This window comes from Nonomuraea sp. NPDC050404 (assembly GCF_040655495.1).
GTDB lineage: Bacteria > Actinomycetota > Actinomycetes > Streptosporangiales > Streptosporangiaceae > Nonomuraea.
Genome location: NZ_JBFAKB010000004.1, coordinates 283015 through 339312, shown reverse-complemented (window position 1 = coordinate 339312; position 56298 = coordinate 283015). Strand labels below are relative to the sequence as shown.

The following is a 56298-nucleotide window of genomic DNA, read 5'->3' as shown; positions in this document are numbered from 1 at the left end:
CTGCCGTTCGTGTGGATGGTCACGACCTCGCTGAAGACGGTGGACGTGCTGAACGCCTTCCCCATCGTCTGGTTCCCCGAGAAGATCACCTTCTCGAACTACGTGGACGGGCTGCAGGTGTTCCCGTTCCTGCGTTACTTCCTCAACACGATGGTCATCTGCGCGTTCTCGATGCTGGGCGCGGTGTTGTCCAGCTCGTTCATCGCCTACGGTCTGGCCTGCATCGAGTGGCCGGGGCGCAACGTCGTGTTCGTGGCGCTGCTGGCCACCATGATGATCCCGTTCTACGTGACGATGGTGCCGCTGTTCTCGTTGTTCCGCGAGATGGGGTGGACCAACACGTACCTGCCGCTGATCGTGCCGCACTTCTTCGGCGGGCCGTTCTTCGTCTTCCTGCTGCGCCAGTTCTTCCGCGCCATCCCCAGGGACCTGCTGGACGCGGCGCGCGTGGACGGGGCGGGCGAGCTGCGGATCTACGCGCGGATCGTGTTGCCGCTGGCCAAGCCGGCGCTGGCGGCGGTGGCCCTGTTCCAGTTCCTGGCGGGCTGGGGCGACCTGCTGGGGCCGCTGATCTACCTGTCGGACTCCGACATGTACACGCTGTCACTCGGGCTGACCTACTACTCCACCCAGTACAGCACCCAGTTCGGGCCCCTGATGGCGGCCAGCACGGTGATCCTCATCCCGGTCATCGTGCTGTTCTTCCTGGCCCAGCGCACTTTCATCCAGGGCATCACGCTGACCGGGGTGAAGGGCTGAACCCCCCACTATGAACCGGAGGACACCATGAAGCCATTAACCCCGCACTCCCGCAGGAGGTTCCTGGCCGTGGCGGCGGGCATGGGCGGCGCCCTGCTGGCCGCGCCCGCCCACGCCGAAACACCGTCGGGGGCCGCATGGGCCCGGGTTCCGCACATCAGGCGGCGCATCCGCGCGCCCCGCTTCCCCGCCAGGACCTTCCCCGTCACCGGCCACGGGGCCGTCGGCGACGGCACGGTCAAGTGCACCGAGGCGTTCAAGGCCGCCGTCGAGGCGTGCGCGGCGGCGGGCGGCGGGCGGGTGCTGGTGCCCGCGGGCACGTACCTGACCGGCGCGATCCACCTGGCCGACAACGTCGAGCTGCACCTGGAGGCGGGCGCGACCATCCGGTTCAGCCGCGACCCCGCCGACTACCTGCCGATCGTGGCCACCAGGTACGAGGGCATCGAGCTGATGAACTACTCCCCGTTCATCTACGCCCACGGCCGGACGAACGTGGCGATCACCGGCAAGGGCGTGATCGACGGCCAGGCCGACGCCACGCACTGGTGGGACTGGTCGAGCGACCCCGCGCCGTCGGAGGGCCCCGACAAGAAGCTGCTCGCGCAACTGGCCGAGGACGGCGTGCCGGTGGCGGAGCGGGTCTTCGGCGAGGGCCACTACCTGCGGCCGAACCTGATCCAGCTCTACCGGTGCCGCAACGTGCTCATCGAGGGCGTGACGGTCAGGGACTCCCCCATGTGGAACATCCACCCGGTCCTGTGCACGAACGTGACCATCCGCGAGGTCGTCGTGGACAGCCCGCACGGCCCCAACAACGACGGTTGCGACCCGGAGTCGTGCGTGGACGTGCTGATCGAGGGCTGCGAGTTCAACACCGGCGACGACTGCGTGGCGATCAAGGCGGGCAAGAACGCCGACGGCCGCCGGGTGAACGAGCCGTCCCTGAACATCCTGGTGACCGGATGCAAGATGCGGGACGGCAACGGCGGCGTGACGGTCGGCAGCGAGACGACCGGCGGGGTGCGCTGGGTGTTCGCGTGGGACTGCGAGATGAGCAGCGCCCGGCTGGAGCGCGCGGTCCGGATCAAGACCAACCCGGAGCGCGGCGGTTACGTCAGGGACCTGTACTTCAGGGACATCACGGTCGGTCAGGCCGCCGACTCGGTCGTGGAGATCGCGCTCAACTACGAGAACAAGAACACCGGCCCCTACTTCCCCGACGTCGGCGCGATCGACATCAGGGGACTGCGGGCCGGGACGGCGCCCAAGGCGTTCTACCTGATCGGCAACCCGGGCAACCCGATCAGGGGCGTGCGGGTGAGCAACAGCGTGTTCGAGGAGATGGCCGAGCCCAACGAGGTGACCGAGGTGCGGGGCCTGGAGCTGCGCAACGTGTGGATCAACGGCAAGCGCGTGTGACCTGCCGCAACTGAATCGCCCTCGCCGGCGTCAGACCTCTCATGGGGACAGCGCTCATCGACGGGGATCCGCAGCGGCTCGGTGACTACTGGCTGGCCGGCCGCCTCGGGGCGGGCGGCCAGGGGGTCGTCTACGAAGGTTACGACCCGGCCGGCACGCGGGTGGCGGTCAAGGTGCTGAGCGGTGACCCGGCCGGGCAGCCGGGGCTGCGGGACCGGATGGTGAAGGAGGCGGTCTCGGCGCAGCGGGTGGCCTCGTTCTGCACCGCCAAGGTGCTGGACGCCGATCTGGAGGGGCCGCGGCCGTACATCGTCAGCGAGTACGTCGAGGGTCCGAGCCTGCGTACGGCGGGCCGGACCTTCGGCGGCGCCGAGCTGCACCGGCTGGCCACGGCGATCGCCACCGCGCTGACCGCGATCCACGACGCCGGAGTCGTGCACCGCGACCTCAAGCCGGACAACGTGCTGCTCGGCCCGGACGGGCCCCGGGTGATCGACTTCGGCATCGCGCGCACCCTGGAGATGTCGCTGACCTCGACCGGGATGGTACGGGGCACGCCCGGCTACATGGCGCCCGAGGTGTTCTCCGGCGAGCGCGCGGAACCGGCCGCCGACGTCTTCGCCTGGGGCGCGATCGTCCTGTACGCGGCCACCGGCCGTGATCCGTTCACCGGTGAGGCGCTCGGCGCGGTCATGCACCGGGTGCTCACCCACGATCCCGACCTCGGCGTGCTGCCGGACACGCTGCGCGGCCCGGTGCGCGCGGCGCTGGCCAAGGATCCCGCCCTGCGCCCGTCGTCGCGCGAGCTGCTGCTGGGGTTGCTCAGCGGCGACGGCACCCTGGCGACCCCCAGCCTGCTCGCCCTCGGCGCCGGCGACGGCCGCCGGATCGGCGCCGCCGCCGACGACCCCGCGCTCGGCACGATCGCCGAGGACGCCTACGCCGCGCTCGGGCCCGCCGACAAGGAGCTGGTGCCCGAGTTGTTCCTGCGGCTGGTCACGGTGACCGACGAGGGCGAGCTGGCGCTGCGCGAGCCGCGCAGGTCCGAGCTGCCCGAGGGCATGGAGCCGGTGCTGGCGGCCTTCACCTACCTGGTCTCGGGCGGCGACCCGGTGCGGCTGCTGCGCCCGGCGCTGCCGCTGGCCTGGCCCCGGCTGCGGGCCTGGATCGCGGCCGACCGGGACGGGCTGGCCGTGCACCGCCGGATCAGCAGCGCGGCCGTCCGCTGGTTGCAGCGCGGCCGCAACGACGGCGACCTGTTCTCCGGCAGCACGCTGGACGACGCGCTGGGCTGGGCCGCGGTCCGGCGCCGCCACTTCACGCTCACCCCGGCCGAGCGGGACTTCCTGGCGGCGGGGGCGGCGCTCACCAGGCGGCGCTCGCGCCGCACCCGGCTGGTGTCGGTGGCGCTGGCCGGGCTGCTGGTGCTGGCCCTGGCGGCGGGCGGGCTGGCGCTGCGGCAGAGCGCGGACCTCGCCGAGCAGGGCGCCACGCTGGCCGGGCAGCGCGACGCCGCCGAGTCGGCCGGGCTGGCGGCCACCGCCGACGCCGTACGCGGCCGGGACCCCGTGCTGGGCATGCTGCTCAGCGCGGCGGCCGGTGAATTGTCGCCCACGGAAGAGGCCAGGTCCAGCCTGGTCGCCTCGGTGACGGACCCGGCCACGGCGGTCTTCCACGACCCGGCGACCGGCCCCGACGTGGTGCGCGCGCTCGGTCACGACGGCCGCTCGCTGGTCAGCGTCAGCCCGGACGAGGTCAGGGTGTGGGACGTTGCGACGGGCAGGCGGACGGGCGGCTTCACCGGCCTGCCCGGCAGGCAGCTGCGCCAGGCCGCGCTCAGCCAGGACGGGAAACTGCTGGCCATCGCCGACATCCGGGCCGTCAGCGTCTGGGAGCTGGCGACGGGGCGGCAGGTGGGCAAGAGCCTGCCCGCGGCCGAAGAGCTCGAAGTAACGGTCGCGTTCAGCGGCGGGCGGCTGCTGACGTCGATCGGGCAGGGCTTTCAGGTCTTCGACTGGACCAGCGGCAAGACGACGCCGCTGCCCACCATGTTCATGGCCGCCGTCCATCCGGGCGGCGACTACGCCGTGGCCGGGCGCACGATCTGGGAGTTGCCGTCGGGCAGGCAGCGGGCGGGTTTTCGCGGCATCTGCGGCAACTGCCAGAGCTTTCCCGCCTTCAGCCCCGACGGCCTGCGCCTGGCCGTCAGCGACGACGCCGGCCTGACCGTGTACGACACGCCTACCCGCAAGGAGCTCTACACGCTCGACGGCTGGGAGCCCGGCGCGACGCCCGTGTTCAGCCCGGACGGGAAGCTGCTCGCGGGCGTCGGAGAGACGATCACCGTCTGGCGGCCGGGCGCCGACGAGCCGCTGCTGCTCAAGCGGGAGCCGGAGGACCGGCCGGGCGCCGCCGCGTTCGGGACCGGCGGGCTGCGTTACCTGAGCGAGGGCACCGTCGTCACGCTGCGGCCGAGCCCGGACGCGGACGAGCCCATGGACGCGGTACGGCTGGGCGACGCCGGCCGTTCGATCACCCACGCGCTGGAGGCCGCCGAGGTCACGCTGGACGGCAGGAAACTGCCGATCGAAGCCTTCGACCCGTACGACGGCGAGTTCACCTTCAGCCGCGACGGCCGCGCGCTGGCCATCAGGAACGGCGACGACGTCTCCGTCCGCGACACCGCCACCTGGCGTGAGCTCGCGAAGCTCACGCCCGCCTTCGCCGTCACGAGCGAGCCGGACACCGCCCTGCCGACACCCAAGGGCCTCTGGACGGCCGGCGAGAAGACCTTCACGCTCTGGTCGCTGCCCGGCGGGCGGCGGCTCAAGGACGTGCCCAGGCCGCGACTGCTCGGCTGGGCCGCCGGCGCGGACGGGCGGCTGATCGGGCTGGACGCCGACCGGCTGCGGGTGGTGGACCTGGAGACCGGCCGGCCGATCGGGGCGCGGCTGTCCCTGCCCGCGCAGGCGCAGGACGTCTGGTTCAGCCCCGACCAGAAGCTGGTCGCGGTGCACTTCTCCGGCAAGGCCGGCGTCTGGGACGTCGCCACGGGCAAGCAGATCGGCGACTGGCTGCGGACCGGCAGCGCGGCGTGGGACGGGGCGTTCTCCCCCGACGGGAAGTTGTTCGCGTTCGCCTCGCAGGAGAAACAGCTCGGCCTCTGGGACGTGCGGCAGGGGCGGCGCATCGGGCCGATGGTGCGCCTGCCCGACAGCGCCAGATCCGTCGCCTTCACCGCCGGCTCCGCCGAACTGCTGGCCATCGGCAGGGGCGGGCGGCTGACCAGGCTGCCGACCACCGTCGCGGCCCTGACCAGGACGGCGTGCGAGCGGGCGGGCCGCGCGCTCACCGCGGCCGAGTGGCGCCGTTACCTGCCCGACCGTCCCTTCGAGCGGAATTGCCCTTTCGCACACTGATCTTCCTCCGGTACGCTCCCCTGCCCGTCCCCCCCCTTGAGGAGCACCGTGATGAGACTCCGGACCATCCTGGCAGCCGCCGTCTTAGCCGTCATGACGGCGGCCTGCACGGCGACACCGGCCCCGCCTCCGCAACCCGCACCGGAGAAGCAGACGATCAGGGTCGGCGTCCTGCCCACCGCCGACGTCGCGCCCCTGTTCATCGCCCTGACCAAGGGCTACTTCGCCCAGGAGGGCCTGGCGGTGGAGCCGGTGACCGGCACGGGTGCCGGCGCCATGGTCCCGCAGGTCGAGGCCGAAGTTCTGGACCTGGCGCAGACCGACTACGTCGCCTCCATCGTGGCCGGGGCCGCCGGCAAGGAACTCAAGATCGTCGGCGCTCTGGCCCAGGCCGGCATCGCCAGCTACGGCATCGTGGTGGCCGCGGACTCCAAGATCAAATCCGTCCGGGACCTGAAGCGCAAGAAGGTCGCGGTCAACAACCTCAAGGGCTCCGCCACGCTCGGCGTCACCGCGCTGCTCAAGGACGCCGGCCTGAGCGACAAGAACGTCACCTTCGTCGAGAAGCCGTTCCCCGTCATGGCGCACTCGCTCGACGACGGGGAGGCGGACGCCGCCTGGGTGGCCGAGCCGTTCCTCACCGAGGGCATCAGGAAGGGTGTGCTGCGCGCCCTGCCGGGCACCGCCTCGGGACCTTATGCGGACCTGCCGTCCGGCGGCTGGATGGCGACGGACGAGTGGCGCACGAAGAACCCGGCGACGCTGGCGGCCTTCCAGCGGGCGCTGGCCAAGGGCCAGCGGGCCGCGAGTGACCGCAAGGAGGTGGAGGCGGTGCTGCCCAAGTACACGAAGATCGAGGCGGAAACGGCCGCCAGCGTGTCGCTGGGCTCCTACCCCACCGCACTGGACCCCCGGCGGCTGCAGCAGGTGGCCGACCTCGTGCTGCGGCTCGGCTATGTCGACGAACCCGCGGACGTCAAGGGGCTCATCGCGACGTCGTGAGCGGGCCGGGCGCGGGTGACGTGGTGAGCGCGCCGGGTCCGCCGGAGCGGCCCCGGCCCAGCAGCAGGGTGCCCAGCCACATCACCGCCATGCCCACGGCGACCAGCGCGGAGCTCCTGCCGTCCAGGAACGTGGCCGCCGCCAGCAGCACCACGCCCCCGACGGTGACGGCGGCGCTGACGGGCGTGACCCGGTGCAGCAGGGCCAGGAGGATCGCCTGGACGAGGACCGCGGCGAAGAAGAGCAGCGCCCCCGGGCCGTACACGATCGGCTCGACCCCGGGATAGCCCCGGACCTGGTCCAGGATCGCCTCCAGCGCCGCACCGTCCGCGGCGGCGAAACCGGCGTACAGGTCGATGCCCATCTGGACGATGTTGGCCGCCACGCTGAGCAGCGCCGCCACGGTCACGACCTCCACCGCCACCCGGCGTCCGCCCGACACCGGCCTGGCCAGGCCGCGCATGGCCAGCGTCATGACGCCGAACATCAGGTAGGCCACCAGCCACACCGCGTGCGCGGCCGTCCACCAGGGCCCCGGTACGAGGTCGCCGTGGATGACGCGCATGAGGAACCAGCCGCCCAGCAGGGCGGCCGGTCCGGCGGTGAAGGAGAGCTGGGCCAGGCGGTTCGCGGGGTTCATACCCTTCACGATGCCGGGTGCCGCGGCCCCCGATCATCGGTGATCTGCCCTGATTTACCCCTGGGATCTCCTTAGGTGAAGTAGCGCAGCCACACGTACAGCCAGGCCATCAGCGTGCTGGCGATGGTGACGACGATGCCGTACCGGGTGAACTGCCAGAAGCTGATCTTGTGTCCGTTGCGTGCGGCGATGCCGATGGCCACCACGTTGGCGCTGGCCGCGATCGCGGTGCCGTTGCCGCCGAAGTCCGCGCCGAGCGCGAAGGCCCACCACAGCGCCTGCCCGACTCCCGGGTCGGGCGCCGCGGCGACCACGCCTTCGACGATGGGGGCGGTCGTGGCGACGTACGGGATGTTGTCGAAGAAGGCGCCCAGCGCGCTGGAACCGAACAGCAGCGCCGTCGCGGCGACGAAGTAGTTGTCGCCCAGCGTCTCCACCGCCCATGTGCCGATCGAGGCGATCACCCCGGTGTGCACCAGGCCCGCGACCATGACGAACAGGCCCATGAAGAAGACCAGCGTGGGCCACTCGACCTCGCGCAGCACGTCGGAGACGTTCGCGCGGGAGACCAGCAGCATCACCCCGGCGCCGACCAGCGCCACGATCGACGGATCGACGTGCACCACCGCGTGCAGCCCGAACCCGACCACGACCGCGCCCAGCACGACCAGGCAGCGCACGAGCAGCTTCGGGTCGGTGATGGCCCGCCTCTCCTGCAGCGCCATCACCTCGGCCACCCGGTCGGCGTTGTACTCGAACGTGCCGGCGAACAACCACCGGGAGGCCAGCACGAACACCGCGAAGATGACCACCACGATCGGCGCCATGTGCATCAGGAAGTCGTTGAAGGTCAGCCCGGCGCGGCTGCCGATGATGATGTTGGGCGGGTCGCCGATGAGCGTGGCCGCGCCGCCGATGTTGGAGGCCAGCACCTCCGCGATCAGGTACGGCTGCGCGGCGATCCGCAGCCGGTTGCAGACCACGATCGTCACCGGCGCGACCAGCATGATCGTGGTGACGTTGTCGAGGAAGGGCGAGGCGATGGCGGTGATGGCCATCAGCATGACCATCAGCCGGTACGGCCGGCCTTTGGACTTCTTGGCGGCCCAGATGGCCAGGTAGTCGAAGACGCCCGTCTGCTTGATGATGCCAACGATGATCATCATCCCGAGCAGCAGGAAGATGACGTTCCAGTCGATGCCCTCGTGTTCGGAGAAGAACACCTCGGCGCCCGGGATCAGGCCCGTCACGGCCATCAGCCCCGCGGCGATCAGCACCACCTTGACCTTGTTGGCCTTCTCCGTGGCGATGAAGAAGAAGGCCACCAGGAAGATCGCCAGTGCGATGATGGCGCTCATCCGGCTCGCCCCGGCGGTCCGGCGGACAGGGCGCCCGAGACGGATGAGACGGGTAGGTCAGGGCACAGGTGGTGGGGGAACACGGCAAGCCTTTCGGATGATGGACATGCGTAAACGGGCGTGGCCGCCGGCACACGCCCGGTGATCTGGGGGTCTGTCAGTTGTGCCGGCCGAGGCCGGGTGTATTCGTCCGGGTCGGACGCCGGGCTCAGTGGTCCGGGATCAGGGTCCGGGATCAGGGTCCGGGATCAGTCGTCCGGGCTCAGTCGTCCGGGCTCAGTCGTCCGGGCTCAGTCGTCCGGGCTGGAGAGGGCCAGGCTGGTCAGCAGCCGTTCCAGGGTGATCGCCCCGGTGAGCGCGCCGTCGCGGCCGACGACCGCGACGAGCGGACTGCGCAGCCGCGCCATGAGCGCGGCGACCTCCAGCAGGGTCGCGTCGAGCGGCACGGTCGCCGGGGTCGGGGGCTGGCGCGGCAGGCAGTCGCCCACGGTCAGCTCGCCCAGCTCACCCCAGAACAGGTCGGCGTGCGCCTCGTCGATCGTCCGGCAGAGCGCCGGATCCTCCTGGTAGGCCCCCGGCACCGCCAGCCGCAACACCTGCGTGCCCGGCAGCACGGTCGCCGGCCTGCCCCGCCCGTCCACGACGATCAGGCCGGGCATCCGGCCCAGCGCCATAAGCCGCACGGCCTTGGTGACCGGGTCGTTCACGGTCACGGTCGGCAGGTTCACGGCGATATTGCTGGCATGCATGACTTCATCCCGTTCGGCGAGGCGACCGGGGGTCCCCGGCCGGGTCATCAGGCCGCCTCGGCGATCTCCGCGGCACGGCGTTCCGGGCCGGGTCATCGCGCCGCCTCGGCGATCTCCGCGACACGGCGTTCCAGGTCGGCCAGCCGGTCGGGGACGGGCCTGCTGTGCAGCAGGTCGGCGACCTGGTCGGCCTCGTCCTGCCCGAGGGTGATCTCCTGCGGGGGCGCGTCCGGGTCGGCGGGATCGTAGACCAGCAGCCGCCGCCCGCCGTCCTCCACGAGGACGCCGAAACGCTGCCCCCTCCTGGTGACGAGGTGGTGCACGGTGCCCTTGCCCGGCACGGTCGTGCGGGTGACGTCCATGTCGCTGTCTCCAATCCGGCTCCGCTCAAGTCTCCGGGCGGGCGGATCGGATGACCATCGGGTTCAACACCCATCTGGGCATGGATAGAACATGTAGGGACGACGTTCCGGATGGGGGACAAACCGCATGGACAACCGCACCCTGCGACGAACAGGCTGGTGAGATGGACGATCGCGCCGAACGGCAGCCCCACGCGGAGGGCGTTCTGTCACATCCGCCGGCTCAGGCGTTGTTCCGGCGGCTCGTCCTGATCAACGGCCTGGTGTTCGCGGTGGGCACGCTCGTGCTCGCCGTCTCCCCCGCCACGGTATCGGCTCCGGTGGTGTGGGCCGAGGTGCCGGTGTTGCTGGTGGGGCTGGCGGTGATGCTGAGCGCCAACGCGCTGCTGCTGCGCCGCAGCCTGGCCCCGCTGAACGCGCTGACCACGCTGATGCAGCGGGTCGACCTGCTGCGCACCGGCGACCGGCTGGCCGACAGCGGCAACAGCGACCTCACCCACCTGATCGACACCTTCAACGCCATGCTGGACCGGCTGGAGGCCGAGCGCAGCGCCAGCAGCGCCCACGCGCTGGCCGCGCAGGAGGGCGAGCGCCGGCGCATCGCCCGCGAACTGCACGACGAGATCGGCCAGAGCCTGACCGTGGTGCTGCTCGGGCTCAAGCGGGTGGTGGACCGTGCCCCCGCCGACCTGCGTGAGGAACTGCACGGTGTGCAGGAGACGGTACGCGCCAGCCTCGACGAGGTACGCCAGGTCGCCCGCCGCCTGCGCCCCGGCGTACTGGATGACCTGGGGTTGCACGCCGCGCTCAGTGCCCTGGCCAGCGACGTCTCCCAGGCCGGCATCCAGGTGACCCGCTCGATGCAGCACGACCACCCGGACCTGGGCGCGGACGTCGAGCTGGTGCTGTACCGGATCGCGCAGGAGAGCCTGACGAACATCGCCAGGCACGCCCGCGCCACCCGTGCCGAGTTGTGCCTGGCCACCGAGGACGGCGGCCTGGTGCTGCGCGTCGCCGACAACGGCCGGGGCGGCGCGCACACGGAGGGCGCCGGGATCCGGGGCATGCGCGAACGCGCCCTGCTCATCGGCGCCCGGCTGACCCTCGACTCCCCGCCAGGCGAGGGCACCCGCGTGAGCCTGGTCATCCCGGATATCGCGAATCGGAGCACATCTTCGTGAACAAGACCCGGATCCTGCTGGCCGACGACCACGCGCTGGTCCGCCGGGGGCTGCGGCTGATCCTCGACGCCGAGCCCGACCTGGAGGTGGTCGCCGAGGCCGCCGACGGCGCGCAGGCGGTGGCGCAGGCCACGGAGGAGGCCGTGGACCTGGCCATCCTGGACATCGCGATGCCGCGCATGACCGGACTGCAGGCGGCCAGGGAGATCTCCCGGCGGGCGCCGGGCGTGCGCATCCTGATCCTGTCGATGTACGACAACGAGCAGTACTTCTTCGAGGCGCTCAAGGTAGGCGCGTCCGGCTACGTGCTCAAGTCGGTCGCCGACCAGGACCTGCTGGAGGCGTGCCGGGCCACGATGCGCGGGGAGCCGTTCCTCTATCCGGGCGCGGTCACCGCGCTCATCCGCGACTACCTGCAGCGGGACAAGGAGGGCGAGCGCATGCCGGAGAGCATCCTGACGCCCCGTGAGGAGGAGATCGTCAAGCTGATCGCGGAGGGCAACTCGGCCAAGGAGATCGCCGAGACGCTGGTCATCAGCGTGAAGACGGTCGATCGGCACCGGGCCAACATCCTGCAGAAGCTCGGCATGCGCGACCGCCTGGACCTGACCCGGTACGCCATCCGGGCCGGCCTCGTAGAACCCTGAAATTTGTGGTCGGGACGTTATCTGGTTAACGTCGTGTGTCAGAACACGTCACAAACTGGGTCAGGAATGAGAGTCATCACGGGTCCCGCCACAACCCACCGCAGGCCGGCCAGGGTGTCGGCCGCGCTCGTCGCGCTGGCCGTGCTCCTGACGGCCACGGCGTGCGTCGGCCGGACCAGCAGCACGACGGCCGACGACGGGTCCCGGATCATCCGCTTCCTGCACTCCCAGCCGACCGGCACCTTCGCCGAGGCCATCAAGCTGTTCGAGGCCCGCCACCCCGGCGTGCGCGTGGAGGAGCAGCCGGTCCCGTTCGACGACCTGAACGCGCAGGTCCAGGCCAGGGTCGGCGCCCAGGACTCCTCCATCGACGTCTTCGCCGCCGACCCGCCCCGGGTGCCCAGCCAGGCCTCGCGCGGATTCCTGGTGGACGTCAGCGACGACGCCGAGGCCATCCGGCAGGGCGTGGTCGGACCGGCGCTCGACTCGGTGAGCTGGGGCGGGAAGGTGTGGGCGTACCCGCTGTGGACCTCCAGCTCCTTCCTGTTCTACAACCGCGACCTGCTCGCCAAGGCCGGCGTGCGGCCGCCGGGACCGGCCGCGGCCGACCGGCTGACCTGGGAGCAGGTGGCCGAGCAGGGGCGCGCGGCGCAGCGGGCGGGAGCGCGCTACGGGTTCGGGTTCGACCAGGTGGACCGCTACTTCCAGCTGCAGCCGCTGCTGGCCTCGGCCGGCGCGGGCGACGGGCTCACCGGCCCTGACGGCCTGACGCCCGACGTGGACAACGCCGGGTGGAAGCGGGTCATGGACTGGTACGCGGGCCTGCACTCCTCGCGGCTGTCGCCGCGCGGCATCGACCCGCAGCAGATGCCCGACGTGTTCTCCTCCGGCCAGCTCGCCTACTTCGTCGGCGGTCCGGGACGCATCGGGCAGTTCACCAAGGCCGAGGGGCTGAACTGGGGCATCGCCCCCCATCCGTACTTCGCCGGGGGCAAGCAGGTCACGCCCACCGACTCGTGGGCCGTGGGGGTCAGCGCGTACAGTGCCCATCCCAAGGACGCCCGCGAGTTCGCCCGCTTCCTGTCGCTGGACTCGGCGGGCGCGCTGGCGACCACCGGCAAGCAGACGCTCCCGCCGGCCAACAAGGTCGCCTACGAGCGGTACGTACAGCAGACCGTCAGTAATGGAGGCGACTCGGTCAAGGGCTTCAAGGAGCTGCTGAGCCACGAGCTCGACACGACCGCGCACCACCGGCCGCGCAGCGTCGGATACGTGGACTTCGAGACCACGATCAACAAGACCTTCTCCGACATCCGCAACGGCGCCGACGTGCCCGAGGCGCTGCGGGCGGCCCAGGACCGGCTCGGCGGGCTGCTGCAGCGCTACCGCGACCTCGAACCCTCGGAAGGCCCATGACCTCAGCACCGTCGAAAAGCCCGATGAGGTCGGCGCGGCGCTCGATGTGGACGACGGCCGCGATCATGCTGCTGCCCGCGATCATCGCCCTGGCGTTGTTGCGGCTGTGGCCCTCGATCAGCGCCATCGTCACCTCCCTGCAGCCGACCGGCGACCGCCCCGTCTGGTACACCTTCGCCCGCCTGTTCAGCGACCCGACCTTCCTGAACTCGCTCAAGGTCACGCTGCTGTTCAGCGTCATCGTCAACCCGCTGCAGATCGCCCTGGCGCTGTGGCTGGCGGTCACGCTGAGCAAGCGCGTACCGGCGGTCGGGTTGTGGCGCACGCTCATCCTGCTGCCCGTCGCGGTCCCGCAGACGGTCTCGGCGATCGTGTGGGCGGTGGCCTTCCGTCCCGAAGGCCCGCTCAACGGCGTCATCAACGCCCTCGGCCTGCCCAGCGTGCCCTTCCTGATCAGCCCGAGCACCGCGCTGCTGTCGATCGTCGTGGTCTGCAGCTGGGTCGGGGTGGGGTACTGGATGACGTTCCTGGTGGCCGGGATCAAGGACATCCCGAAGAGCCTGTACGAGGCCGCGGGCATGGACGGCGCCGGCCCGTGGCGCAGCTTTCTGCACATCACGCTTCCCGGGCTGCGCCGGCCCCTGATGTTCGTGCTGGTGGCCGACACCGTGTCGAACTTCCTGGTCTTCGCCCCCGTGCAGATCCTGACGCAGGGCGGGCCGCAGGGCTCCACCGACCTGATCATGAACCAGGTGTTCGAGCGCGCGTACGTCACCGGCGACATGGCCACCGCGTCGGCGGGCACCGTCGTGCTCATCGCGATCGTGCTGGCCGTGGTGACGTTGCAGTTCAAGCTGCTGCCCGGGAAGGAGTGACGTGGAGACCGCCACGAAGGCCGAGACCCGCTCCGGGCGGCGTGCCCTGTGGATCGCGATACCCGCCGCGGTGTTGTCGGTGCTGCCCCTGGTGTGGGCGCTCAGCTCGGCGCTGCGGCCCAGCGACGAGGTGTTCCGCTACCTGTACCCGCTGTCCTGGCACACGCTGATCCCCGAGACCGTCACGTTCGACAACTTCGTCACGCTGCTCGGCGGGGAGTTCCACTGGGCGCTGATCAACTCGGTGATCGTGGCGTTCCTCAGCGTCGTGCTGGGCACGTTCCTGTCGGCCACCGCCGCCTTCGCGCTCGCCGTGCTGCGCTTCCCGGGGCGGGGGCCGGTGTTCGGGGTGCTGGTGCTGAGCTTCCTCATCCCGTTCGAGGCCATCGCCATCCCGCTGGCGACCACGTTCCGTGCGATGGAGATGCAGAACACCTACATCGGGCTCGTGCTGCCCGGCATCGGCAGCGGCCTGGCCATCTTCCTGCTGCGGCAGTTCTTCATGAACATCCCGCCGTCGCTGGCCGAGGCGGCCCGCATCGACGGGTTGTCGTGGTGGGGCGTGTTCCGACACATCTACCTGCCGCTGTCGCGGCCCTCGCTGGTGGGGGCCGGGCTGGTGGTGTTCGTGTTCCAGTGGCAGTCGTTCCTGTGGCCGCTGCTGATCGCGCCCGACCCGGCGATGAAGGTGGCGCCGGTGGCCATCGCGGACTTCGCCGGTGAGCTGGGGGTGGATTACGGGCAGATGTTCGCGGGGGCGATCCTGGCGGCGGGGGTGCCGCTGCTCGTCCTGCTGATCTTCCAGCGCCAGTTCACGGCCTCGCTGGCCAGCAGCGGGACCAAGGAGTAGAAGCACTGTACTCAGCTTGGAGGGCTCATGCGGATCATCGTCGACTGCGACCCCGGCAACACCGTTCCCGCCTCGGACGTCGATGACGGGCTCGCGCTGGGGCTCGCGCTCACCGCGCCCGGCGTCACGCTGGAGGCCGTCACCGTGGTGGCCGGGAACACGCCGCGTGAGGTGGGCGTGGCGGTGGCGCGCGATCTGCTCTCCCGGGCGGGCGCGGGGGACGTGCCGGTCTTTCCCGGGGCCGCCGTGCCGCTGGCCGAGGATCCGGGGCCGTGGCGCGCCGACCTGGACGGCCGCCGCGACACCGAGCGCGCCCGCAAGTTGTGGCAGGGCGTCACCACGACACCCGGCGTCCCCAGCACGCCCTCCGGCAGTCCGGGCAGGTCAGGCAGGTCGGGCACCTCCGCCGCGTCCCCTGACGTCCCCGGGACGTCCCCTGACGTCCCCGCCGCGCCCGGGGCTTTCGGCTTCCCCGCCACTACCTCGGCCACCGGTGGCGCGTCGCTGGCGACCGCCGCCCTCGGTGCCACCGCCGCCGCTCTTCCCGACACGGACGCCGCGCCGGTCGCCGCCGCCGAGATCGTGCGGCGGGTGGCCGCCGCGCCCGGTGAGATCCACCTGGTCGCCGTGGGCCCGCTGACGAACGTGGCGCACGCGCTGCAACTGCGCCCGGAGCTGGCCCAGGAGCTCGCCTCGCTCACGATCATGGGTGGCGCGTTCGCGGTGCCCGGGCTGCTCCAGGAGCTCAACTTCGGCTACGACCCCGAGGCCGCGCACGCCGTCCTGACCAGCGGCGCCCCCATCACCCTCGTCCCGTACGACGTCACCCGCCTGACCTCGCTCACCCTCGCCGACCTCGACCGCCTGGCCGGCCACGGCCCGCTGGCCGACTACCTGGCCGAGACCACCCGCCCGTGGGTCCGCTGGGTCGCCGAGGCCCGCCGCCTGCCCGGCTGCTACCTGCACGACCCCCTCGCCGTCGCCGTACTGCTGGAGCCGGGGCTGGCCACCAGGCACCGCGCGCGGGTGGACGTCGAACTGCGCGGCACCCTGACCCGGGCCCGCCCGATCGCCTGGGACGCCACGGGCCAGGTCATGCGCGCCACCGGCCTGAGCCTGCCCGAGATCGAGCCCATCGAGGTGCTCGACGGCGTCGACAACGACCGGCTGGTCGCGTACCTGATCGACACGATCGTCAGAGCTGGACGCTGAAGATGATCGCGGCGCGCAGGGCCAGGCCGCCGGCCAGCACCAGCAGCGGCAGCGCGATCGAGTGACGCAGGGCGGCCGCGGAGCCGGCCGACAGGCGTTCGGTGGCCAGGCCGTACAGGCCGGGTAGCAGCCCTACCAGGACCACGACCCAGAGCAGCAACCACGGCGGGCCGAAGACGGTCTCCTGCGTGCCGGCGGCGATCAGGGTCAGCGCGAACACCACGATCAGCGCCAGTTCGAGCAGCGAGTACAGCCGCTCGGAGACCGACAACATGGGGGTGCTCGGGCGGGCCTCGGGGCGGTAGCGGGCCAGCAGCAACATCAGCGCGGCCGATCCGGCCAGCCCCGAAGCCAGGAAGAGCCCGCCCAGCGCCCACGTGTCGCTCCACACCGGCTGGTTCGACACCGACAGCAGCACGCCCGTGTACCCGGCGACGAACAGCCCGATCAGGGATCCGGCCACGTTGAACACCCGGCCGTCCAGCCGGGCGACGAGCGGGAGCCTGACCTTGCCGTCCCGTACGAGCGCCGCCGCGAACGACACCGCCGTGACCGCGATGAACACGGTCACCACCCACACCCCGAGCGACATCGGGGACCAGTACTTGAAGTTGAGCCCCAGGTGGCCGGGGGTGGTGTTGACCAGCATGTGCCAGAACCGCAGCGGCTGCCCGAGGTCCAGCGCCAGCAGCAGCGGCGCGATGAGCATCGGCGGGAAGGCGATGTAGTAGCCGATCCTGGCCATCGGCTCGTCCCCCGGGCCGCCGCGCAGGCGCAGCAGGGTGGCCAGCGTGTACGAGCCGCCGGACAGGCCGGCCAGGAAGAAGTAGAACAGGATGTACCAGAGCCAGTCCGGCGGGCCGGCGAAGTGCTGGATCTCATCCATCTTCGGCCTCGACCTTCTCCTTGCGGCGGCGCAGCGCGATCAAGCCGCCGAGCACGCCCAGCACGGCCGTGACGGCGGCGGTCAGGTAGCTGGGCACGTTGTTGCGGCTGGGCAGCACGTCGTCGCCGTCATCGGGCAGGCCGTACTTCTCCGGCTCGTCCATGAGCAGGAAGAACGCGTTCAGGCCGCCGTACACCTTCTCGTCATGGCCGTACAGGCGGGCCTGTGTGACGCCCTGGCCGCGCAGGATGTTCAGCCGCTTGGCCGCCGTCTGGCGCAGCTCCGAGACCGGGCCGAACTTGATCGACTCGGTGGGGCATGCCTTGGCGCAGGCGGGCGTCATGTCGTGCTGGAGGCGGTCGTAACAGAGCGTGCACTTCTGCGCGATGCCGGTCGTGTCGCTGGCGCCGATCACGTCGTACGGGCAGGCCGCGATGCAGTTGCGGCAGCCGTTGCAGACGTCCGGCTGGATGTAGACGCTGTCGAACTCGGTACGGATGATCGCGTTCGTCGGGCAGACCTCCATGCAGCTGGCCTGCCGGCAGTGCTTGCAGACGTCCGACATCATCAGCCAGGCCGTGCCGTTGCCCGGCGAGACGGCCTGGTCGGGCACGTTGTCGTGGAACTGCACGTGCCGCCAGGTCTCGGCGTCGAGCCTGCCGGTGTTGTCGAAGCCGTCCAGGAACGAGGGCGCGTTGCCCTCAAGCTGGTTCCACTGCTTGCAGGCCACCTCACATGCCTTGCAGCCGATGCACACGCTGGTGTCGGTGAAGAACCCGTACGCCTGGCCCGGTGTGATGTGCGGCATCTTCAGAACCCCATCAGGTTGGGCGTGATCTTGGTCTGGCCCTGGCCGGCCAGGTGCAGGTCGAGCGGGATCGCGACCAGCTCGTCCACCCTGGGCACCGCCGCCGGGTCCCGGCCCAGGTCGATGTCGATCAGGTAGCGGCGGCAGGTCTGGCAGGACTCGGCGCGCAGGTGCGGGAAGAACCCGTCCCCGTCCGGGGTGGGGCGGCCCACGTGCGGGCCCGGCTGTTGCTCGGCGTGGACCGTGCGTTTGCCGCTCTCGCCGCAGTTCGGGCAGGTGGTGGCGGAGAAGCTCCAGTCGTTCGGGCATTTGGCGCAGGCCAGCATGCGACGGCCGCTGACCAGCGGGTCATCGCTCGCCGTCCGGTAGCTGAGCTGCGGCGGCCCACCACACACGGGACAGCGCCCCGCCGCCTCCCCGCGCGGGTGCGGGGCCACTCCGCCTGACGGGGTGGCGTCGGTGTGGCGGGGCCTGGGCGCGAGGGCGTGCAGCGTGGCGCGGGCGAGGTAGCGCTCGACCGGCGTCAGCTCCTCGTCCGCCAGCCAGGCGGCCAGCAGCGGCTCGGCGCCGCCGTTCAGCACGGCGCCGCCCATGGCCTCGGCGAGCGGCCGGGGACCTGCGGCGGCGGTCACGGCCATCACACGCGGCAACACCTTCGCCCCGGCCCACTCCACAGCCTCGGACCGCCCCGCAGCGTTGACCCACTCCACAGCCTCGGACCGCCCCGTAACCTTGGCCCACTCCAGTGGCGGGGCGTCCTGGTGGGCGGCCGACTCCCATACCTCCGCCAGCGCCAGGTAGAGGCCGAGCACCTCCCGCGCATGCGGATACCGTTCCCGCAGTTCCAGGGCCCGTGCCCGCTCCCGTCCGTACATCAGAGCTTCTCGATGTCGACCAGGAACGCCTTGTACTCGGGCGTCCGCGCGCTGGCATCCCCAACGAACGGCGTCAGGGCGTTGGCCAGCCAGTGTTGTCCGGTGTTGATCCCGACGAACCCCCAATGGATGGGGATGCCGATCTGGTACACCCGCCGCCCGTCGATCTCCAGTGGCCCGAGCCGCTTGGTCACCACCGCCCGCACTTCGAGCTTCCCGCGCCGCGACGACACCCGTACCAGATCGCCCGTCTCGATGCCCTTCTCGGCGGCCAGCCCGGCGGGCACCTCGACGAACGCCTCCGGCTGGAGCTGGACCAGGTGCTCGACGTTCTGGGTGACGTAGTGCTCGTGCTCGGTGAGCCGGTAGGAGGTGGCGACGTACGGATAGTCGGCCGGGGTGCCGAAACGGTTGGGGCGCCCGGCCCGCTCGTCGTACCTGAAGACCACCGGCGTCGCCGACACCTGCGGATGCAGCGGGTTGGCGACCGGCGATTCGACGGGCTCGTAGTGCTCGGGGAACGGCCCGTCGGCCACGGCGTTGCTGAACAGGCGGCCCACTCCCTCGCCGGTCATGATGAACGGCAGCGGCGCGTCCGGCCCGGGACCGGTCGTCGGCGGGTAGTCGGGCACGTCGCCCACCCACTTGCCGCCGACCCAGGCGATTCCCGGACGTTCCGGGTCCCAGGGGCGGCCGTTCTCGTCGGCGGAGGCCCGGTTGTAGAGGATGCGGCGGTTGGCGGGCCAGCTCCACGCCCAGTTCGGGTACAGGCCCATCCCGCTGGGGTCGTTCCTGGCGGGGTCCTGCACGCCGTCGCGCCGCTTGGTGAGGTTGCCCTCCTCGGGGTAGTGGCCGGTGTAGATCCAGTCTCCGGCGGTGGTGGTGCCGTCGTCCTTGAGGTCGACGAACGTCATCAGCCGCTTGCCGGTCTTCAGGTCCCGGCCGTTGATCTCCTGCGCGATCTCGTCCAGCTCGGGCTTCCTCGGGTTGCGGTACGGCAGCGTCAGCTTCAGCAGCGGGTCGGGGAACTTGCCGCCCTGCGACTCGTACAGGTCGCGGACCCGCAGGAACAGCTCGGCCATGATCCAGTGGTCGTGCCGGGCCTCGCCGTCGGGCGGCAGCACCTGCTCCTTCCACTGCGACCACCGGCCGCTGTTGGTGAACGAGCCGTCCTTCTCGATCCAGTGGGTGGCGGGGAGCATGAAGACCTCGGTCTGGATCTTCGCCGGGTCCAGGCCGGGGGCCCGCCAGAACTCCGAGCTGGTGGTGTTGAACGGGTCCAGGACGCACAACCACTTGAGGTTCGACAGCGCCTGGAGCACCTGGCCCGAGTCGGGGCCGATGCTGGTCGCGGTCATCCCCGACAACATGACGCCCTGCATCTTGCCCCTCAGCGCCTGGTCGAAGATCGAGATCCAGGAGGCGTTGGCGGCCGGTTTGGGCAGGTAGTCGAAGGCCCACTCGTTGTCCTTCGTGGCGGCGTCGCCGTACCAGGTCTTGAGCAGGCTGACCAGGTAGCGGCGGTAGTTCTCGCCGAAGAAGTTCACCGCCCTGGGGTGCTGTTTGATGCTGGCGCTCTCGTCCAGGTACGCCGCTATGTCCTTCTGCCCGGGGGCCGGGATGCGCAGGTAGCCGGGCAGGATGTCCCAGGAGATGGCGTGGTCGGTGTTGCCCTGGATGTTGGCGTGGCCGCGTTCGGCGTTCATGCCGCCGCCGGGGCGGCCCATGTTGCCGAGCAGCAGTTGCAGGATGGCGCCCGAGCGGATGAGTTGCACGCCGGTGGTGTGGTGGGTCAGGCCGACGGCGTACACGATGGTCATGACCTTGTCCGGCCGTCCCGTCTCGCCGACCAGCCTGGCCACCTGGAGGAACTGCTCGCGCGGGATGCCGGTGATGCGGCTCACCGTGTCCGGGTCGTAGCGGCGGTAGTGCTCTCTGAGCAGGTTGAGCACCGAACGCGGGTGGTCGAGGTCGATCCTGGCGTGGCCGTCCTTGTCGGTCTCGTACGCCCACAGCTTGGTGTTGTAGACGCCCTGCTGCCGGTCGAAGCCGTTGAACATGCCGTCCTTGAAGGCGTAGCCGTCCTTGACCACGAAACCGGCGTTGGTCGCCCAGCGCACGTACTCGTCGTGCTGGAGCCCGTTGCTCAGCACGTAGTTGATGAGCCCGCCGAAGTAGGCGACGTCCGTGCCCGTGCGGATCCTGACGTACGTGTCCGCGACCGCCGAGGTCCTGGTGAACCGGGGATCCGCATGGATGATCTTCGCGCCCCTGTCGAGCTTGGCGCGCATGAGCCAGCGGAAGCCCACCGGATGGGCCTCGGCCGGGTTGGCCCCGTTGACCAGGATGAGATCGGCGTGCCTGATGTCACGCCAATGGTTGGTCATGGCCCCTCGGCCGAACGTGGCAGCCAAACTGACCACCGTGGGACCGTGTCAAACACGGGCCTGTTGTTCGAGGTGAACCAGGCCCAACCCCCTCATCAGCTTCGTGGCGAGATATCCCTCTTCCGAGCTGAACGCCGCCCCTCCGGCGAAGGCGATGCCCTCGCAGCGGTTGACGACGTTGCCGTCGGCGTCCTGCGTGACGAACGTGGCGTCACGCGAGGCTTTGATGTTCCTGGCCAGGCGGTCGAGCGCGAACTCCCAGGAGACCTGCTTCCATCCCGCCGCGCCCGGGGCCCGGTAGAGCGGATGCGGCACCCGCCTCCGCGAGACGGCCAGTTGCAACGCGGTCGCGCCCTTGGGACACAGCGTGCCCTCGTTGACCGGACTGTCCGGATCACCCTCGATCTGCAGCAGCTCCGTCCTGCCGTTCGCGGCCTTCTTGGTGTAGGCGACGATCGAGCAACCCACCGCGCAGTACGGGCACAACGAGCGGGACAACGTGGCCCCCTCGATGCGCAGGCGCTGCCGCACCTTGAGCGACTCGGTCAGATCGAACCCCAGTGCCGAGCCGCCGACCACGCCCACAGGTCCGATGCTCAGGAACTGACGTCGGCTGACCTCCATGCCGGGCTCCCCTCAGCTCTAGCCGCTGGGTACCGTTTTCTCACCGTATGATCGGACGCTTGGCACGTCTAGCCCTGCGCGAGCTGGAGGTCGTGACGACCGCCCGGGTCCTCCGGGTTACGCAGCAGATCGAGCAGCCTGGGATCCGCCGGCACCAACACCCCCCGATCACCCCGCTCCCCCGCCACCCGCAACACTTCCCGCCACGCCACCCTCCCATCCGGCACCCCCACCGGCACCCACCGCCCCACCGACCCGCCCTCCCGGTAACTCCCGTCCTCCAACCGCACGATCACCGCCACCGCAGAATCTCCGGCTGCGGCATCCATGGCGACGGCATCCGGGACGGCATCCGGGACGGCATCCGGGACGGCAGCTTCGGAGGCGACGATCACGGGGGCGACGGTCTCGGATCCGGCAGCCTCGGAGGCAGCAGCTTCAGGAGCGGCGATGAGGGCGAGCCGGCCTCGGCTCAGCCGCTCCACCGTGGCGAGCGCGCGGGCCTGACCACTGTCCAGCACCGTGGCCACGACCAGCAGCGACCGGTACGTGACCGCAGCCAGCGCGGCTGTCAGCGTGAGCGGGTCGAGCGCGGGCGCCGCACCGTGCTCCACCCAGAGCGCATCGGCCCCGGCCGCCTCGAACGCCACCGCATCGGTGAGCCACTCCCCCGGATCGTCCGACGGCCTGGGCAACACGACCCCGACCCTCACCCTCATCCTCACCGACCCACGCCCGGACCCACCCCCCGCACCTGCGCCCTCGCCCCTGCCCTCCCCCATCACGACGCGCTCGTCCCCACCCTCCCTCATCACGGGACCCTCATCCTTGCCCTCTCCCATCACGACGCCCTCTCCCCCGAACCCGGCGTGGTGACGACCCGCAGCCGGTCGTCGAGGCGGCGGGTGAGATGGAGCCGGTCCAGATGCTCCAGCAGCGGGATCACGACGCGGCGGTTGGTGCCGAGCGCCGCCCGTGCGTCCCCGGCCGTGAACGGCTGCGGCAGCCCCGCCAGCACCCGCACCGCCACGACATCGGCCCCGGCCATCAGCACGATCCCATCGGCCAGCCGCAACACCAGCCCCGCCCTCGCGGCGAGCGCCACCACCTGCCGGGTGAGCCCCAGCTCGGGCAGCCGCACCGCCTCCGGCGCCAGGTACGGCGACCGCCCCAGCTCGGCCCGCAACCTCTCCACCGCCTTGACCACCGCCTCGGGCACCCCCTCACCATCGATCCGCCCATCGGCCACCCGCAACGGCGGACACCCCGCGACCAGCGCTTCGACGAGTTCGCGCGAGGGCAGTCCGAGAGCGGTGCGCGCGGCGTCCACCGGGATACCCGGCTGCCCCGCCACGATCGCACCGAGCCGCTCACCAAGCTCCTTCCACTTCCCGGCTTCGACGATCCAGTCCCCCGCACCGGGCACGTCCAGCGGGCGGGGGTCAAGCCCCATCGCGACCAGCTCCGACCTGCGCACCACCCCTCGCCAGCCAAGCACGGTCGCAGCATCAGGCACCCGCCCCACCCCACCACCCGTAATGACGAAGGGGGCCAGTTCGGCGGCCCGCCTGGCGGCCGAACCCCGCAGGCGCAGGACGGGCGGCCGGACGTCGAGCACGAGCACCCCGGCGATCGGCCGCCCCGAGCAACGCAGCAGCGCCCGGTCGCCGACGCGCAGCGGAATCGCCCGAGCCAGCACCAGCCTCGCCGCACCAGTGCCGGAGCCGGTCCCTGAGCCGGAGCCGAAGGCGAAGGGACGCACCCGTACCGGCACCGAGGCCGACCCGACGTGCAGCACCGCCTCACGCGGGGCCTCACGCGGCGCATCATGTGGCGCATCACGGGGCGCACCTCGTGGCGCATCTCGTGGCGCGTCACGCGGCGCATCGACCGGCGCCCCCAGGTCCAGCCGCACGTCCACCAAGTCCGTCTCCACCCACGCTCCCGGCGTGAGCAGCGCCTTCCCCCGCGCCACCCGTTCCAGCTCCACCCCCCGCAGATTGACCGCAACCCGAGCCGCCGCCCCCACGACCTCCACCGGCTGCCCCGTCACCTGAAGCCCTTTGACCCGCACCCGCTCCCCACTCCCAGCCCCAGCCCCAGTCCCGGCCCCAGTCCCGGCCCCAGTCCCGGCCCCAGTCCCGGCCCCAGTCCCGGTCCCGGTCCCGGTCCCGGTCAGCGTGAGTACGTCGCCGACCGCAATCGTCCCGGCGGCCAGCGTCCCGGTGACCACGGTCCCGGCGCCCTTGATGCTGAAGGCCCGATCGATCCACAACCGCACAGGAGCCCGGACGTCGGGCGGCGGCAGCGAGGACACCAGCCGGTCCAGCCCGTCCCGCAGTTCCGCCAGCCCCTCCCCCGTACGCCCGCTCACCATGACCGCCGGCCACGAGACCCGCTCCCTGGCCTCCTCCAGCGCCGGCGCGGGATCCATCAGGTCGCACCGCGTCACCACCAGCAGCCCCCGCCGCACCCCGAGCGCCTCGATCGCCTCCCAGTGCTCCTGCGACTGCGCCTGCCACCCCTGATCCGCCGCCAGCACGAACATCACCGCCGGCACCGGCCCAAGCCCGGCCAGCATGTTCGTGACGAACCGCTCATGTCCCGGTACGTCAACGAAGGCGAGCCTGCGGCCCGAGGGCAGCGTGGTCCAGGCGAAGCCGAGGTCGATGGTCATGCCACGGCGGCGTTCCTCGGCCCAGCGGTCGGGTTCGATGCCGGTCAGGGCGCGTACCAGAGTGGACTTTCCGTGGTCGACGTGCCCGGCGGTGGCCAACACGTACATGCCAGGCACGATATGCCGGATCTGCGGCATATGCAGCACTCCACCTGGCGAGCCTTGATCGCCCCGTGGAGTGCGGTGTTACGTTGAAATCAAGGCGTGCCCGACACCTGTGAAGGACGTGGTTACCGTGCTCTACCTGTTCGGCTTCGAGCGGATCGGCGTGGCCGTGAGCGACATCTACTTCGTGGACCCCAACCCGGAGAAGGGTCAGGAGGGGGCCGAGCGTGGAGTACGGCTGGAACTGCGCAGACTGGAGCCCGGCGAACTGAAGGGCTCGATCTACTCGGCCAGGCCCATCACCGTCGAGCGGCCGATCTGGCGGGTGGACCTCCTGGAGTCGGTCACCGGTACTCCGGGCAGCTTCGACCGTACACATCACCACCCTGGGATCAAGGGCTGGGAGCCGGGGCGGCGGGTGTTCGACAAGGAGTTGTCGAAGGAGCCGCTGAAGTGGCTGGGCGCACGGCTGGCGGACCTGGAAGGCGTGCTGGACGAGGCCGGGGTGGACCGCGACGAGGCCAGCCCGGCGGACGTGACCGGCCTGCGGGATCGCACCCCGGAGATCGTCGAGACGGTGGCCAGGCTGCTGGACACCATACGCGCCGAGAGCCCGAACGCCCCCGAGGGCGCCGAGTCGGCGACGAGCGTGCGGGCGAGCTGGTTGTAACGCGGCCGGAACCGAGCGGTTCTCAGCAGTCGCCGCCCAGCACCCCGTCCTCGGCGATCCACACCACTCGCAAGCAGCGGTAGGTCTGGGTGAGGCCCCCGGACGTCCACGAAATGGTGGCCGCGCCGCCATTCTCGGGTCCGGTGCAACCACCGGCCAGAATCGTGTAGCCGGGCCTCCACTGGTAGGGGCCGCGGCCACCCCACTCGCAGACGTAGGCGCGTTCGGGTGGCGGGTCGGTCGGGGCGGGGGTGGGCGCTCCCGCCCCGAAGGTGACGGCCGCCGTCGCGATGGCCAGGCCCAGCGCCGTCATGAGGCCGCTCCCACTCCGGCGCCGTGGCTGCGGTTGATCGGAATGCGTGGCACGGGTTTCCCTCCTCGGAGCGTGCTGCGGGTTTCACCCCAAACGCTAGAAAACCGCCCCCGTTCCCGCCCATAGACACCCGTCACCAGCCGACGTGACTTTCCCACACCGGACTTGTCGAGTCATCACATCGTATGGTGGCCAGCGGATCACCCGGCAGGTTGTCGGGCTCCACCACCAGGACGCTTAGGCTGCTTCATCGTCTCCAGCCTGGACTCTGACGCCAGGTTGCCGGCAAGTTCATCCAAGGTCTCCCACAGCGGACGTTGGACAACGCCTTTCCTTTGGGAACCAGATTCCTACGCATGGCCACCCAGCCTCCGGCCATTTCGTTGATCTGCCACTCCGGATACGTGTTGCTCAGCTCTTGCCAGGTCACGGTCATGGCTGCACTTCCGCGACCAATGTTGAGAGCGGGTGAGACGCCCGCAGTTGGGCGTAGCGGAAAGCGATCCGATGGGCGGCCAGAGAAGGTTCCATGGAGGGATGCCAGTCGTAGATGAATCGTTGTCTTCTCGCCTCCCATCCTGTACGCCACCAGAAGCGCCCGCCATCGCACCAAACGATCAATCCCACCCAGACCGATACCAGTGCCAGGCCATAACCGTTGTGGACGTCCGAGGCGATTCGCAGTCTGGCCAGCTCCTGTTGAAGTTGTATGGCCATGTTCAGAGCGGGGACGAGAATGGCACCGTCGAGTTCACTTGCCGGCATGTCACCGAAGTTAGAGGTGGCTCCGGCGCAAAAAACGCACGCTAGGTGCGACTTGCTGACCGTCGCCTAAACGGGTCTGGTCATCTGAATGCGCCGCGCCAGCGACCGCAACGTCTCCGGTATCCGGGCATAGGACCGCAAAAGGCTGTTGACGGTCTCGCGCACCATCGGGTGATACACCGTGTGCTGCGGGGACAGCCTGTCGGCCCGGTTCAGAGACTCAAGCGCACGATCAGGATCTCCGGCCATGAGCTGGACCCGCGCGAGGTCGATGTAGTGATGGGAGGAACGCTCCGGCGTCAGATTGCGTGGTGGTCTGAAGCCTTCGTTCCTCCTCGTTGCCTCATCCGGATCTTCAAGTTCGATCGCTGCCGCAATCTCATGAATCCGGACGTTGCTCGGGCCAAAGGCAAGGCCGTAGTGATTGGTGTCGCGTCCTATGCGTGCTGCATATTCGCGTGCTCTGCCGAGGTGCTCCCACGCGTCCGCGCCGCGGGGATGCTGACGTGCCGCCAGAATGGCGGACCGCAGATGCATGGAGCCTGCTATGGCCAGACCCGGTTCGCGCGCGGAGATCAGCGAGTCGTACCTCTGATGCGCCCGATCGAGATAGGTGAGCCCGGCGCGGTATGCCGCCGACGCGAAGAACACCTGGCTGCGCTCCTCGGCGACATAGGCGAGCAACTCGGGATTGTCGGTCTCGCGTGCGGCCTGAGCCGCTCGGCCGACGGCCACTGATGTGAGATCGACGTAACCCAGCCGGTAGGCGACAGATTTGGCCGCGACGAAGGCGTGCATCAGCATCTCGGCGAGGGTTCGTCGTTTCGCGCCCTCGCTGTCGTGCAGGACGACGCACATTTCCTCGATGAGCCCAGGCAGGCACTTGCCCAGTTCGACATAATTGATCTTGTCGAGCAGGGCGGCGACCTTCCGCACATCCTGGCCCAGCCCGGCGAGGTCCCTCGGCACGATCTCCGGATCGGGCGGTACATCCCAGTAGTTGAGGGCGATGCGGATGGCCGGGATGCTGGCGTGCACCCGGTCGGTGTGCCGGGTGGAGCCTCGGTACGGCTGACCGGTCAGTTCCGTGACGTCAACGCGCAACGCTCGGGCCACCGCCGCCACGAACCAAGGGGTCACGGCTTTGCGGCCTCGCTCGACCTGCGACACCAGGCTCTTGGAGCAGGGAACGAGCAGGGCCAGACCGTCCTGGGTCAGTCCGGCGAGCTTGCGGGCTTCGGCGACGCGCGGGCCAATGCCCGCCTGATCCATGATCAGAATGTTGGTGCCGACGGGGCTCATGGGTGTCACCCTTTCCCGAGGTCCGGATATCACCTTCCTTGCCAGCGTAGGCGGAAGCACGAGATGGAGTGACTACCCACGGCGAACGCCCGCCGGCCTTCTGAGCGGCGGCTGGGGAGGTCAGGGGGAGGTGGGGCGGCGGTGGAGGAGGCCGAACTTGGTCCACATGGCCTCGGCGGCCTCGATCGCGGCGCCCGTGCGTGCCGGGTCCACGGCGGCGAGCTGGGTGACCAAAGCCTGGGCGACCGCGATGCCGGCCGTCAGTGACGGGAAGAACGCCTCGCCCTCCGCCGGCACCATCACGACCTCCTCGGCCGCGCTGGCCAGGGCCGGGCTGGCCGCGTCCGTCAGGGCGAACACCCGGACGCCGCGCGAGCGGGCCTCGTTGGCGGCCAGCACCGTGCTCTCGTACAGCCGCCAGAAGCTGATCGCGATCAGCACGTCCCCCGCGCCGATCGCGGCCATCGTGTTGGCCAGTTCCGCGTCCCCCAGCGTCACGGCCGTCACCGGGTAGCCCGCCACCCGGGCGTTGTGGGCCAGCGCCAGCCCGACGGCCGCGTAGCTGCCGTCGGCGACGATCACCGTACGGCGGGCGGCCGCCATGGCCTGCGCGATCGTGAGCAGCACGCGCTCGTCCAGGCGCCGGTTGAGCAGCGCCAGGCCGTCGAGGTCGCGGCGCAGGGAGCGGGAGCTGGGTGAGCCGGTGCCCCGGTGCACGGCGTGGACCTGGCCGGCGCTCAGGGAGGACAGGTAGCGGGCGCGCAACTCCTGTTGCAGGGCCGGCCAGCCGGCGAAGCCGAGCGCCTGTGCGGTACGGGTGACGGTCGCCACGTTGACCCCGGCGAGCTGGGCCAGCTCCACCGCCGAGCCGTAGGAGGCCCGGCGCGGTTGTGAGAGCAGGACCTCCACCACGGCGGCCGACTTGCCGCGCAGCCCGCGCACCGGCAGCCGCTCACGCAGCCACTCCTCGAAGCTGTCCGAGGCCCTGTCCGCAGCCCTGTCCGCAGCGCCATCCGCGGCGTTGTCAGCCACGCCGCCGACCACGCCGCCGGCCGCAGCGCTGTGCGCAGCGCGCTCTGTCACGCGATCCCTTTCCCTGCTCGTAGCGGGATTTTCATCCCCTGGCCGGGAACATGCTACGCGCTCGCCACACGCCCAGTATGCAAAGAGCATTGCAATTTTGCCATTTCGCACAGTATGTTGCTTCGCAATCGACTTGCAGGGCCATGACCTGGGGAAAGGTGTGTCAGATGACCTTGTTGGCCCGTCTGGACAGGCTGCCGCTGAGCCGTCCGCACTATCTGCTGCTCCTGATCGGCGGCCTCGGCTACACCTTCGACGGCATGGATTCCGCCGTCGTCGCGTTCCTGCTGCCGAGCGCGCAGGAGGAATGGGGCCTGTCCAACGGACAGCTCGGCATCATCGGGTCGGCGACGCCGTTCGGGTTCCTGTTCGGCGCGACGATCGCGGGCCTGCTGGGCGACCGCATCGGCCGCAAGAAGGTGATGATGTACGCTCTCGCCTTCTACGCCTTCTTCTCGGTGATCGCCGCGTTCGCCCCGAACTACGAGGTGTTCCTGGGGTCGCGGGTGCTGGCCGGAGCCGGCGCGGGAGCGGAGAGTGCGATCATCGCGCCGTTCCTGTCGGAGTTCGTGCCGGCCAAGCGGCGCGGCTGGTTCATCGGGGCGCTGGCCGGGTTCTTCTCGTTCGGGTTCGTGATGGCGGCGCTGCTCGGGCGGTTCGTGGTGCAGCCGTTCGACGACGGCTGGCGGATCGCGCAGCTGGTCACCGCGCTGCCGATCGTGATGCTGCTGTGGTGGCGGCGCTCGCTGCCCGAGTCGCCGCGCTTCCTGCTCCAGCAGGGCCGTACGGCCGAGGCCGAGCAGGTGGTCGCCGACCTGGAAAGGCGCGTGGAGCTGGCGACCAACCAGCCGCTGCCGCCGGTGCCCGAGACCGCCGTCGCACCCACGGCCAAGGCGCCGAAGGTGAACCTGTTCAGCGCGCTGCGCTTCCTGTGGAGCCCGATCATGGCCAGGCGTACGGCGGTGATCTGGCTCGTATGGTTCGTGATCACGTTCTCGTACTACGGGTTCTTCACCTGGATCCCCACCCTGCTCGTGCAGCGCGGCATCGAGACCACCAAGAGCTTCGAGTTCTCGATCATCATCTACCTGGCGCAGATCCCGGGTTACTTCTCGGCGGCCTGGCTCTCGGAGCGCATGGACCGCAAGAACACGATCGCGCTCTACCTCGCGGGCTCGGCGGTCAGCGCGTTCTGGTTGTCCCAGATGGACTCGCCCGTCACGATCACCATCGCGGGCGCGGTGTTGTCGTTCTTCCTGAACGGCACGTACGCGGGCGTCTACTCCTACACCCCCGAGGTCTTCCCCACCTGGATCCGCGCCACGGGCACCGGCCTGTCGAGCGCCTTCGGGCGCATCGGCAGCATCCTGGCCCCGACGATCATCGGTGTGTCGGCCGCGAGCCTGGGCTTCGCCGGGGTGTTCGGGCTGACGACGGCGGTGCTGGTGATAGGCGTGGTGTGCGTGGTCGTCTTCGGCCTGGCCACGGCCGGTCGATCGCTTGAAGAACTGACGGAACCGACGAATGAGGAGGCGGCCAAATGAAGGAGCTGGAGGAGCGGGTGCGCCGGGAGGTCGGCGTGCGGCTGTTCACCGTGCTGGCCTGGGTGCCGGAGCGGCGGGCGCTGCGCCGCGTGCACAGCAGCCACCCGGAGCAGTACCCGGTGGGCGGCGAGAAGACCGTCGAGGTCGCCCAGGGCTGGCTGAGCATGTGCATCGAGGGGCGGCAGACCTACTTCGGCAGGGACAGGGCCGCGGTGCGCGAGATCTTCGCCGACTACGAGCTGATCGAGAGCCTGGGCTGCGGCTCGATCATCAACGTGCCCGTCGTCGGTGACGACGGTGAGGTGCTCGGGGTGCTGAACATCCTCGACGCCGAGGGCAGCTACAACGACTCTTCGGTGGCCGCCGCCGAGGCGATCGCCCGGGACGCGGCCGGCGCGCTGCGCGGAGGTGCCGCCGCATGAGCCTGCTGCTGCGCAACGCGCTGCTGCTCGACGTGGCGAGCGGCGAGTACGAGGAGGCCGACCTGCGGTGCGCCGACGGCCGCGTCGCCGAGACGGGCCGCGGGCTGTCCGCACCGGGCGACACGCGGGTGATCGACGTGGCGGGGGCGCGGGTCGTACCGGGCCTGATCGACGCGCATGTGCACGTCACCGCCTCCACCGCGAACCTCGGCACGCTCGGCTCCATGTCGCCCGCCTACGTGGCCGCCCACAGCACCCGCATCATGGGCGGCATGCTGCGGCGCGGCTTCACCACGGTCCGCGACTGCTCGGGCGCCGACTTCGGGCTGGCCGACGCGCAGGCCGAGGGCCTGATCAGCGGCCCGCGCCTGCTGTTCTGCGGCAAGGGGCTGAGCCAGACCGGCGGTCACGCCGACTTCCGCGGCCGGGGCGAGCACCTCAAGGACGACCACCCGTGCTGCGCGGGCGTCGGACGGGTGGCCGACGGCGTGGACGCCGTGCGCGCCGCCGCCCGCGACGAGCTGCGCAAGGGCGCGCACCACATCAAGCTCATGGCCTCCGGCGGGGTCGCCTCGCCGACCGACCGCATCGACTCCACCCAGTACTCCATGGACGAGATGCGCGCCGCCGTCGATGAGGCCGAGGCCGCCAACCGGTACGTCGCCGCGCACGCCTACACCGCCCGCGCCGTCAACCGGGCCCTTGAGGCCGGGGTACGCTCCATCGAGCACGGCAACCTGATCGACGACGCCAGCGTGGAGTTGTTCGTGCGGCACGCGGCTTACCTGGTGCCGACGCTGGTCACGTACTGGGCGCTGAAGCAGGAAGGGATGGAGTTCGGGCTGCCGGAGCAGAGCTGGCGCAAGGTGGACGAGGTGCTCGAAGCCGGGCTCGTCGCGCTGGAGCGGGCCTCACGGGGCGGCGTGCGGATGGCGTTCGGGACCGACCTGCTCGGCGGCATGCACCGGCACCAGAACCACGAGTTCCGGCTGCGGGCCGAGGTGCAGCGGCCGATCGACGTGCTGCGGGCGGCCACGACCGGCGCGGCGGAGCTGGCCGGGCTGACGGGCGAGATCGGCACCCTGGCCGTGGGCGCGCACGCCGACCTGCTCGTGCTCGACGGGGACCCGCTGGAGGACATCGGCGTCCTGGCCGACCCGAAGCACATCCGCCACGTCGTCCAGGCGGGCGCCGTCGTCTGATCTGCCCGGCGCTCAGGCGCGCGTACCGTTGTCCGGGTGACGACGTTCGCGCGCACCGCCCTGGTCGTGGTGGTGGTGCTGATCCTGCTGCTCGGGCTGCTGTGGGTGTTCCAGCGGCGGCTGATCTACCTGCCGGACCGCGCCCCGCCGCCGCCCGCCGCAGAGGTGATCCCCGGGGCGCGCGACGTCTCGTTCACGACGCGCGACGGCGTGCGCCTGTCCGGCTGGTACGTCCCGGGCGCGCGAGAGGACGTGACCGTGCTGGTCATGGGCGGCAACGCGGGCAACCGGCTGCATCGCGCGCCGCTGGCCAGGGCGCTGGCGGCGCACGGCCTGCCGGTCCTGCTCATGGACTACCGCGGCTACGGCGGCAATCCGGGCAGCCCCACCGAGGAGGGCCTGCTCCTCGACGCCCAGGCCGCCCGCGAGGCCGTCAACACCCCGCGGGTGATCTACTTCGGGGAGAGCCTCGGCGCGGCGGTGGCGACCGGCCTCGCGCTCAGGCAACCGCCGGACGGGCTCGTGCTGCGCTCCCCGTTCACCGACCTGGCCGCCGCCGGCCAGGCCAACTACCCCTTCCTGCCGGTACGCGCCCTGCTGCGCGACCGTTTCCCCGTGGCGCAGGGCGTCGGCCGGGTAGCGGCCCCGGTCGTGGTCGTCTACGGCACCGGCGACACGATCGTGCCCCCTGGCCTGAGCCGCTCGGTAGCCGAGGCGGCGCGGGCGACGACCGTTGAGGTGACCGGCGCCGGGCACAACGACCTGGTCCTGCTGAACGGCCGGGAGCTGATCGGCTCGGTGGTGGAGCTGGCCGGGCGGGTACGCGGAAAGGGATGAGCCGCCCGCTTCCGGCCGGCCACCCGGACGCCGTGCGGTTGAGACCTTCTAGGGGTTTGAGGGCCAAGCCTGTCCGGCGGCGGTGAGGATGAGGTCGATCACTTCGGCGCGGCGCGCGGCCAGGTAGAAGTGATCGCCGGGCAGGACGTGCAGGGCGAAGCCGGCGCTGGTCAGCTCGGCCCATTCGCCCGCGTTGCCGGGGTCAACCTCGGGGTCGCGGTCGCCGATGACGGTCGTGATGGGGCACCGCAGCGGCTCTGCCGGGCGGCTGCGGTAGGACTCGGCCAGTGTGTAGTCGGCCCGTACGATCGGCAGGATGTAGTCACGCGCGTCGGCGTCGGCGAGCAGCTCCGGCTCGGTCCCGCCGAGCCGCCGCAGCTCGGCGACCAGGTCGTCCTCGGTGCCCGTGTGCACGATGCCCGGCCGGGGCACGTGCGCGGACCGGCGGCCCGACACGATCAGGTGGGCGGGATTGATCCGCAGCGCGGTCTCGTAGGCGAGCAGCGCGCCCATGCTGTGCCCGAACAGCACGGCGGGCCTGTCGAGCAGCGGGCGCATGGCGGCGGCGATCAGGTCGGCCATCTGGTGGGCGTCGTCCACGAACGGCTCGCGCACCCGCTCGGCCCTGCCGGGGTACTGCACGGCCCGCACCTCCACGCCCGGCGGCACGGCGCGGTGCCACTCGCGGAAAGCGGCGGCGGCGCCGCCGGCGTGCGGGAAGCAGAACAGCCGCACGGCGGCGTTGGGACGGGGGTCGGAAGCGTGGAACCAGGTCATGCGATCTCCTCGGCGGCCGCTGGGCGGGCGCTCGGGACGGCCCATCGCCCCCGTGACGTCCTGCCACAGGCGGCTGACAGTCAAGTAGTACTGGCCCTGTTTTAACGGATCTGCGCCGATCGTGATGAAGCGGGTGGGTCGGCGGTCAGGCCGGCGTGATCGCCGAGATGCCCACGGCCGGTGTGATCACCCCGGCGACGTCCACGCGCACGGGCCCGCGCCGGGCGGCGTCGGCGGGCAGCCGCCTCGAGCATGAGCAGCACGCTGGTGGCCGTGACGAGCGCCAGGGACCAGGCGGGTGAAGCACGCATCGGGAAACCTCCTTGCCCGGCACCATAGTTAGGCAACCCTTGCCAATTCAAGACAGTCTGTAACAAAATGGCGGAACCTCGCTTCTCCCCTGGAGGCCCGACCATGACCATCACCGCCGAACCGGCCGTCCCCGTGACGCCCGCGCCGGACGGCGACCCGCCCGCCCCCGACCGTGCCGCGCTGCTGGCGCTGCTCACCCCGATCCGCCCGCGGCTGCTCGTCGCCGCCGGGCTGCAGATCGTGTACGCGGTCTCGGCGCTCGTGCCGTTCATCTGCGTGGCCGAACTGGCCCGCGTCCTGCTCACCCCCGGATCGGACCGGGACCGGATCTGGCTGATCGCCTGGCTCGCCGTGGCGGGGCTGCTGGTCAGGTTCCTGTCCTTCGGCACGGCCGGCGCCATCACCCACTTCGCGGACGCCGACCTGCAACTCCACCTGCGCCGCCGGATGGCCGCGCACCTGTCGAAGGTGCCGCTGGGCTGGTTCGGCGAGCGCAACTCCGGCCAGGTCAAGAAGGTGCTGCAGGACGACGTACGCGAGATGCACCACCTGGTCGCGCACGCGCTGCTCGACCTGCTCGCCGCCGTGGTGACGCCGGTGGCGGCGCTGGCGTACCTGCTGTACGTGGACTGGCGGCTCACGCTCGTCGTCCTCATCCCGGTGCCGCTGTTCGCCGCCGCCTTCGCCGTCATGATGCGCGGCTACGACGAGCAGATGCGGCGCTGGAGCGAGGCGAACACCAGGATCAGCGCGGCCGTGGTGGAGTTCGTGCAGGGCATCGCGGTGATCAAGACGTTCGGGCAGACCCGGCGCTCCTATCGGCGCTTCGCCGAGGCGGCCGACGACTTCGCCGACTTCTTCGGCGCCTGGGTGCGGCCCATGCTGAAGCTCAGCGGCGTGTCCACCGCGCTCATCTCGCCGCCGACCATGTTGTTCGTGGCGGCGGCCGGCGGCGTGTGGTTCGCCGCGAACGGCTGGCTGGCGCCGGTGGACGTGCTGCCGTTCGTGCTGGTCGGGGTGGCGCTGACGGCGCCGTTCCTGACCCTCGACATGGGCTCGATGCGGCTGCGGCGGGCCGCCGAGTCGGCGGGGCGGGTGGCCGCGCTGCTGGCCACGCCGCCGCTGCCCGAGCCCGAGAACCCGGTGCCGCCTGCCGGGCACCGGGTGGAGTTCGGTGAGGTGTCCTTCTCCTACGACGGCAGCACGCCCGTGCTCAGTGACGTGAGCCTGGCTCTGGAGCCCGGCACCGTGACCGCGCTGGTCGGGCCGTCGGGGTCGGGCAAGTCCACCCTGGCCAAGCTGCTGCCCCGCTTCTACGACCCGGGCTCGGGGCGGGTGAGCGTGGGCGGCGTGGACGTGCGCGAGATCGGCTCGGCGGAGCTGTACCGGCACGTCGGTTTCGTGCTGCAGGACGTGCAGCTCCTGCGAACATCCGTGGCCGACAACATCGCGCTCGGGCGGCCCGGAGCCGGGCGGGAGGAGGTCGAGCGGATGGCCCGCGCGGCCCAGATCCACGACCGGATCACCGAGTTGCCGCGCGGCTACGACTCCGTGGTCGGCGAGGACGCCCACCTGTCGGGCGGCGAGGCGCAGCGGGTCTCGATCGCCCGCGCGCTGCTGGCCGACGCGCCGATCGTGCTGCTGGACGAGGCCACCGCCGCGCTCGACCCGGAGAACGAGTCGGCCCTGATGGACGCCCTGACCACGCTGGCGCGCGACCGTACGCTGCTGGTGATCGCGCACCGGCTGACCACGATCGCCGCCGCCGACCAGATCGTCATGCTCGCCGACGGCGTCATCGCCGAGCGCGGCACCCACCGGGAACTGCTGGACCTGGACGGCCGGTACGCTGCGTTCTGGAAGGAACGGGCACGGGCCAGAGGCTGGCGCCTGACCCAGCCGGCATGACGGGCCGAGGTGTCAGTGCCGGCATGAGCGAGGGTCGGCACGGCCGGCGGCCCGGCCCGGCACGGTACGCGCGGACCGGGGGGACGTGATGGGCGGCGAAGAGGGCACGCGTGAGTGGCGCGTGCACGGCCGCCCGCGTGGCCGCCCCCCGCGCATCACCAGGGCCGCCATCGCCGACGCCGCGCTGGCCATCGGCTTCGACAACCTCACCCTGGCCCTGGTCGCCGACCGGCTGGGGGTCGCACACTCGGCCCTCTACCGCCACATAGCCGACCGCGAGGAACTGGTGGTGGTGGCGATCAACCGCGCCATCAGCGCCACCGACTGGCCGGAGCCGACCGGGGAATGGCGCTCGGACCTGGAGGCACAGGCCGGCGCGATCTGGTCGGTCCTGGAGGCCCATCCGGGGCTGATCAAGGAGTTCCTCAGGCTCAAGCAGTTCCCGGAAGAGGTCATGCTGCGCTTCGGCTGGGCCGTGCGGCGACTGATCGACTGCGGGTTCGCGGTGGAGGACGCCTTCCTGGCCGTGGACACGGTCTTCGACCTGGCCATCGACGTCTTCAGCAGGGGCCAGCAGATGGACGCCCCGACCGACGGGACCATGCTGCGCGACAGCACGGCGGAAGCCTGGGTCGAGGCGGCGGGCCCGGCGGTCGCGCCGGTCATGCGGCGGGCGCTGGCGGAACCTGCCGCGCTGTGGTTCCACCGTAAGCTGAAGCTCGTCCTGGACGGCATCGCGGCGAGCCTCGCGCCCACGTAAGATCCGCACGTGGCCTCCTTACGGATCGTCATCGCCGCCGTCGCGACGGCGGGAGCGCTGGCCGTGGCCGGAGTCCTGGTGCTCCGGAGCGGCGAGGCAGCGGAACCGGCCAGGGAACGCCTGGTGGTGGCCGCCGCGAGCACCGGCCCGAGCGTACTGGTGGGCGCCGGGGGCGCGGTCCTGGAAGAGTTCACCGGCGACTGCGCGGGCAGGCGCCACGTCTACCTGTGCGAGCGGGTACGGGCCGAACTGCGGCAGGTCGACGACACGTGGCTGACCAAGGCCGGCCTCACGATCAGAACGGCGATCGACCCTGTCGCGCAGCGGGCCGCCCAGGAGGCCATCGACCGCCACGTGGGCCGCGACGATCCACACGTGGCCGCCCAGGCCATGATCGTCCCCGCCACCGGCGAGATCAGGGCGCTGGCCACCAGCCGGGGCAACGCCCCCAACCTCCAGCAGGGCGGCACCGCGATGGTGTATCCGCTGGCCGCCGCCCTGGAGCAGGGCCTGCGCTTCGACGACGGCTTCCCCTACGCCGCCGCCTACCGGGCGCCCAAATACTCGACGTTCAAGAACTGCAAGAGGGAGAACATCGCCGACCCCGCGCACACGGTGACCAACCCCGAGAGCGAGCCCCGCGACTTCACCACCCTGCGCTCGGGCACGCTGGCCACCGAGGAGACGTTCTTCATGAAGCTGACCGAGCGGGTCGGGCTCTGTGAGAGCGTGACGATGGCCAAGCGCCTCGGGCTCGTCCGGGGCGACGGGCTCCCGCTGCGTGAGTTCTCGACGTTCGCGCTCGGCATCAACGAGGTCGATCCGATCGCGGTGGCCGGCACGTACGCCACCCTCGCCGCCCGCGGCCTGCGCTGCGCGCCCAGGGTGGTCACGGAGGTGCGCGCCGACGGCGGTTTCGCGCGCGCCCTCCCGGCCCGGTGCGAGCAGGTGCTGGACGCGCAGGTCGCCGACGCCGTGACCGACGTGCTGGCGACCGCGCTGGCCAAGAGCCCCTTGAAGGGCCTGGGCCGGGACGCGGCGGGCATGGACGGCACGGCCGACTCCTACACGACCGCCACGTACGCCGGATACACGCCCGTGTTGGCCTCCGCCGTCGGCCTCGGGCACCCGGGCAGCGCCCAGTCGAACAAGCTGAGTGACGTCACCATCGGGGGCAAGCGCTACGAGCACGTCCGCGGCACGACCATCCCCGGCCCCATCTGGAAGGACTCCATGAAGGCGGCCCTGGACGGCACCGAGGACACGTCCTTCACCCCACCCGACACCACCCGGTTCGGCGGCTGCAGCCAGGCCTGCGCCAACTGACCGCGAGCCAGGAGGTCCGATGAGACCCGTGGATCGTGCCGAATACCTCGGGTACACCCCTGTCACCGAGAGCCACCGCCTGATCGCGCACGGCCTGCCGAAAGAGTTGCCGGAGACGCTCGGCGGCCGGCACCGCTTCAGCCCTCTCTCCCTGTACGTCGGCGACCGCGAAGCGGCCACGGCCTTCGCGCGGCTCGACGGCGTGGGCCTGTTCTGGCTCGACGTCTGGCTGCTGACCGCCAGGCGCGGCGGCCGCTGGAACCTGCGTGCCGGCTCCACCACCCCGGCCGACCCGACGGACGAGGACGTGCTGGGACCGCGCCCCGCGTCCGGCCCGCTGGGCGGCCCTGCCGTCTTCGGGGAGAGCGCCCGCCACAACGCCAGCCCCGTGCCGTGGCTGGGCTGGCCGCGCCGGTGGCTGGCCTACGGCATCGTGCGGCTGTCGGCCGAGGTCGCGGTCGTACGGATCGGGGAGCGGGACCTCATGGTCCCGGAGCACGGGCTGCAGGCGTTCGCGTGGCGGCCGGGCCGCAAGGGCCTGGACCTGGACCTGCTCGACCACAGAGGCAGACCCGTCTCCGGCCTGACCTTGGACTAGCGGGGGCCAGGCGGGCAAGGCGGTGGGCCACGAGCCTGTCTTAGCGGGGGGCGAGGCGGGCCAGGTGGTGGTCCACGAGTGTCACCGCGGCCTGCGGCGAGTAGTGGCCGAGCAGGGTCGCGTGCGCCAGCCAGTGCGCGAACCCGAACAACACGTCCGCCTCCTTGTCCGCGTCGAGCTCGGCGGCCAGTTGCCCGGTCGCCTGCGCGGCCCTGATCTGGTCGGCGTAGAACTCCAGCACGAGCGGCAGCCCCGCCCTGAACAGCTCCGCCAGCTCGTCGGAGACGACCGCCCTGGCCAGGAACGCCAGCCCGATCCGGGCCTCGAAGCGGCGGGTCTCGTCCAGCGGCAGCAGCTCCAGGATGGCCATCCGCAGCAGCCGCAGCGGATCTCCCTCGTCGTCGGCGGCCACGCGCAGGCTGTTGCGCACGTTGAGCTGCTCCAGCGCGGCCCGGAGCATGTCGTCCTTGGTGGCGAAGTAGTACTGCACCGCGCCCATGGACATCCCGGCCTCGGCCGCCACCTCACGCAGGCTGACGCTGTCGATGCCCTTGGCGTCGATGATCCGGTGCACGGCCTCGGTGATCTGCAGCCGTCGCGCCCGATGATTGACGATCTTAGGCATGCAGGAGCGGCTCCAGCTCGGCCACCGCGTGGTCACGGTGGACGTTGAGCGTGGTCACGGCCTCGTCGGCGGAGCGGCGGCGCAGGGCGTCGAGGGTGGCGCGATGCTCCTTGATCACCCGCTCCCTGTTGCCCGCGTCACCGTAGTACATCGACCGGTAGGCGTCCGTCGTGTCCCACAACGTCCTGATCAGCCGGGCCAGCCGCGGCATGCCGGCGCAGTCGAACAGCGTCATGTGGAAGACCCGGTTGGCGGCGGCCATCGCGGGCACGTCACCCGCCGCCGCGGCCCGCTCCACGTCGTCCTGCGCCGCGTCGAGCCGGGCCAGGTCGGCGTCGGTGAGCAGCGGCACGGCCCGCCGTACGGCCTCCTCCTCCAGCAGTTCCCTGATGCGGTAGACCTCGCGCAGGTCGTCGAGCGAGAGCGTGGCGACGCAGTAGCCCTTGTGCGCCTGGTACGTGACCAGGCCCTCGCCCTCCAGCATCTTCAGCGCCTCGCGCAGCGGAACCCGGCTGACCTGCAACTCCTCGGCCAGCGCGTCCTGCCGGATGGGGGCGCCGGGCCGCAGCCTGCCCGTGGTGATGGCACGGCGCAGCTCCCCCAGCACGAACTGCTGGGCCGTGGGCGGCCTGCGTCGTGCCTCTTCCGGACTCATCATCCCAATATCTCACGGAGCCACGCGTCGTCCTGCCCGAGCGCGGGCGGTGGGCGGTGGTAGCCGGGCGGGGTGGCGCTCAGCCGGATGGGGTTGGCGACCTGGCCGACGCCGTCGAGCTCGACGGACGGCTCCAGGCCGAGGTCCTGGGCGAGGGCGAACGCGGCGGCCAGGTCGTTGATCGGCCCGCACGGCACCCCGGCCGCCGTCAGCCGGTCGAACCACTCGTCGGCCGTGCGTCCGGCGAGGGCCGCGTTCAGGTCGGCGACCAGGGTGTCCCTGGCGGCCACCCTGGCGGCGTTGGTCGCGTAGCGGGCGTCTTCCGCCAGGTCCGGCCGGTCCAGGGCCAGGCACAGGGAACGGTACTGGCGGTCGTTCCCCGCCGCGATCACGATCGGGCGGTCGGCGGCCTGGAACACCTCGTAGGGGACGATGCTCGGGTGCCGGTTGCCCATGGCGCGCGGCACGACCCCGGCCGCCGCGTAGGCGGAGGAGTGGTTGCTGAGCGCGGAAAGAAGTGAGGACAGCAGGGACACCTCCACGTGCTGCCCGACTCCGGCCGGGCGCCCACGACCGCCGTCGCGCGACCCGGGAGCGAGCTCTCCGTCGCGCGACCCGGGAGCGGACTCGCCGTCACGCGACCCGGCACCGGGCTCGCCCACGCGGCCTCCCTCCCCCGTGTGGTCGCGGTGGTGGAGGGCGGCCATGATGCCCAGGGCGGCGTGCAGGCCGGTGATCACGTCCACCAGGGCCACGCCCGCCTTGGTTCCCGGCCCGTCCGGCTCGCCCGTGACGCTCATCAGCCCGCCGACCGCCTGCGCGATCAGGTCGTACCCGGGCAGCCCGGCCCCGGCGCCGGACCCGAAGCCGGTGATCGAGCAGTACACGAGCCCGGGGTTGAGCTCACGCAGCGCCTCGTACCCCAGCCCGAGCCGGTCCATGGTGCCGGGCTTGAAGTTCTCCACCAGCACGTCGGCCCGCGCCGCCAGCGCCCGCGCCACCTCCGCGTCGGCCTTCAGGTCCAGGGCGATCGAGCGCTTGTTCCGGTTAACGCCGAGAAAGTACGTAGCCTCCCCGCCCGCGTACGGCGGCCCCCAGTGCCGGGTGTCGTCCCCGGCGCCGGGCCGCTCCACCTTGACCACCTCGGCCCCGAGGTCGGCCAGCAACATCGTGCAGTACGGCCCGGCCAGCACCCGGCTGAAGTCGGCCACCAGCAGCCCGTCGAGCGCTCCGCTCACGCCGGCGCCCCGAGGTAGACGGTGACCGTGCGGGTGTAGAACTCCCTGGCCGCCCGTCCCTGCTCCTTGGGCCCGTACCCGCTCTGCTTGGCGCCGCCGAACGGCACGTACGGGAACGTCCCCGCCGACTCGGAGTTGACGTGCAGCACCCCCACTTCCAGCCGATCGACCGCCGACAGCGCCACCCCGAGGTCCCGGGTGAAGATCGCGGCGGACAGCCCGTGGTCGCTGAGGTTGGCCAGCCCGAGCGCCTCCTCGGCGCTGGACGCCCGCACGGCGCCGACGACGGGCCCGAACAGCTCGGTACGCCAGAAGTCCACCCCGGTCCCGGGCAGGTCCAGCACGGTAGGCGGCACGAACCAGCCCTCCCGCTCCAGCGGCGCGGCCCCGGCCAGCGGCTTGGCCCCCTCACCCACGGCCCGCGCCACCCCGGCCGACACCCGTTCCCGCGCGGTGGAGCTCACCAGCGGGCCCATCTCGACCTCGGGCGACAGCGGGTCACCGACGACGAGCCCGGCGGCCCGCGCCGCGACCCGTTCCAGCAGGTCGTCGGCCACCTGGGAGGCCACGATGAGCCGGGAGGTGGCGGTGCACTTCTGCCCGGTCGAGCGGAACGCCCCCAGGCAGACCTGCTCGGCGGCGTGGTCGAGGTCGGCGTCGGCGAGCACGACGGAGGCGTTCTTGCCGCCCATCTCCGTCTGCACCGGCTTGCCCAACTCGCCGCAGCGCGCGATGACGGCCCGCCCGACCGCCGTGGAGCCGGTGAAGGAGACCGCGTCCACGCCAGGATGATCGACGATCGCCGAGCCGACCTCCGCCTCGCCGTAGACCAGGTTGAGCACCCCGTCGGGCAGCCCGGCCTCGGTGAGCGCCCAGGCCAGCCGGTAGGCCAGCAGCGGCACGAGCGAGGAGGGCTTCCACACGACGGTGTTGCCGTACGAGAGCGCGGGGCCGATCTTCCAGGCCGGGATGATGATCGGGAAGTTGAACGGCGTGATCAGCCCGGCGACGCCGATCGGCTTGCGCACGACGAGCACGTTCTCGCCGGCGCGGGGCGAGGCGAAGATCTCGCCGCTCTCCCTGTCGGCCTCGCCGGCGTAGTAACGCAACATCCGGGCCGCGCCCCCCACCTCGGCGGTGGCCTCGGCCAGCGTCTTGCCCTCCTCGCGGGCCAGTTCGGCGCCCCACGCGGCGGCGTTGGCGTCCACCAGGTCGGCGGCCTTGACCAGGAGGGCGGCGCGGGCGTGGTGCGGGGTCGCCGCCCAGCCGGGCGCGGCCTCGCGGGCGGCCACGATCGCCCGCTCCACCTCGCGCGCGGAGGCGAACCGCCCGCGCGCCACCACCTCGGAAGGCTTGGCGGGATTGGTGTCGGCGAACTCCTCGCCCTCTCCCTCGACCCAGCGGCCACCGATGAGATTCAGAACGTCCATGGTCAACGCACCTTAACTGTGCAATATTGGATTTTCAATATTGGATCCAAAATACGGGAGCAGTTCATGACCACGCCCACCGCCCTGTTCGCCCTGGACACGCTGCTGACCGAGGAGGAACGCGAGATCAGGAGCACGGTCAGGCGCGTGTGCGACCGCGAGATCCGCCCGCACGTCGCCGACTGGTTCGAGTCCGGCAAACTGCCCGCCCGGGAGCTGGCCCGCACGCTCGGCTCGGTCGGCGTGCTCGGCATGCACCTGGAGGGGTACGGCTGCGCCGGGATGGGCGCGGTCTCCTACGGCCTGGCCTGCCTGGAGCTGGAGGCCGCCGACTCCGGGCTGCGCAGCCTGGTCTCGGTGCAGGGCTCGCTGGCCATGTACGCCATCTGGAAGTACGGCAGCGAGGAGCAGAAGCAGGAGTGGCTGCCCCCGATGGCGGCCGGCGAGCGCATCGGCTGCTTCGGCCTGACCGAGCCGGACTTCGGCTCCGACCCCGGCGGCATGCGCACCACGGCCAAGCGCGAGGGCGGCGACTGGGTGCTCAACGGCACCAAGTTGTGGATCACCAACGGCTCGGTGTCGGACGTGGCGGTGGTGTGGGCGCGTACGGACGAGGGCGTCAGGGGCTTCCTGGTCCCGGCCGGCACCCCGGGCTTCACCGTCAACGACGTCAAGCACAAGATCTCCCTGCGCGCTAGCGTGACCAGCGAACTGGTGCTGGACGGGGTACGCCTGCCCGCCGACGCCATGCTGCCCGGCGCCAGGGGCCTGTCCGGGCCGCTGGGCTGCCTGAACGAGGCCAGGTTCGGCATCGTGTTCGGCGCGATGGGCGCGGCGCTGGACTGCCTGGAGACGGCCATCGCCTACGCCGGCGACCGTGAGGTGTTCGCCAAGCCGCTGTCGTCGTACCAGCTCACCCAGGAGAAACTCGCCGACATGGCGGTGGAGCTGGGCAAGGGGCTGCTGCTGGCGGTGCACCTGGGCCGGCTGAAGGAGGCCGGCACGATCACCCCCGAGCAGGTGAGCGTCGGCAAGCTGAACAACGTGCGCGAGGCCCTGGAGATCGCCAGGACGTGCCGCACGCTGCTCGGCGCGAGCGGCATCACCCTGGAGTACCCCGTGATCAGGCACTCGGTGAACCTGGAGTCCGTGCTGACCTACGAGGGCACCTCGGAGATCCACCAGCTGGTCATCGGCAAGGCGCTGACCGGGATCGCCGCCTTCAAGTAGAGCGCTCGGAAGGTCTGCGAGTAGAGCGCTCAGAAGGTCTGCCAGGTCGCCTCGGTGACCTGGCAGGGCCCGCCCTGATGGGCCCGCAGCCGCCCGGCCGGCAGGTCGAGGCCGATCGTGGCGATGGTCTCCCAGCGCTGGTTGAGCGGCTGGGTGAGGTCGGGGTGGGCGCAGACCGGCGCGCCGTCGGGCTCGTGGCTGAGCATGGCCAGCGCCCGCGCGTTCAGGTCCGCGCCGCTCAGGCCCTCGACGTTGTCCTCCAGGTGGGCCAGCCTGCGGTAGGTGCCCGGCCGCGCGGTGGCGTGCCGCTCCCCCGTCGCCAGGTCCGGGTCGAGGAAGTGGTTGCAGTGCAGCAGGACGCCATCGGGGTCCGGCGGGATGGCGGCCACCCCGGCCGGGGAGATCTCGATGGAGGCCGCCTGCGCCTCGGTGACGACCGTGATGACGGTGGAGGCCGAGACGGTGGCCGAGCGGGCGATCTCGGTCGCCTCCTCGACGGTTGACGCCTCGTCCAGGATGCGGCGGGCGATCAGGTGCACCGGCACGCCCAGGTCGGAGGTGTCGGAGTCGTGGCGCAGGATGTTGAAGTGCACGCCGAGCCCGGCCGTGGTGATGCCGATCTTGGCCAGCGTCCCGGCCTCGGTGAACGTGCGCACGACGCGGCCCCGCTCGTGCTCGTACTCCCACAACACCGGCGCGTCACGCAGGTGGTCGTGCCAGTCCCAGGTCTGGATCGTCCGCGGCGGGCCGTCCTTGGGCAGCACCACCGAGGTCGAGCACTCGCCGTGGCCGATCATGTCGATGCCGGCCAGGATCTCGGTGCGGGCGTTGATCACGGCGACCTGCCACGGCTCCAGCCCCGCGCCCGCCGCGATGCCGGCCATCTCCTCGGCCAGCGACGGCGCCCAGGCGGCACTCGCCTCCAGCGCGCGCTCGCCCCAGGCGCGCACCTGCGCGCCGGTGGCGCCGGCGACCGTGAACAGGTCCGTGTAACCGGCGAGGTTGGCGGCGATCTGGTCGCGCAGGTGGGTGCCGAACTCCTTGCCTCGGGCGCGGGGTTCGGTCTGGCTGGAGGTGAACGTGGGAAATGTCATGACCTGTCCATCAACTCGGCGAGCCTGGGGTTCTCGACGGAGGCGGCGGCGCGGACTCGGGCGTACCGCTCGGCGTCGATGTCCTGGCTCAGCTTGAACACGCTCTGCTGCGTACGAACATGCACACGAAAAGCCACTACCCCGGGTACCAGCGCGTGGAACCTCTCCCTGGAGGCGGGCGTGGGCTCCCAGGACGGCGCGCGCAACGACTCCGCCGCGGCGACCGTGCGCTCCACCACCTCCAGGGCGTCCTCGATCAGCTCCACCCGGCCGGTCACGTGCACGGCCGCGTAGTCCCAGGTCGGCACGGCCGGATCGGTGCCGTACACGGTGGGCGAGACGTAACCGTGCGGCCCGGAGAACACCACCAGCACCTCGGGCCCGGACTCGAAGGAGCGCCAGTGCGGGTTGGCCCTGGCCATGTGGCCGACCAGCGTGCCGCCCTCACCCAGGAGGACAGGGGTGTGCGTGGCCAGGGGCACGCCGTCCACCGTGCTGACCACCAGAGCGAACGGGTTCTCCCTGATCAGCTCGGTCTCGTGCGCGGGATCCTTGGCCGCGTAACGCGGGGACGTCCACATGCCGTTACTCCGCCGCGCTCAGGATGGCGTCCCAGGCGACCTCGGAGGCCAGCGTGCCCAGGCCCGTGGGCTTCACGCCGGTCAGCTCGACCTCGTCGGTCGTCATGGCGAACATCGTGTCGCCGTCGGTCAGCGTGTGGAACGGCTGGATGCCGCGGTGCATGGAACTGTGTACCTGGCGGCCCACCTGCAACAACTCGACGTCGCTCAGCTTCACGTTGGTGATCATCACGGTCAGCGTGGTGTTGCCCATGACCGCCGGGGCCTCGATCAGCTCGGCGTAGTCCTCGCTCGGGTGGCGGCGGGCCTCCCGCTCGGCGTGGTAGTTGCCGCGCACGACCCGGCCTTCGCGGTCGATCACCGCGCCCACCGAGTTGACCACGGTCGCCACCAGCACCTTGGCCTCGCCGAACGTGGCGAACGCGGCGCCCTGCCCGGCGAACTCGGCGCGGCCGAAGTCCACCTTGCCCGCGCTGGCCGTGCGGCCCGCGCCGCACCGGCCCACCGGGAACTCGCCCTCCTTCGCCCAGCGCAGCGCGGCCCGGCCCAGCTCGGCGTCGGGGTAGACGGCGGAGTCGCGGCAGGAGAAGTCGTAGATCACCGCTCCGGACACGAGCTGCAGCTCATCCCACTTGGTGCGGTTCTCCCTGCGTGCCAGCAGTTCGTCGCTCACGCCCGCCGCGGCGGCCAGCCCGTACACCGAGCCGCCCGCCAGGCAGATGGCGTGGTTGTAGTCGTAGCCGCCGCTCATACCGACCGCGCCGCCGCGCGCGTCCACCGCCGTGCGGGCGCCCTTGGGCAGGTGGATCACGGTGCAGCCGGTGGGGCCCTCGCCGTACTCGGCCGTGCCGACATGCACGCCGGGCAGGTCGAACGCCACCGAGGCGCGGCCCGGGCTGGGCTGCGGGCTCAGCGGCAGGTCCGCGTTGCGCGGGACGCCCGCCGCGAACTCCGACGGGGTGGCGAGCCTTGGCTCGTAACTCACAATGCCTCCAGCAACTGCTTGGAATACTCGTGTTCTGGTGCGGTGTAGAAGGTGAGGGTGTCGGCGGTCTCGACGACCTCGCCCCTGCGCATGACCGCGATCCGGTCGGCGACGTAGCGGACCGCGCCGAGGTCGTGGGAGATGAACAGGGCGCCGAAGCCGTACTCGGCCTGCAGGTCCTTGATCAGGTTGAGGATCTGCACCTGTACGGAGACGTCCAGCGCGCTGACCGCCTCGTCGAAGACGATGAACTCCGGCCTGGTGACCAGCGCGCGGGCGATCGAGACGCGCTGGCGCTGGCCGCCCGACAACTCGTGCGGGTAACGGTCGGCGAAGTCCGCGCCGAGGCCGACCTGCTCCAGCATCCCGGTCACGGCGTCATTGTCCGTACGGCCCAGCACGTCCAGCGGCTCGGCAACGCAGCGGCCGACGCGCATGCGCGGGTTCAGCGACCAGTGCGGGTGCTGGAGCACCGCCTGCATGCGACCGGCCAGCTCGCGCCGCCGCCTGGGGAAGGGCCGGCCGTCGAACCTGACCGTGCCGGACGTGGGGCGTTGCAGGCCGAGCGCGACCCGGCTGGTGGTGGTCTTGCCCGAGCCGGACTCGCCGACCAGGCCGAGGGTCTCGCCCTGGACCACCGACAACGAGACGTGCCGCATGGCGTCCAGGTGGATGCGGCGCAGCGGCGGTCCGGCCGCGAAGGTGACGGTGACGTCGTCGAGTTCGAGTATCACGCGCTCACCTCCTGCCGCCCGGTCAGCTCTTCCTGCAGTTCGGCGGCGCGGTGGCACAGGACGTCCTGCTCGCGGATCCTGACCGGGGCCGGGCGCTCGTGCTCGCAGCGCTCCTGCGCGAACGGGCAGCGCGGCGCGAAGGCGCATCCCGGGGACCGGCCGGTCAGCATGGGCGGGCGGCCGGGGACCGGCTCAAGGCGCACGCCGTGCGCCGCCGCGGCGGGCGCGGAGCCGGCCAGCGCCGCCGTGTAGGGGTGGGCGGGATGGCCGAGCACCTGGCGGGCGGGTCCCGACTCGACCACGCGGCCCGCGTACATGACCGCCACCCGGTCGCAACGGCGGGCCACCGCCGGCAGGTCGTGGCTGAGCCACAGGATGCTCGCGCCGGCCTCGGCGGCCAGCGAGAAGATCACGTTCGACACCTCCTCGCGCACCTGGCTGTCCAGGGCGGCGGTCGGCTCGTCGGCGACGAGCAGTTCCGGCGAGGTGGCCATCGCCATCGCGATGGCCACCCGCTGCGCCATGCCGCCGGACAGCTGGTGCGGGTACGCGCGCGTCACCCGCGCCTCGTCGAGCTTGACCCGCGCGAGGTGGAAGCCCACGTCGCCGCCGCGCCCGAGCACCAGGCGGAGCTGGTTGCCGACGCGCATGGTCGGGTCGAGCGAGCCGATCGGGTCCTGGAAGACGAACCCGAGGTGCTTCCTGCGCAGGCGGCGCAGTTTGGCGTCGGGCAGGTCGAACACCGGCTCCCCCGCCACCAGCAGCTCACCGCCGGTCCGCGCGGCAGAGCGCGGCAGCAGCCGGCCGACGGCGGAGCCGAGCGTGGACTTGCCCGACCCGCTCTCGCCGACCAGCCCGACCGTCTCCCCCTGCGTCAGCTCCAGGTCGGCGCCGTCCAGCGCCCGGGTGCGGGCGTAGTCGATCACCAGGTTCCGTACTGAGAGCAGGCTCATGTCAAAGACCTCGTCTCCCTGGGTTCGAGCCGGTCGCGCAGGCCGTCGCCCACCACGTTGATCGCCAGGATCGCCACCACGAGCACGATCCCCGGGCCGAGCACCAGCCAGGGCGCGGCGATCATGTACGTGCCGCCCTGCTGGATGAGCACCCCGAGCGACGCCTGCGGCGGCTGCACCCCGAAGCCGAGGAAGCTCAGCCCGCCCTCGACCGCGATGCCGACCGACAGCGCGTACGTGCCCTGCACGGCGATCGTGCCGGCCACGTTCGGCAACACGTGCCGCACCAGCACGCGCGGCAGCCCGGCCCCACTGATGACGGCGGAGGTGACGTAGTCGCGCTGCGAGACGGCCACGGCGGCGGCCCGCACCAGGCGGGTCATCAGCGGGATCGTCACCAGCACGATGCTGGCCAGGGCGGCGGTCTGGCCGGGGCCGAGCACGGCGGCGACCAGGATCGCCAGCACGATGGCCGGGAAGGAGTAGAGCACCTCCACCAGGCGCATCACCAGCTCGTTCAGGTAACCGCCACGGTATCCGGCGATGATGCCGAACGCCGCGCTCAGCACCGCCGTGACCAGCACGGCGATCGAGGACAGCAGCAGCGTCGTGCCCACGCCCTCCATGACGCGCGGCAGCACCGAGCGGCCCAGGTTGTCGGTGCCCAGCCACCAGCCGGGGCCCGGCGGCTGCAGGCGCGGCCCGACCATCGCGTCCGGGTCTCCGCCGGCGCCGACCAGCGAGCCGAGCGCGAACAACACCAGGACCGCCAGGCAGGCGAGCCCGCCGATGGACAATCTGTCCAGCTTCCTCACGAGCGACCTCCCGCCGTTACCCCTAGCCGGGGGTCGATGCTTCCGACGAGCAGGTCGATCAGCACGTTCATCACGATGAACACCCCGGCCGCGAGCAGCACCCCGGCCTGCACGACCGCGTAGTCCCTGCGGCCGACGGCCTGCACGATGTAGGAGCCGATGCCCGGCAGGTTGAACACGTGCTCCACGATCAGCGCGCCACCCAGCAGGTACGCCGTCGTCGTGCCGATCAGCGTGACCACGGGCGTGGCGGCGTTGCGCAGGATGTGGTGCCTGACGATGAACCACGGCGACTCGCCGCGCCCGACGGCGGCCGTGACGTACGGCTCGACCAGCACGGTCATGACCGCGTCGCGGGTGGTTCTGGCGGTGACCGAGATGGAGAACACCGACAGGACGGCCGCCGGCAGGATCATCGTGGCGAGGTTCGCCGCCGGGTCCCGGCCGATCGGCACCCAGGTGCCGACCTGGAGGCCCAGGGCGTACCGGGAGAAGAGGAACACCACCAGGCTGCCCAGCACGAACTCCGGCACGCTGACGCCGAGGCCGCTGAGCAGCCGCCCGGCCGCGCCGCCGCCGCCGGGGCGGGCCCGCACGGCGGTGAGCACGCCCAGCGGCACGCCGAGCAGCACGCTCGCGGCCACCGCCAGCACGGTCAGCTCGGCCGTCACCGGCAGGCGGGCCAGCAGTTCCGCGCCCACCGGCTGGCGGCTGATCATGGAAACGCCGAAGTCGCCGCCCGCGACGGCGCCCAGCCAGTGCCCGTACTGCATGAACACCGGCTGGTCCAGCCCGTAGCGGGCGGCCAGCTCCGCCTTCTGCTCGGGGGTGGCGAACGGCCCGAGCACGGTCTCCGCGAAGCCGCCCGGCATCAGCCGCACGGCCGCGAAGATCAGCACCGAGACGCCCAGGAGCGTGGCGGCCGAGCTGAGCGCCCGGCCGGACCACCACATCAGCAGCCGCATGGTTACTGGGTCTTCTTCACTCGGGCGTCGGAGACCAGGCGCAGCACGTTGCCGTAGCCCTCGGTGGCGTACAGGCTCGGGCTGAGCGCGTCGCCCCTGAAGGCGACCGTGGCCGGGCGGGTGACCAGCGGGATCATCTGGGCGTCCGCGTCGGCCTTGGCGCACACCTCGGTCAGCGCCTTGTCCCTGGCCGCGCCGGCGGGCTCCTTGCCGGCCGCGTCGATGGCCGCGTTGAGCTCCTTGTCCGGCTTCATGAAGCCGACGTTGAAGCCGGCCGACTCCGGGTTCCACCACTTGGTGACCATGCCGGCGTCGGCGTAGCCGGCGAACCAGGACAGGGCGGCGTCGAAGTCGGCGGGCGCTTTGCCGTACACCTTGCCCGACCAGCTCGCCTCGTCCATCTGCTCGATCTTGACGGTGATGCCGGCCTGCTGCAGGTTCTGCTGGATCACCTGGGCGACGGCCGGGGCCGGCTCGGTGTTGTAGATGCTCAGCGTGAACGACAGGTTCTGCGCGCCGGCCTCGGCCAGCAACTTCTTGGCCTGCTCCACGTTCTGCCCGGCCGACGGCAGCGCGGCCGGGTCGCAGGCGCCCGGCAGGTCAACCGGGGTGATGGCGGTCGGCTTGCCCTTGCCGCCGAGCGCCACGTCGGCGATCTGCTTCGGGTCGAGCGCGATGTTGATGGCCTGGCGCACCTTCGGGTCGGCGAGCTTCGAGCCGGCCTTCAGGCTGTTGAGCATCAGATAGTAGAAGTCCGTGGTGGCCTGGGTGACGACCCGCACGTCCTTCGCGCCGGCCAGCATGCTGGCCGAGTCGACGTTGCCGAGGGTGGCCAGCGCGGCGCTGCCGTTCTGCAGGGAGGCGATGCGCGCGGCCTCCTCGGGGGCGATCGTGATGTTGAGGGTGTCGGCCGCCGGCTTGCCCTCGCTCCAGTACTTGTCGTTGCGCTTGAACGTCCACGACACGTCCTGGCGGTGGTCCTGGACCACGTACGGGCCGGTGCCGAGCAGCGTGGTGGCCGGATCGACGGACTTGTCGTCGATCTCCTTCATCGGCAGGACCGCGGCGGGCACGTTGGCCAGGGCGGTCAGGAACGGCGTGTACGGCTCCTTCAGCGTGACCTTGACCTTGTCGTCGCCGTCCTTGACGACGTCTTCGACCGGGCCGAGCTGACCCCGCCACACCGACTTGGAGGCCAGCAGCCGCTTCAGGCTGCCCACCACGTCGTCGGCCGTCATCTTCCTGCCGTTGGAGAAGGAGACGCCCTCGCGCAGGTGGAAGACGTAGGTCTTGTCGTCGGGGGTGTCCCACTTCTCGGCCAGCAGCGGCTGGACGCTGAAGTCGGGGCCGACCGTGACCAGCGTCTCGTAGGACAGCGACAGGAGTTGCCAGGTGGTGGCGACGTCGGCGAGTTGCGGGTCGTACCCGGTGGCCGCGCCGCTGTCGATGTGCACCTGCACGTTGAGCGCGCCTCCCGGGGGGAGGGCCTGGTCGGCGACGGTCAGGTAGCCGGGCGCGGCCGTCTCCTGGCCCCCGGCCGTGGGGGTGGTGGTCGTTCCGGTGGCGGCGCAGGCGGAAGCGAGCAGGGCTGCCGCGACACCGCAGGCCAGGCGTATGGGACGCATGGGCCTCTTCTCCTCTAATGGCAGGAACGTTCGGCGGCGCTCGGCAGGGCGTCGAGCGTCGGGTTCCGGTCGCTCGGCAGGGCGTCGAGCGTCGGGTTCCGGTCGCTCGGCGGGACGTCGAGCGTCGGGTTCCGGTCGAAGAACCCGACCGGCTTGAGCACGAACCCGCAGGTGTCGACCGGCATGATCGGCCAGTCCTCGGTGCGGGGGAAATGGGTCAGGCCGAACGTGTGCCACAGCACGATGTCCTGGCCGTCGATGTCGCGGTCGGCCCTGGTGTAGGCGGGCAGGCCCGCGCCGCCGGGATGCTGGTTGACCAGGTCGCCGGCGGGATAGCGCTCCGCTGGGTGGTAGCGGGTGACCCACAGGTGGTTGGTGGCGAACTCGGCCCTGCGGTGGATGCTGGAGCCGGGCGTGGCCATCAGGGTCGGCCTGCCCTCGGGGTGCAGGGCGTAGCCGACCGGGCCGCCGAGACGGTTGCGCACGCCGGGGTTGACGACGTGCCAGGTGCGTTCTGCCTTGAGGTCGGCGTCGCGCCTGGCCTCCGCCTCGGTGCGCAGGCGGGTGACGGCGCGGCCGAAGGCGTTGCCGTACTCGCTGACGGCCGGGACGGCCTGCACCTCGTCCACGGCGTTGGCCACGCCGTCCACCGTCATGTCCAGCCGGGCGCCGAACAGGTGCTGGTGGTAGGGCGCCGCCAGGCCGGGGGCGACCTCCGACGCGTACGGGGCGGCCCGCTCGTCGTAGGCGCCGGTGAAGACGATGCCGGTGGCCTTGACCTCCAGCTCGATGGTGCCGTCGAGGTAGAGGTACCAGTAGAAGCCGTAGTCGTAGTTGCCCACCGTCACGAAGAAGGAGATCACCAGGCGCCGCTGCCTGCGGGTCTCCCTGGAGCCGTTGGCCGGGTCGGTGTGCTTCCACAGCACGCCGTAGTCCTCCTCGTGCATGCAGATGGCGTTCGTGATCACCTTGGGCATGCCCGCGCCGTCCGTCACGACGGCGTCGAAGTAGGTGATGTCGCCGAGGCAGTCGCAGCCGAGTTCGAGGGAGTTGGCGAGCTTGCCGAGTTGGTACTCGCCGGTGTCGAAGTAGTTCTGCCAGAAGCGGATGGGGCTCGGGTCACCGTACGGGACCACCATCTCGGCCACCGACGCCCGGTAGACGATGGGCCTGGTGCGGCCGTCGTCCTCGAAGCCGATCTGGTGCAGGGTCAGTCCCTCGCGCATGTCGTAGCCGAGGCGCAGGCTCCACTTCTCCCAGGTGATCAGCGGGCCGTCGACCGTGAAGCTGGGGCCCTGCGGCTGGGTGATGTGGATCGGCTTCTGCGTGGTGCGGTACGGGCCCTGACCGTAGTCGCCGGACTCCTGCGGAATCGGCTGGGGGCCGGTGTCCACGATCTCCAGGACCTCGCCCTTGACCAGGTCCACGTACGCGACCAGGCCGTCCACCGGGTGCGCCCACGGAAGGCTCTCCGGCGTGGGCATCAGGTGCGCCAGCACCCTGGCCACCCGCCGGCCCTCCTCCTTCGCCAGCCCGTAGTGGCCGGCGCTGAGCGCCGCCAGGTAGACGCTCGCCGGATCCTCGATCCCGCGCCTCGCCAGCGCCTCGGCCCAGCCCGCGTGCTCCCGGAGCACGCGCCTGACCAGCGCGTGCTCCTCGTCCAGCATCGGCACCTGGCCGTCCGTGGCCGCGTCGATGGGGGTGCTCGACTCGACCTTGCCCGCGCTGATCGACACGATCACGTCCTGCGCGGCCTCGGTGGCCAGGTCCAGCAGGAACACGCGGGCGCGGCGGCCGTTCCAGGGGGTGCCCGGCTCGTACGCCAGCACCTCGTCCTTGACCGGCTCCTCAAGCCCGAGATAGGCCACCCGGACGGTGTCGGTCAGCAGGCCCTCCACCATGAGAACCCGTCTGACCTCGTCGATCTCCTGGGCGGCGAGCGGGTCGAGAGGGTGGGGATGCTTCCCGGTGGACAGATGCAACGTTCGGCCCCTTCCTGATGCCGGAACGTTCCGGCAAGTTTCGCGCTAACTTAATTGCGCGGGCCGGAGCGCACAAGACCTGAGGCCGATGCGAAACACATCGTTTACGGGGACCACCCCGGCCGAAGCCCTCGAACGGGGCGGGAGGAAGGGGACGGATGGGCCGCTACCATCGGGGCGTGCAAGCAGACGAGCCGGTCACGATCCTCACCGTCGCCAGGGAGGCGGGGGTCTCCAAGACGACGGCCTCCGACGCGTTGCGCGGCTCAGGGCGGGTGTCCGAGCGCACGCGCGAGACGGTCGTGCGGGTGGCCGAGCGGCTCGGGTACGTGCCCAACGGCTCGGCCCGCCACCTGCGCAAGGCCAGCACCGGCACGATCGGGCTGCACGTGCCCGAGGTGCTGACCCGGTCGTCGTACTACATGTCGTTCGTGTTCGGCGTGGTCGAGCAGGCGGCGCGGCACGACTACGACGTCACGCTGATCACCTCGGGCCAGCGCCGCGCCCGGCCGCCCCGCGTGGACGGGCTGGTGCTCGGCGACCCGCTCGGCGGCGATCCGGTGGTGGAGAGCCTGATGGCGACGGGCCTGCCGACGGTCTCGTGCGAACGTTTCCCCGGGGCGCGGCAGGCGGACGGGGTGGTGTGGTCGGAGCACGCGCAGATGCTCGCCAGGCTGCTCGACCACCTGCGCTCGGCCGGTTCCGCGCGTCCCGGGCTCATCGTGGCGGGCGACGAGAGTGACTGGGCGGCCAGCGTGCACCGGGGTTACCAGGACTGGTGCACGGCGCAGGAGGTCTCGCCGCTGGTGCGCAGGGTGTCGTTCGACGCCACGGGCGAGGAGATCCGCGCCGCCGCCCGCGCCCTGCTCGGCGGGGCTGCGGCCATGGACGCGCTGGTGTGCGCCCCCGCGGGGGCCGCGGCCGAGGTGGCGCCGCTGTTGCGGGAGGCCGGGGCCGGGGTGCTGCTCGCCTCGTGCGTGGACAGCGACGGCACGCGGATGGCCGACCCGCCGATCACCGCCATCGACCTGCGCCCGCGCGAGGCGGGGGCGAGTTGCGCCGAGTTGTTGTTCGAGCTGCTGTCGGGGACGGCGCAGGCGGGGACGGAGCGCGTACATCCCATCGAACTGGAGATCCGCGCCTCGACCAGCTCATGACAGGGCCCCGCCGGACGCGGGTCCGGCGGGGGTGGCGGGGCGGGCGGCTCAGCTGAAGTTGACGTCGCTGCAGAAGTAGTACGTCTGGTCCATGTGCGAGGCGCGCCAGACCGTGAAGACCACGTGGCGGCCGGTGCGCGAGCCCTTGTTGATGCCGGTGATCGGGTACTGGCCGGCGGGCGCGTACTTGGGCGTCGTGCGGACGAGCTCCAGGTGGTTCCAGCCGAGCCGGGTGGTCGTGGCGTTGTAGCCCTGGCGGGTGATGTAGACGAGGATGTACTCCGCGCCGTGGTAGGCCTGGTCGGTCAGGCGGATGTCGAACGTGCTGCCGAGGTTCGTCGTCTTCCAGGCGCCGGGGGTGTCCATGGAGCGGTAGCGGCCGTCCTGCGTCTGGCCGGCGCTGCAGAGCTGGCCGTTCGGGATGACGGCCTGGTGCTGGCCGTTGACGCCGTCACGGTAGAGGCCGTTCCAGTTCCACATGGCGTTGGTGTTGTCCTGCCACGCCTGCCAGCACATGGGGTCGGACTGGGCCATGGTGGGGTTCTGGAAGTCACTGCCCCAGCGCAGCCAGCAGCCGTAGTTGCGGGAGGCCGGGTCGACGACCGAGCCGTGGGCCGAGGCGGTGCCGGTCAGCGGGATGGTGAAGATCATCGCTAAGGAGATCAGCAGGATCAGGGCGCGCTTCGCCCGGCGGGGTGCTACTTGGGGCATGGTGCGGTCTCCGTGCTTCCGGTCGGGGATTTCCGGCTGATGAGGAGCGCTCCCGGTGGGCGACGGTATCTGACGGTTCGGGCGCGGCCAAGTGATGGCACCTGTCAACCGGGGGCGACTTCCCCATGAACAGCGGAAAGGGCTTTCCGAAACGAGTCACAGAGTTGAAAGTTTCAACTCGCCGCCCGGCCCTGTCCGTTATGTGACGGCATCGAAACTTAAAGTGACGGAATTCGGGGAAGTAGCATGTGGGCGAGGGCGAGGCTCCCGATACTGAGCAGGTGACCGCAATGGCGACGATCGAACCAGCCGGCACACAGCGCACGGTGCTTCCCGGTAAACCGCCGTTCACTGTCGACGACCTGCTGGAGTTCCCCGACGACGGGAACCGCTACGAGCTCTGTGACGGGAGCCTACTGGTGAGCCCTGCCCCTGTCCCCCTGCACCAGCGCATCATCTTCCGGCTGCAACGGATACTCGATGACGCGCTGCCGCCCGGGCTGGAGCCCCTCTCAACGGTGAATCTCCGTGTGACCGACAAGGATTTCTACATCCCCGATCTCGTCGTCGTTCCTGACGAGTCGGTGGACGATGTGGGTCTCATGTTCGCCCCCGCGCATCTGCTGCTCGCGGTGGAAGTGGGCAGCCCGAGCACCGCGAAACGGGACGAGGTGCTCAAGGTCGCCGCATACGCCGAGGCCGGCATCCCGGCCTACTGGCGGGTCGAGCCGGACGAAGGACCGTCGCTGTACGTCTACGAACTCGACGGCGACGGTTACTCGCCACCGGCCGTCTACAAGGCCGGCACCGTCGCCAGACTGACGTCGCCGTTCCCCATCAGCTTCGACCCGGCCGACCTCGTCCGGAAGCGAACCTGACCTGGACCCCGGTTCTGCCGGCCCCCTCCGGCCGGGAGTGCCGGGGTCCAGGAGCTTCACTCCTGCTCGGGCGGTGTCTGCGCGGCCAGTGACGTGTAGACGGTCACCTCGTCGGGACGGACGAGACCGTCCTGGATCGCGCAGATGAGCAGTTTCTCCTTAGTGGGCGCGGGCCGTCCGGCCGCCGCGTATTTGACCCGCGCCCGGTCTATGTACTGCCGCACCGTACGTTCCTTGATCCCCATGCGCGCCGCCACCGACGCCTTCGACATGGACTGGAACCAGTACAGCAGCGCCGCCCTCTCCTTGTCCGACAGCTGCGGCCGGTGCGGGCCCTCGTCGGTCGCCATGGCCTGGGCCATCGGGGGCGTCACGGACGGCCGGTCGGCGGCCACCTCCAGGATGATCTCCAGGCAGGACTCGCGCGTCGCCCGGCCCTTGCCGATGAAGGCGGAGGCCCCGGCGTCCAGCACCGTCCGTACGGTCTCCGGCTCCTCGTGCTCGGAGAAGACGATGACCCGCTGCCCGCCCCCGCACAACTCGGCCACCCGGTCCACGACCATGGTG

Annotated in this window: 53 protein-coding genes (2 of these 53 cut by a window edge); 22 read left to right on the top strand and 31 right to left on the bottom strand. The window is 71.2% G+C overall.

Going from position 1 to position 56298, the window contains the following annotated elements; genetic code table 11:
• The 4 genes in view from AB0I81_RS13120 to AB0I81_RS13105 are tightly spaced (at most 51 nt apart) and all read left to right on the top strand, a layout consistent with a single transcriptional unit that may run on beyond the window.
• Nucleotides 1-759, top strand: partial view of a carbohydrate ABC transporter permease gene (locus AB0I81_RS13120; protein ID WP_360654818.1) — the 3' portion only. It extends 72 nt beyond the left edge of the window; the window shows 759 of its 831 coding nt (coding positions 73-831); its start codon lies beyond the left edge, outside the window; it ends in the stop codon at nt 757-759.
• 27 nt (nt 760-786) lie between these two features.
• Nucleotides 787-2181: a glycoside hydrolase family 28 protein gene (locus AB0I81_RS13115; protein WP_360654815.1), complete on the top strand. Its 1395-nt coding sequence runs from the start codon at nt 787-789 to the stop codon at nt 2179-2181.
• A gap of 41 nt (nt 2182-2222) precedes the next feature.
• Complete coding sequence (locus AB0I81_RS13110) at nt 2223-5600, top strand: serine/threonine-protein kinase (protein ID WP_360654812.1); 3378 nt, start codon at nt 2223-2225, stop codon at nt 5598-5600.
• Nucleotides 5601-5651: 51 nt separating this feature from the next.
• A complete protein-coding gene (locus AB0I81_RS13105) occupies nt 5652-6602 on the top strand; it encodes an ABC transporter substrate-binding protein (protein WP_360654808.1) in 951 nt (316 codons plus the stop codon).
• On the opposite strand, the gene AB0I81_RS13100 is transcribed toward AB0I81_RS13105, so the two are convergent.
• From AB0I81_RS13100 to AB0I81_RS13085, 4 genes are all read right to left on the bottom strand, one after another.
• Complete coding sequence (locus tag AB0I81_RS13100) at nt 6586-7242, bottom strand: hypothetical protein (protein WP_360654805.1); 657 nt, start codon at nt 7240-7242, stop codon at nt 6586-6588. The genes AB0I81_RS13105 and AB0I81_RS13100 overlap by 17 nt on opposite strands.
• Before the next feature lie 71 nt (nt 7243-7313).
• Complete coding sequence (locus AB0I81_RS13095) at nt 7314-8600, bottom strand: ArsB/NhaD family transporter (protein ID WP_360654802.1); 1287 nt, start codon at nt 8598-8600, stop codon at nt 7314-7316.
• Between the two features lie 290 nt (nt 8601-8890).
• On the bottom strand, nt 8891-9349 hold the full coding sequence (locus tag AB0I81_RS13090) for a CBS domain-containing protein (RefSeq protein ID WP_360654799.1): 459 nt from the start codon (nt 9347-9349) through the stop codon (nt 8891-8893).
• Nucleotides 9350-9441: 92 nt separating this feature from the next.
• Nucleotides 9442-9711 (bottom strand): hypothetical protein, encoded by a 270-nt coding sequence (locus AB0I81_RS13085; RefSeq protein WP_360654797.1) that lies wholly within the window; start codon nt 9709-9711, stop codon nt 9442-9444.
• A 164-nt stretch (nt 9712-9875) separates the two neighbouring features.
• On the opposite strand from AB0I81_RS13085, the gene AB0I81_RS13080 reads away from it, so the two are divergent.
• The 6 genes from AB0I81_RS13080 to AB0I81_RS13055 all read left to right on the top strand — a co-directional run bounded on the left by AB0I81_RS13080 (nt 9876) and on the right by AB0I81_RS13055 (nt 15892).
• Nucleotides 9876-10892 carry a sensor histidine kinase gene (locus AB0I81_RS13080; RefSeq protein WP_360654794.1) on the top strand — a complete coding sequence of 339 codons (1017 nt, stop codon included), beginning with the start codon at nt 9876-9878 and terminating at the stop codon, nt 10890-10892.
• A complete protein-coding gene (locus AB0I81_RS13075; protein ID WP_360655523.1) occupies nt 10883-11539 on the top strand; it encodes a response regulator transcription factor in 657 nt (218 codons plus the stop codon). The genes AB0I81_RS13080 and AB0I81_RS13075 overlap by 10 nt, the downstream gene beginning before the upstream one ends.
• A gap of 66 nt (nt 11540-11605) precedes the next feature.
• The gene (locus AB0I81_RS13070) at nt 11606-12955 is read left to right on the top strand and encodes a sugar ABC transporter substrate-binding protein (RefSeq protein ID WP_360654791.1); all 1350 of its coding nucleotides are present in this window, start codon (nt 11606-11608) and stop codon (nt 12953-12955) included.
• The gene (locus AB0I81_RS13065; protein WP_360654788.1) at nt 12952-13830 is read left to right on the top strand and encodes a sugar ABC transporter permease; all 879 of its coding nucleotides are present in this window, start codon (nt 12952-12954) and stop codon (nt 13828-13830) included. The genes AB0I81_RS13070 and AB0I81_RS13065 overlap by 4 nt, the downstream gene beginning before the upstream one ends.
• Nucleotide 13831: 1 nt before the next feature.
• Nucleotides 13832-14680, top strand: a complete 849-nt coding sequence (locus tag AB0I81_RS13060; RefSeq protein ID WP_360654785.1) for a carbohydrate ABC transporter permease — start codon at nt 13832-13834, stop codon at nt 14678-14680.
• A gap of 27 nt (nt 14681-14707) precedes the next feature.
• Complete coding sequence (locus AB0I81_RS13055) at nt 14708-15892, top strand: nucleoside hydrolase (RefSeq protein ID WP_360654782.1); 1185 nt, start codon at nt 14708-14710, stop codon at nt 15890-15892.
• Here AB0I81_RS13055 and nrfD read toward each other — a convergent pair.
• The 7 genes from nrfD to AB0I81_RS13020 all read right to left on the bottom strand — a co-directional run bounded on the left by nrfD (nt 15876) and on the right by AB0I81_RS13020 (nt 24257).
• Nucleotides 15876-16778: an NrfD/PsrC family molybdoenzyme membrane anchor subunit gene (nrfD, locus tag AB0I81_RS13050; protein WP_360654779.1), complete on the bottom strand. Its 903-nt coding sequence runs from the start codon at nt 16776-16778 to the stop codon at nt 15876-15878. The two genes, AB0I81_RS13055 and nrfD, sit on opposite strands and share 17 nt — an antisense overlap.
• Nucleotides 16771-17586 carry a 4Fe-4S dicluster domain-containing protein gene (locus AB0I81_RS13045; RefSeq protein WP_360654776.1) on the bottom strand — a complete coding sequence of 272 codons (816 nt, stop codon included), beginning with the start codon at nt 17584-17586 and terminating at the stop codon, nt 16771-16773. Before AB0I81_RS13045 ends, nrfD begins: the two co-directional genes overlap by 8 nt.
• Before the next feature lie 2 nt (nt 17587-17588).
• Complete coding sequence (gene fdhE / locus AB0I81_RS13040) at nt 17589-18461, bottom strand: formate dehydrogenase accessory protein FdhE (RefSeq protein WP_360654773.1); 873 nt, start codon at nt 18459-18461, stop codon at nt 17589-17591.
• The gene (gene fdnG / locus AB0I81_RS13035; protein WP_360654770.1) at nt 18461-20884 is read right to left on the bottom strand and encodes a formate dehydrogenase-N subunit alpha; all 2424 of its coding nucleotides are present in this window, start codon (nt 20882-20884) and stop codon (nt 18461-18463) included. Before fdnG ends, fdhE begins: the two co-directional genes overlap by 1 nt.
• A 12-nt stretch (nt 20885-20896) precedes the next feature.
• A complete protein-coding gene (locus AB0I81_RS13030) occupies nt 20897-21472 on the bottom strand; it encodes a hypothetical protein (protein WP_360654767.1) in 576 nt (191 codons plus the stop codon).
• Between the two features lie 68 nt (nt 21473-21540).
• The gene (locus AB0I81_RS13025; RefSeq protein ID WP_360654765.1) at nt 21541-22185 is read right to left on the bottom strand and encodes a hypothetical protein; all 645 of its coding nucleotides are present in this window, start codon (nt 22183-22185) and stop codon (nt 21541-21543) included.
• A gap of 128 nt (nt 22186-22313) precedes the next feature.
• Nucleotides 22314-24257, bottom strand: coding sequence for a SelB C-terminal domain-containing protein (locus AB0I81_RS13020; RefSeq protein WP_360654762.1), 1944 nt, complete (start codon nt 24255-24257; stop codon nt 22314-22316).
• Nucleotides 24258-24366: 109 nt separating this feature from the next.
• On the opposite strand from AB0I81_RS13020, the gene AB0I81_RS13015 reads away from it, so the two are divergent.
• Nucleotides 24367-24924, top strand: coding sequence for a hypothetical protein (locus AB0I81_RS13015; RefSeq protein WP_360654759.1), 558 nt, complete (start codon nt 24367-24369; stop codon nt 24922-24924).
• Nucleotides 24925-24946: 22 nt separating this feature from the next.
• On the opposite strand, the gene AB0I81_RS13010 is transcribed toward AB0I81_RS13015, so the two are convergent.
• From AB0I81_RS13010 to AB0I81_RS12995, 4 genes are all read right to left on the bottom strand, one after another.
• Nucleotides 24947-25237 carry a hypothetical protein gene (locus tag AB0I81_RS13010; RefSeq protein ID WP_360654756.1) on the bottom strand — a complete coding sequence of 97 codons (291 nt, stop codon included), beginning with the start codon at nt 25235-25237 and terminating at the stop codon, nt 24947-24949.
• A gap of 432 nt (nt 25238-25669) precedes the next feature.
• Nucleotides 25670-26002 carry a hypothetical protein gene (locus AB0I81_RS13005; RefSeq protein ID WP_360654753.1) on the bottom strand — a complete coding sequence of 111 codons (333 nt, stop codon included), beginning with the start codon at nt 26000-26002 and terminating at the stop codon, nt 25670-25672.
• Between the two features lie 66 nt (nt 26003-26068).
• Nucleotides 26069-27304 (bottom strand): helix-turn-helix domain-containing protein, encoded by a 1236-nt coding sequence (locus AB0I81_RS13000; protein WP_360654750.1) that lies wholly within the window; start codon nt 27302-27304, stop codon nt 26069-26071.
• A 120-nt stretch (nt 27305-27424) separates the two neighbouring features.
• A complete protein-coding gene (locus AB0I81_RS12995) occupies nt 27425-28387 on the bottom strand; it encodes a MurR/RpiR family transcriptional regulator (RefSeq protein ID WP_360654747.1) in 963 nt (320 codons plus the stop codon).
• A 167-nt stretch (nt 28388-28554) separates the two neighbouring features.
• Between AB0I81_RS12995 and AB0I81_RS12990 the strand changes: the two genes are divergently transcribed.
• The 4 genes from AB0I81_RS12990 to AB0I81_RS12975 are packed head-to-tail and all read left to right on the top strand — an operon-like array spanning nt 28555 to nt 32392.
• On the top strand, nt 28555-29931 hold the full coding sequence (locus AB0I81_RS12990; protein WP_360654744.1) for an MFS transporter: 1377 nt from the start codon (nt 28555-28557) through the stop codon (nt 29929-29931).
• Nucleotides 29928-30353, top strand: coding sequence for a GAF domain-containing protein (locus AB0I81_RS12985; protein WP_360654741.1), 426 nt, complete (start codon nt 29928-29930; stop codon nt 30351-30353). Before AB0I81_RS12990 ends, AB0I81_RS12985 begins: the two co-directional genes overlap by 4 nt.
• Nucleotides 30350-31555: an amidohydrolase family protein gene (locus AB0I81_RS12980; protein WP_360654738.1), complete on the top strand. Its 1206-nt coding sequence runs from the start codon at nt 30350-30352 to the stop codon at nt 31553-31555. Before AB0I81_RS12985 ends, AB0I81_RS12980 begins: the two co-directional genes overlap by 4 nt.
• A gap of 36 nt (nt 31556-31591) precedes the next feature.
• Nucleotides 31592-32392 (top strand): alpha/beta hydrolase, encoded by an 801-nt coding sequence (locus AB0I81_RS12975; protein WP_360654735.1) that lies wholly within the window; start codon nt 31592-31594, stop codon nt 32390-32392.
• A 48-nt stretch (nt 32393-32440) separates the two neighbouring features.
• Here the strand turns inward: AB0I81_RS12975 and AB0I81_RS12970 are convergent, their stop codons facing one another.
• Complete coding sequence (locus tag AB0I81_RS12970; RefSeq protein ID WP_360654732.1) at nt 32441-33169, bottom strand: alpha/beta fold hydrolase; 729 nt, start codon at nt 33167-33169, stop codon at nt 32441-32443.
• A gap of 414 nt (nt 33170-33583) precedes the next feature.
• Between AB0I81_RS12970 and AB0I81_RS12965 the strand changes: the two genes are divergently transcribed.
• The 4 genes from AB0I81_RS12965 (at nt 33584) to AB0I81_RS12950 (ending at nt 38073) form a co-directional block, all read left to right on the top strand.
• A complete protein-coding gene (locus AB0I81_RS12965; RefSeq protein ID WP_360654729.1) occupies nt 33584-35389 on the top strand; it encodes an ABC transporter ATP-binding protein in 1806 nt (601 codons plus the stop codon).
• 88 nt (nt 35390-35477) lie between these two features.
• Nucleotides 35478-36149, top strand: coding sequence for a TetR/AcrR family transcriptional regulator (locus tag AB0I81_RS12960; RefSeq protein WP_360654726.1), 672 nt, complete (start codon nt 35478-35480; stop codon nt 36147-36149).
• A gap of 9 nt (nt 36150-36158) precedes the next feature.
• On the top strand, nt 36159-37475 hold the full coding sequence (locus AB0I81_RS12955; RefSeq protein WP_360654723.1) for a hypothetical protein: 1317 nt from the start codon (nt 36159-36161) through the stop codon (nt 37473-37475).
• Nucleotides 37476-37494: 19 nt separating this feature from the next.
• Complete coding sequence (locus AB0I81_RS12950) at nt 37495-38073, top strand: hypothetical protein (RefSeq protein ID WP_360654720.1); 579 nt, start codon at nt 37495-37497, stop codon at nt 38071-38073.
• A 40-nt stretch (nt 38074-38113) separates the two neighbouring features.
• On the opposite strand, the gene AB0I81_RS12945 is transcribed toward AB0I81_RS12950, so the two are convergent.
• From AB0I81_RS12945 to AB0I81_RS12930, 4 genes are read right to left on the bottom strand one after another with little or no spacing between them, the layout of a single operon-like run.
• Entirely contained in the window at nt 38114-38698 is a 585-nt protein-coding gene (locus AB0I81_RS12945) for a TetR/AcrR family transcriptional regulator (RefSeq protein ID WP_360654717.1), read from the bottom strand.
• Nucleotides 38691-39356 (bottom strand): GntR family transcriptional regulator, encoded by a 666-nt coding sequence (locus AB0I81_RS12940; RefSeq protein WP_360654714.1) that lies wholly within the window; start codon nt 39354-39356, stop codon nt 38691-38693. The genes AB0I81_RS12945 and AB0I81_RS12940 overlap by 8 nt, the downstream gene beginning before the upstream one ends.
• On the bottom strand, nt 39353-40591 hold the full coding sequence (locus AB0I81_RS12935; protein ID WP_360654711.1) for a CoA transferase: 1239 nt from the start codon (nt 40589-40591) through the stop codon (nt 39353-39355). The genes AB0I81_RS12940 and AB0I81_RS12935 overlap by 4 nt, the downstream gene beginning before the upstream one ends.
• On the bottom strand, nt 40588-42021 hold the full coding sequence (locus AB0I81_RS12930; RefSeq protein ID WP_360654708.1) for an aldehyde dehydrogenase family protein: 1434 nt from the start codon (nt 42019-42021) through the stop codon (nt 40588-40590). The genes AB0I81_RS12935 and AB0I81_RS12930 overlap by 4 nt, the downstream gene beginning before the upstream one ends.
• 66 nt (nt 42022-42087) lie before the next feature.
• Here AB0I81_RS12930 and AB0I81_RS12925 point away from each other — a divergent pair, with 66 nt between their 5' ends.
• On the top strand, nt 42088-43251 hold the full coding sequence (locus tag AB0I81_RS12925) for an acyl-CoA dehydrogenase family protein (protein WP_360654705.1): 1164 nt from the start codon (nt 42088-42090) through the stop codon (nt 43249-43251).
• A gap of 29 nt (nt 43252-43280) precedes the next feature.
• On the opposite strand, the gene AB0I81_RS12920 is transcribed toward AB0I81_RS12925, so the two are convergent.
• The 9 genes from AB0I81_RS12920 to AB0I81_RS12880 are packed head-to-tail and all read right to left on the bottom strand — an operon-like array spanning nt 43281 to nt 52985.
• Nucleotides 43281-44345, bottom strand: a complete 1065-nt coding sequence (locus AB0I81_RS12920) for a C45 family peptidase (RefSeq protein WP_360654702.1) — start codon at nt 44343-44345, stop codon at nt 43281-43283.
• A complete protein-coding gene (locus tag AB0I81_RS12915; protein ID WP_360654699.1) occupies nt 44342-44926 on the bottom strand; it encodes an FMN-binding negative transcriptional regulator in 585 nt (194 codons plus the stop codon). The genes AB0I81_RS12920 and AB0I81_RS12915 overlap by 4 nt, the downstream gene beginning before the upstream one ends.
• Nucleotides 44927-44930: 4 nt before the next feature.
• Nucleotides 44931-45911, bottom strand: a complete 981-nt coding sequence (locus AB0I81_RS12910; RefSeq protein WP_360654696.1) for a P1 family peptidase — start codon at nt 45909-45911, stop codon at nt 44931-44933.
• Nucleotides 45908-46645: a dipeptide/oligopeptide/nickel ABC transporter ATP-binding protein gene (locus AB0I81_RS12905; protein ID WP_360654693.1), complete on the bottom strand. Its 738-nt coding sequence runs from the start codon at nt 46643-46645 to the stop codon at nt 45908-45910. The genes AB0I81_RS12910 and AB0I81_RS12905 overlap by 4 nt, the downstream gene beginning before the upstream one ends.
• Nucleotides 46642-47598, bottom strand: a complete 957-nt coding sequence (locus AB0I81_RS12900) for an ABC transporter ATP-binding protein (RefSeq protein ID WP_360654690.1) — start codon at nt 47596-47598, stop codon at nt 46642-46644. Before AB0I81_RS12900 ends, AB0I81_RS12905 begins: the two co-directional genes overlap by 4 nt.
• Nucleotides 47595-48413 (bottom strand): ABC transporter permease, encoded by an 819-nt coding sequence (locus tag AB0I81_RS12895; protein ID WP_360654687.1) that lies wholly within the window; start codon nt 48411-48413, stop codon nt 47595-47597. Before AB0I81_RS12895 ends, AB0I81_RS12900 begins: the two co-directional genes overlap by 4 nt.
• Nucleotides 48410-49378 carry an ABC transporter permease gene (locus tag AB0I81_RS12890; protein ID WP_360654684.1) on the bottom strand — a complete coding sequence of 323 codons (969 nt, stop codon included), beginning with the start codon at nt 49376-49378 and terminating at the stop codon, nt 48410-48412. Before AB0I81_RS12890 ends, AB0I81_RS12895 begins: the two co-directional genes overlap by 4 nt.
• 2 nt (nt 49379-49380) lie before the next feature.
• Nucleotides 49381-51003 carry an ABC transporter substrate-binding protein gene (locus AB0I81_RS12885; protein WP_360654681.1) on the bottom strand — a complete coding sequence of 541 codons (1623 nt, stop codon included), beginning with the start codon at nt 51001-51003 and terminating at the stop codon, nt 49381-49383.
• A 14-nt stretch (nt 51004-51017) separates the two neighbouring features.
• Nucleotides 51018-52985, bottom strand: coding sequence for a primary-amine oxidase (locus AB0I81_RS12880; RefSeq protein WP_360654678.1), 1968 nt, complete (start codon nt 52983-52985; stop codon nt 51018-51020).
• 179 nt (nt 52986-53164) lie between these two features.
• Here AB0I81_RS12880 and AB0I81_RS12875 point away from each other — a divergent pair, with 179 nt between their 5' ends.
• Nucleotides 53165-54142, top strand: coding sequence for a LacI family DNA-binding transcriptional regulator (locus tag AB0I81_RS12875; RefSeq protein WP_360654675.1), 978 nt, complete (start codon nt 53165-53167; stop codon nt 54140-54142).
• Nucleotides 54143-54190: 48 nt separating this feature from the next.
• Here the strand turns inward: AB0I81_RS12875 and AB0I81_RS12870 are convergent, their stop codons facing one another.
• Nucleotides 54191-54853, bottom strand: coding sequence for a lytic polysaccharide monooxygenase (locus AB0I81_RS12870; RefSeq protein WP_360654672.1), 663 nt, complete (start codon nt 54851-54853; stop codon nt 54191-54193).
• A gap of 290 nt (nt 54854-55143) precedes the next feature.
• On the opposite strand from AB0I81_RS12870, the gene AB0I81_RS12865 reads away from it, so the two are divergent.
• A complete protein-coding gene (locus AB0I81_RS12865; protein WP_360654669.1) occupies nt 55144-55731 on the top strand; it encodes a Uma2 family endonuclease in 588 nt (195 codons plus the stop codon).
• Between the two features lie 56 nt (nt 55732-55787).
• On the opposite strand, the gene AB0I81_RS12860 is transcribed toward AB0I81_RS12865, so the two are convergent.
• Nucleotides 55788-56298, bottom strand: partial view of a response regulator gene (locus tag AB0I81_RS12860; RefSeq protein WP_360654666.1) — the 3' portion only. The gene runs 161 nt beyond the window's last position; 511 of the gene's 672 nt are visible here — the last part of the coding sequence; its start codon lies beyond the right edge, outside the window; its stop codon occupies nt 55788-55790.

Excerpts from the sequence above, each read along its gene's own strand:
- AB0I81_RS13030 (WP_360654767.1), bottom strand. The coding sequence starts at position 21,472 with ATGGAGGTCAGCCGACGTCAGTTCCTGAGCATCGGACCTGTGGGCGTG.
- AB0I81_RS13010 (WP_360654756.1), bottom strand. The coding sequence starts at position 25,237 with ATGACGGCGCTGGGCCTGGCCATCGCGACGGCGGCCGTCACCTTCGGG.
- AB0I81_RS12965 (WP_360654729.1), top strand. The coding sequence starts at position 33,584 with ATGACCATCACCGCCGAACCGGCCGTCCCCGTGACGCCCGCGCCGGAC.
- AB0I81_RS12990 (WP_360654744.1), top strand. The coding sequence starts at position 28,555 with ATGACCTTGTTGGCCCGTCTGGACAGGCTGCCGCTGAGCCGTCCGCAC.
- AB0I81_RS13055 (WP_360654782.1), top strand. The coding sequence starts at position 14,708 with ATGCGGATCATCGTCGACTGCGACCCCGGCAACACCGTTCCCGCCTCG.
- AB0I81_RS13110 (WP_360654812.1), top strand. The coding sequence starts at position 2,223 with ATGGGGACAGCGCTCATCGACGGGGATCCGCAGCGGCTCGGTGACTAC.
- AB0I81_RS12970 (WP_360654732.1), bottom strand. The coding sequence starts at position 33,169 with ATGACCTGGTTCCACGCTTCCGACCCCCGTCCCAACGCCGCCGTGCGG.
- AB0I81_RS13065 (WP_360654788.1), top strand. The coding sequence starts at position 12,952 with ATGACCTCAGCACCGTCGAAAAGCCCGATGAGGTCGGCGCGGCGCTCG.
- AB0I81_RS13070 (WP_360654791.1), top strand. The coding sequence starts at position 11,606 with ATGAGAGTCATCACGGGTCCCGCCACAACCCACCGCAGGCCGGCCAGG.
- AB0I81_RS12985 (WP_360654741.1), top strand. The coding sequence starts at position 29,928 with ATGAAGGAGCTGGAGGAGCGGGTGCGCCGGGAGGTCGGCGTGCGGCTG.
- AB0I81_RS13080 (WP_360654794.1), top strand. The coding sequence starts at position 9,876 with ATGGACGATCGCGCCGAACGGCAGCCCCACGCGGAGGGCGTTCTGTCA.
- AB0I81_RS13095 (WP_360654802.1), bottom strand. The coding sequence starts at position 8,600 with ATGAGCGCCATCATCGCACTGGCGATCTTCCTGGTGGCCTTCTTCTTC.
- AB0I81_RS12890 (WP_360654684.1), bottom strand. The coding sequence starts at position 49,378 with ATGCGGCTGCTGATGTGGTGGTCCGGCCGGGCGCTCAGCTCGGCCGCC.
- AB0I81_RS12915 (WP_360654699.1), bottom strand. The coding sequence starts at position 44,926 with ATGTGGACGTCCCCGCGTTACGCGGCCAAGGATCCCGCGCACGAGACC.
- nrfD (WP_360654779.1), bottom strand. The coding sequence starts at position 16,778 with ATGGATGAGATCCAGCACTTCGCCGGCCCGCCGGACTGGCTCTGGTAC.
- AB0I81_RS13005 (WP_360654753.1), bottom strand. The coding sequence starts at position 26,002 with ATGCCGGCAAGTGAACTCGACGGTGCCATTCTCGTCCCCGCTCTGAAC.
- AB0I81_RS12960 (WP_360654726.1), top strand. The coding sequence starts at position 35,478 with ATGGGCGGCGAAGAGGGCACGCGTGAGTGGCGCGTGCACGGCCGCCCG.
- AB0I81_RS13045 (WP_360654776.1), bottom strand. The coding sequence starts at position 17,586 with ATGCCGCACATCACACCGGGCCAGGCGTACGGGTTCTTCACCGACACC.
- AB0I81_RS13105 (WP_360654808.1), top strand. The coding sequence starts at position 5,652 with ATGAGACTCCGGACCATCCTGGCAGCCGCCGTCTTAGCCGTCATGACG.
- AB0I81_RS12980 (WP_360654738.1), top strand. The coding sequence starts at position 30,350 with ATGAGCCTGCTGCTGCGCAACGCGCTGCTGCTCGACGTGGCGAGCGGC.
- AB0I81_RS13085 (WP_360654797.1), bottom strand. The coding sequence starts at position 9,711 with ATGGACGTCACCCGCACGACCGTGCCGGGCAAGGGCACCGTGCACCAC.
- AB0I81_RS12885 (WP_360654681.1), bottom strand. The coding sequence starts at position 51,003 with ATGCGTCCCATACGCCTGGCCTGCGGTGTCGCGGCAGCCCTGCTCGCT.
- AB0I81_RS13000 (WP_360654750.1), bottom strand. The coding sequence starts at position 27,304 with ATGAGCCCCGTCGGCACCAACATTCTGATCATGGATCAGGCGGGCATT.
- AB0I81_RS12900 (WP_360654690.1), bottom strand. The coding sequence starts at position 47,598 with ATGAGCCTGCTCTCAGTACGGAACCTGGTGATCGACTACGCCCGCACC.
- AB0I81_RS13020 (WP_360654762.1), bottom strand. The coding sequence starts at position 24,257 with ATGTACGTGTTGGCCACCGCCGGGCACGTCGACCACGGAAAGTCCACT.
- AB0I81_RS12940 (WP_360654714.1), bottom strand. The coding sequence starts at position 39,356 with ATGATGAGTCCGGAAGAGGCACGACGCAGGCCGCCCACGGCCCAGCAG.
- fdhE (WP_360654773.1), bottom strand. The coding sequence starts at position 18,461 with ATGTACGGACGGGAGCGGGCACGGGCCCTGGAACTGCGGGAACGGTAT.
- AB0I81_RS12870 (WP_360654672.1), bottom strand. The coding sequence starts at position 54,853 with ATGCCCCAAGTAGCACCCCGCCGGGCGAAGCGCGCCCTGATCCTGCTG.
- AB0I81_RS12945 (WP_360654717.1), bottom strand. The coding sequence starts at position 38,698 with ATGCCTAAGATCGTCAATCATCGGGCGCGACGGCTGCAGATCACCGAG.
- AB0I81_RS13100 (WP_360654805.1), bottom strand. The coding sequence starts at position 7,242 with ATGAACCCCGCGAACCGCCTGGCCCAGCTCTCCTTCACCGCCGGACCG.
- AB0I81_RS13115 (WP_360654815.1), top strand. The coding sequence starts at position 787 with ATGAAGCCATTAACCCCGCACTCCCGCAGGAGGTTCCTGGCCGTGGCG.
- AB0I81_RS12950 (WP_360654720.1), top strand. The coding sequence starts at position 37,495 with ATGAGACCCGTGGATCGTGCCGAATACCTCGGGTACACCCCTGTCACC.
- AB0I81_RS13090 (WP_360654799.1), bottom strand. The coding sequence starts at position 9,349 with ATGCATGCCAGCAATATCGCCGTGAACCTGCCGACCGTGACCGTGAAC.
- AB0I81_RS12865 (WP_360654669.1), top strand. The coding sequence starts at position 55,144 with ATGGCGACGATCGAACCAGCCGGCACACAGCGCACGGTGCTTCCCGGT.
- AB0I81_RS12920 (WP_360654702.1), bottom strand. The coding sequence starts at position 44,345 with ATGACATTTCCCACGTTCACCTCCAGCCAGACCGAACCCCGCGCCCGA.
- AB0I81_RS12925 (WP_360654705.1), top strand. The coding sequence starts at position 42,088 with ATGACCACGCCCACCGCCCTGTTCGCCCTGGACACGCTGCTGACCGAG.
- AB0I81_RS12930 (WP_360654708.1), bottom strand. The coding sequence starts at position 42,021 with ATGGACGTTCTGAATCTCATCGGTGGCCGCTGGGTCGAGGGAGAGGGC.